This is a genomic window from Hymenobacter aranciens, assembly GCF_030580865.1.
In the GTDB taxonomy this organism is placed as follows: domain Bacteria; phylum Bacteroidota; class Bacteroidia; order Cytophagales; family Hymenobacteraceae; genus Hymenobacter; species Hymenobacter aranciens.
On sequence record NZ_JAUQSY010000001.1, the window covers coordinates 115,343 to 171,072 of the forward strand.

Sequence of the window (55,730 nt, forward strand, 5' to 3'; positions counted from 1 at the left end):
CCGCTTCCTCCATTTTCCAACTCAGCGAAGAACAGCTGGCCGTGCGCGATGCCGCCCGCGACTTTGCCCAATCCGAGCTCTGGGCCGGCGTCATCGAGCGCGACGAGCACCAGAAATTCCCCGCCGAGCAGGTGAAGAAAATGGCCGAGCTGGGTTTCATGGGCATGATGGTAAGCCCCGAGTACGGTGGCTCGGGCCTCGACACCGTGAGCTACGTGCTGGCGATGGAGGAGATTTCCAAGGTCGATGCCTCCTGCTCCGTCATCATGAGCGTGAATAACTCGCTGGTGTGCTGGGGCCTCGAAAAATACGGTACCGAAGAGCAGAAGCAGAAGTACCTGCCGCGCCTGTGCTCCGGCGAAATCATCGGCGCCTTCGCCCTGAGCGAGCCCGAAGCCGGCTCCGACGCCACCAGCCAGCGCACCACCGCCGAAGACAAAGGCGACCACTACCTGCTCAACGGCACCAAAAACTGGATTACCAACGGCACCACCGCCTCGGTGTACCTCGTGGTGGCCCAAACCAACCCTGAGCTTAAGCACCGCGGTATCAACGTGCTCATTGTCGACAAGGGCATGGAAGGCTTCCAGCACGGCCCCAAAGAGAATAAGCTCGGTATCCGCGGCTCCGACACCTGCTCGCTGATGTTTACCGACGTGAAGGTGCCCAAGGAAAACCGCATCGGCGAAGACGGCTTCGGCTTCAAGTTCGCCATGCAGGTGCTGGCCGGCGGCCGCATCGGCATTGCCTCGCAGGCCCTCGGTATCGCCTCCGGCGCGCTGGAGCTCAGCCTGAAGTACGCCAAGGAGCGCAAAGCTTTCGGCGTGCCGATTTCGCAGCACCAAGCCATCCAGTTCAAGCTGGCCGACATGGCCACCAACATTGACGCCGCCCGCCTGCTCTGCTTGCAGGCCGCCGCCGACAAGGACGCCCACCAGGACTACGCCAAATCGGGCGCCATGGCCAAGCTCTTCGCCTCGAAGGTGGCCATGGACACGGCCGTCGAAGCCGTGCAGATTCACGGCGGCTACGGCTTCGTAAAAGAGTACCATGTCGAGCGCATGATGCGCGACGCCAAAATCACCCAGATTTACGAGGGAACCTCCGAAATCCAGAAAATTGTGATTTCCCGCGAAATTCTCAAGTAAGCCGAATTGCCTAAAATTCAGAACAATTGCACAAAACCCAGCCAAAAAAAGGCTGGGTTTTTGGTTTTTGTGAATTTTATTATGTTGTATTGCATTGGGATTGGTAATAAGCCAACTTTTCGGAAGAACTAATTAGGCCGTTTTCGGTCATTGAGCAATGGAAGATTACAACAAGGTCATCGAGTCGCTAGGCGTGCGCTACATCAAGGCGAAGAACCTGACGCTGCACCAGCCCTTCACCGTGCGCAACTCGTACGACGTAGGCAACAACCTGATTCTGTTACACAAAGGCCGGATTACCTTCGGCGACGACGATATGCTGGTCGAGGAAGGCGAGATGCTCTTCATCCCCGGCGGCCGCTCCACCCGCGTCACCTACGGCGACAACGTGAAGAACCGCGTCATTAGCAACGACGACTTTATTACCAACAAGGATAAGTTCTTCGCTTCCAACGAGAACATCGACCTCATCGGCGACTCCGACGAAAGCCACAGCTTCGTGAGCTTCGACGCCAAGGTCTTCGACTCGGTGAACTTCTTCGCCTCGCTCGACGTGCCCGCCTTCCTCATCAGCGGCCAGTCGAAACTCGCCAACCTGGTGATTCGCACCGTCGAGGAAAGCCTGCAGGATTTGCCCGGCCGCGAGCGGCTCATCAACATCTACACCGAGAACATCGTGGTGGAAGTGGTGCGCTACGTGTTGCGCAACAACATGTTCGTGGAGCAGCTGGCCACCAACAGCACCTACTTCAAGGACCCGCGCCTGATTGACCTGTTCAACTACATCAAGGAAAACCTGGGCGGCGACCTGTCGAACAAAATCCTCAGCGGCGTGGCCAACGTGAGCGAGGACTACGTGGGCCAGTATTTCAAGATGCTGACCAACATCAACCCGCAGGACTACATCGAGTACCAGCGCATGGAGCGCGCCGTATTCCTGCTGCGCACCACCAAGAAAAGCATCCGTGACATCGGCAAGGAAGTGGGCTACAAGGACACCGCCTACTTCTGCCGCCGCTTCAAGATGATGTTTGGCATCCCGGCCGGCAAGATGCGCCGCCGCGAGTCGGCGATGAATATCTAAGAGGGTTAAAGCAGAACGTCATCCTGAGCGCAGCGAAAGGATGACGTTCTGTTAAGTGCTAGTCAGCCAGAATCCGCGCAATCTGCCGCTCGCTGTGGCGGACCATATTCACCGCCTCCGCCAGAAACTCCGGTCGCTCCTCAATGTGGTTGCCTACCACCACCACATCGGCCCCCGCCGCCAGCGCCGCGTATATTTTCTCGCCCGTATTCAGCCCGCCACCCACAATGATGGGCGCACTCACCATTTCCCGCACCGCCCGAATCATGGCTGCTGAAACGGGGTTTTGCGCGCCACTGCCGCCGTCGAGATACATCAGCTTCAGCCCGAGCTGCTCGCCGGCCAGGGCCGTGGCCGCCGCGATACTGGGCTTGTTGTGGGGTAGGGGAGTAGTGCCGCTCATGTAGGAGGCCGTGGTGGGCCGGCCCGAATCGACCAGCATGTAGCCGGTGGGCAGCAGCTCGTAGCCGCTGGCCCGCAGGCGCGGCGCGGCCACCACGTGCTGCCCAATCAGGAAATCGGGATTACGGCCCGAGATAAGTGACAGCAGCAGAATGCCATCGGCTGGCCCTTCGAGGTGCATGCTGTGGCTCGGGAACAGCAGCACCGGCACCGAAGAGTGCTCTTTAATCAACGCAATGAGGGCAGCCTGGTGCGAACTCAGCACCAGACTGCCCCCCACGAAAAAGTAATCGACCGGGTGCTGCGCGCTCAGGCGCAGCAGGTGCAGCAGGCTGCTCTCGGTCAGGTTGTCAGGGTCGAGCAGCACGGCCAGCGACTTGCGGCCGCCCTGCTGGCGCTGACGCAAATCGTCATACAGGAAGCTGGTTACTGGGAATGGCATCCGGGGTGGGCGGGGCTGGCGTTGCGCCGGCCGCGGGCTCGCCAAGGGCGGGCGCGTAGCCGGGAGAAGTTGCAAGGTCGGCATTTTTGTCGGCCGGGAAAAACTCATTGAGTTTTTTCGTCACCAGGGCCATCGCCAGGGCCGCCGCCTGGGCAATAATCATCTTACCCGTATTAGACTGCAAAAAGTCTGATAACAAGGAGACAGCCACGCTCGGCTTGCGCTCGGTCAGCAGCTCGTAGTGGTCGGTCGGCTCGTCTTCGAAATGATGCGTCGAGGGCAGCCGGCGGCTGTCATCGTAAGGCAAATCCTGGAACGGGTCCTCCACCTCGCCGGCCTCCGCCTCGTAGGGCGGCGTGGCGCTGTGGCCGAAGCCAAAGTCATCGGTATCGGCGGCCATGAAGGCCTCGGCCGAGTCCTTAGCCGTGCGCTGGTACTTCTTGCTGGGGTAGCGCTTGCCGTTGCCGGCAGTGTAGTATTCCGGCTCGGCGTCGCGGTCGAAGTCGGTCGGGTCGGCGCTTTCGGGGCCCTCGAAGCGGCGCTTTTTGGGCTTCTTGCCGCCGAAGGCTTTCGTGAGCAGCCAGATGCCGCCCGCGATGCCCACGCCCACCAGCGCCACCTTGCCCACCAGCACCGACTGGTCCTTGATTTGCTCTACGTCGCCGCGCAGGGCGCGCTCGTACTCGAGCTTCTTGCGCTCCAGAAACTCTTTTTCTTCCTCGAACAGGGGATTGGTCAATTCTGACATAACTGGCTAGGCTTGACGTTTGTCTGATTTGTAGATGGTATCCTTGAAAAGCTTGTCGGCCAGCCCCTGGAAGGCCGACTTATCGAGCCCGATGAGCACCAGCACCAGCAGCAGCACGTACACGCCCGCCACGATGCCGAAGCCCCAGAACGAGCTATTGAGCACATGATTGAGCGCCAGCCCGGCAAAGATGCTCACAAATACCAGGGCCAGCAGGCCCAGCACGGCCAGCGTGGCGCCGTGCACCGTGCCGATGAAAATATCCTTCACCTTCTGCTGCACCTCCAGCCGCACGATGTCGATGCGGGTATCGAGGTAGCCGGTCAGGTTGCCGATAAAGCTGTCGTTGTGGGGCGTTTTAGAGGGGTCGTCGTTGCTAGCCATACGGCGCGGGAATTGAGAGTCGAAAAGTAACGTTGGGCAAAAAAGGCGGCCGCCCCACCGGGTGCGGGCCGCCAATCGTCGAAGTCTGTACGGAAAATCCCGGCCTGGGTCTGACTTTTGTACCGTCGTCTTGTGTTTGTAGCCACCGCGTGAGCCAAAATCATTACCAAATTCTGGGAGTTGCCGCCACCGCGCCCGCCGCCGAAATCAAGCGGGCCTACCGGCAGCTGGTGGTGCGCTACCACCCCGACAAACACGGCGGCGACACCCGCTACGAAGACCAGTTCAAGGCCGTCTCCGTGGCCTACGGCATCCTCAGCGACCCCGGCCGCCGCGCTAGCTACGACTTCCAGCTCGCCCAGGCCGCCCGCCGCGCCGAGGAGCAGCGACGCCAGCAGCAGCACCAGCAGCAGCAGCGCCCCGTCAACCAGCACGTCTACGGCGTGCCCATGCCGCCGCCCACCGCTCCCCTGCGCACCCGCCCGCCCGCCGGCCGCCGCGAGCGCCACTACGTGCCCCGCCAGCCCGTGCGCTTCAACCGCCGCGACTGGCTGCTCACCCTGCTCGTGCTGGCGGGCCTGCTGGGCTTCGGCTTCGGCACCAAGGCGGCGCTCGACCGGTACTCCGCCTACAAGGCCTACCGCCAGGGCCTGGCCGCCTACGCCCGACGCGAGGTGGGCATCGCCGCCAGCCTCATGGAGGAAACCCTCTATTTCCGCCCCGGCTACGGCCCGGCCATCCGGCGCCGCGCCGAGCTGGCGGTGCTGGCGGGCCGCGAGCCCACCGCCGCCAAGGCTGATTTTGAAGCCCTGCTGCGGGAAAATCCGTCCCGCCGCGATGCGGCTGATATGCATTACCGCCTGGGCCGCTGCGAACTTGCCCTCGGCCGGCCTGCCGCTGCCGCGCAGCAGTTCAGCCGGGCCATCGTGCTCGATTCCACCCTTAGCCTGGCCTACCTGGCCCGGGGCCGCGTTCGGCTGTATGATTTAAAGCAAAAGCCCCAGGCCCTGCACGACCTGGAGCAGGGCCTGCGCCAATACCAGCAGCGTGGCCGGCGCCCGCCCCTGCGCTACGTGCAGGCGCGGGGTTCTGCCCGGGCCGCACTGAGTTATTACGCCGCCGCCCGCGCCGACTACCTCGAAGTAATGGCCGCCGACCCGCTCAACGACCAAGTGCGCTACCTGATGGGCTGCCTGGCCCGCCAAACCGGCGACCGCGCCATGGCCTGCGAATTCCTTACCCAGGCCGCCCTGCTCGGCAACACTTACGCCGAAGCCGAGCAGGCCACCGTCTGCCCCTGATGCCACCCTTAACGACAACGCGCCGCCGGCCCTGGAGCCGACGGCGCGTTGTCGTTTGTTTTCGTGGAAAAAGGAGCGGTGAGAATTATTTCGGCAGCATCACCTTGTCGATGACGTGAATGACGCCGTTGCTCTGCAGCACGTCGTAGGTCGAAATCGACGCCGTATTGCCCGACTCGTCGGTCAGTACCACGTTTTTCGGGCCGTTCATCATGGCTGTTAGTGTGCCGCCGCTCACCGTTTTCAGGGTCGCCTTGCCGTTGCCGGCCTTAATGGCGGCCATAATCTTATCGGCCGTCATGTTGCCCGCCACCACGTGGTAGGTCAGCACCTTGGTCAGCGTGGCCTTGTTTTCCGGCTTCAGCAGCGTCTCCACGGTGCCAGTGGGCAGGTTCTCAAAGGCATCGTTCACCGGCGCAAACACCGTGAAAGGCCCTTTGCCCTGCAGCGTTTCCACCAGGCCGGCGGCTTTCACGGCTGCCACCAGCGTCGTATGGTCTTTCGAGTTCACGGCATTCGCCACGATATTCTTGTTGGCAAACATGGCCTCGCCGCCCACCATCACGGTGCCGGGCGTCATCGCGGCCTGAGCCGAGGCGGTAGTGGCCGAAGCGCCCAGCAGGGCAAACAGAGCGAGGGAAAGCAGAGTCTTTTTCATGGGAATAAAAAAATGAAAGGATGTATTTGGTGATGGCCCACCTACGCCCATAGCTTGACGATTGGATTTTGAGAGTTGAAAAAAACTTAAAAGCAGTTTCGAGCCGGCCCTGGCAATCGAACAAAAAAAGGCCGCTCCCAAACGGGAGCGGCCTTGGCACACAGTAGCAACTCGGAACAGCTTATTCCAGCACTACTTTACGGGTCAGCACCTGCGGCCCGGCTTCGACGCGCAGCGTGTAAACGCCCGCCGCCAGGCCTTGCGTGAGCAAGCTGCCGCTGGCCGTGTTATTCAGCGCCAGGCGCCGCACCACCTGCCCCAGGCCGTTCACCAGCGTAGCCTGCCCCGCGCCCACCACGTCGCTCAGGCGCAGCGTCAGCGCGCTGCCGTGGCTGGGATTGGGGTACAGTACGAGGGCTTCGGTATTGGCTTGGGGGTGGCTGGCCAGCACGCTGGTGGCGGTGAGGCTGAACGTCCCGCCCGGGTCGGCACTCCCGAAGCCGCTCACCGAAATGTAGTACGTCGTGCCCGGCGTCAGCCCCGTAAACGTTACTGGCCCCGCGAAGCCCACGTTGCTGGCCGCCGCCGCCCGGCATCCCACCAGCGCAAAGCTGCCCGTGGCACAATCGGGCGCCGTGTACAGGCGCACCATGCCCGCTGCCGCGCCCGTCAGGTTCAATGACAGTATATTAGTACTAGGCGCCACGCTAAACCACACATCCTTCGGTGCCGCCGACGGCGTGCAGATGGGGAACGTAATGCCGTTCTGCGTGCTCGTAGTGGCATTCGCCGTCGTGCCGCTCGCCGCCGTCGCGTTAGTAAGGGCCACCGCTCCGCAAGGCTCATCGTTGAGCAGCGGCGCCGGCGGCTCCGTCACACTAATAGCCATCACGTTAAGCGTCCCCGTCGTCGAGGTCTTATTGAAATCCACGCTCCGCACCAGCTTGGTGTAGCTGGCCGCCGGCAACGCCAGGCGCAGCTGATATAGGCGCGGGTCGGTCGTATTGTTCTGAATAGCACTGTTGTCGCGGTTCACCCGCCCAATGCCCTGAATGGCAAAGCCGCTGCCCGCAAACCAGTCGGCCACCGTCTGGGCCGCAAACACCTCACTGGTGTTATCAGTAAAGTTCACCGTCATGGTCACCGTGCTGGCCTGGTTGCCCGACACGGCCAGCACGTACACATCCTGCGCCCGGCGCGGACTACCAAGCGCCAAACTCCCCGTGCCCACCCCCTGAATACGCAGCGAATTATCGCCCGTGTATGGCGCCAGCTGAAACGCGAGGCCCGGCGTGCTGCTATTCACACTAGTCACCAGCCCCGTTGCCGGCAGGTAAACCGTCGGCGAAGCCCCCGCCGGATTCACAAAATCGGGTGCCATAAAGCAAAACCGGTTATTGACCGCGCCCCCGTCCACGTCATTGGTAGTGGAGGAAATAGCCGTGCCGCTGCCATTGGCCACCACGTCGGCATTAAAGCCCGTGACTGCTACCGGGGCGTAAGTAGTTTGGGCCTGGGCCACCGGGCCCGCTAGCAGGCCACTCGCGGCCAGCAGAAGCATAGGAGTAAGTTTTTTCTTCATAAGTAAAAGAACAGCAGAGGTGAAGCGTGGCCAAATATAAGAAGCTGTTTCGGAAGTCCGCCCCACTGGTCCGCCGCCCTCGCCGTCCGACCGGTTGGCCGGTAGCAGGCCGCCAACAAGTTGTTTGCCCGGTGGCTGGCCCCACAATCCGCGAATCAAATCCTCCCGTACCTTGCGGCACAATTTCGCCGCCCTCCGCTATATGCCCGGCCCCGATGGCCGGGGTTAGTAACCAAGCTGCTTCAGCCAGCGCCACCCCGGCGCCCACCTGCGTTTGAGCCCGACTACTGCCTCCGTTGCCATCCTGCTTTTTACCCGCTCGGCGGGCGAAGAGGCTGCGCACAAGCAGTTTGTGAGCCACGGCGCCCGAGCCGCCAATGCGGCCGTTGCCGCCCGGCTCATTGCCCACGCCACGGCCACCGCCCAAGCCGCCGGCGTCGACTTTCTGTGCGTCGATTCGCGGCAGCAGCGCGGCGCCACCTTCGGCCAGCGCCTGAGCGCAGCCCTGCAGCAAGCCTTCGCCCAGGGCTACGAGCACCTGCTGGTGATGGGCAACGACTGCCCGCAACTAACTGATGGGCTGCTGCGCCGGGCCGTTGCGGCCCTGCGCCGCCACGGCGCCGTGCTCGGCCCCGCCACCGACGGCGGCGTGTACTTGCTGGGCGTGTCGCGGGCCTTATTCGAAGCTGGCGCCTGGGCCGCCCTGCCCTGGCAAACGGCCCAGCTGGGCGCCGCCCTGCAAGGCTGGCTGCGGCAGCAGGGCGCCGTCGTCGCGCTGCTCCCCACCCTGGCCGACATCGACAACGAGCAGGACCTGGCCCAAGCCCTGCGCCAGCCCCTGGCGCGCCTCCTGGCCCGGCAGCTGCACCGTCTGCGCACGGCCCGCCGGCCCGCCGCCCGGCCCCGGCGGTGCCGCCTCGCCCGGCAGCTGGCCGTAGCCACCTGCCCGCACCGCGGCCCCCCCGCCTCCTGAAAAACCACGGGACTTGCCGACCCGGCAACCAAGCTGCCCGCCTGCGGGCGCAGCCTGGTTGGCCGGGCGGTTGTGCATGTTTTTCAGTTTGACTTTCTTTTATTTATGCAGAAGCTATTCTCTTCCGCGGTTCTTTTTTTCCTGCTCTTGCTGAGCGGACTCCCGGCCTGGGCACAGGTCGATTTGGTGGTGTCGGTGTTCGACAACGTCCGCCGGCCCGTGGTGGGCGTGCCCGTGCAGCTCGATAACGCGGCCATCGGTTTCAGCGCCTCGCAGGCCACCAATGCCCAGGGCCAGGCCCGCTTCCGGGGCCTGAGCACGGCCGGCAGCTACGCCGTGAGCACGGCCGTGAGCGAGCAGTACCAAGCCGTGCGCGAAACCGGCCTGACGCTGCGCGCCAACTCCAGCCCGAGCGTGACGCTGGTACTGCCCCTGCTTAGCCGCCAGGCCTTGAATGAGGTGACCGTAAGCGCCTCCGGCGCCACCACCATTAACACCCGCAACGCCGAGGTGGCGGCCGAGCTCTCGGCCCGCGAGCTGCGCGAGATTCCCATTGAGGCCCGCGACGTGACCCGCGCCCTCTACCGCCTGCCCAACGTGACCCAGGCCACCGGCTTCTTCTCCGAAGCGCCCAACGTGAGCATCAACGGCGCCAACGGCCTTTACACCAACTACCTCATCGACGGCCTCGACAACAACGAGAACTTCCTGGGCGGGCAGCGCTTCGCCATCCCCACCGGCTTTGCCCAGAACGTGAACGTGCTGACCAACAACTTTTCGACCGAGTTCGGTAACTCGGCCAACGGCATCGTAAACGTGACCACCAAGTCGGGCTCCAATAACCTGACGGCGGAAGTGTTTTACCTCACCCGGCCCGGCCCGGGCATCGACGGCAAGACGGACTTTGCCCAGCGCGACCTATCGGGCAACCAGGTGAAGAGCGGCTTCCAGCGCCAGCAGTTCGGCTTCGGTGTGGGCGGCGCGCTGGTCAAAAACAAAACCTTCTACTACCTCAATGCCGAGCAAACGTTTGACTTTAAGGACAACGTGCTGACCTCGCCCGCGCTGGGCATCGACGCCACCGTGCGCGGCCGCAACAACTTCACCTACCTCTCGGGCAAGCTCGACCAGCGCTGGACCGAGCGGTTTACGTCCTCGCTGCGGGCCAACGTGGGCATCGTGAACATCGAGCGCCAGGGCGGCGGGCTCGATGGTGGTCTGGCCTTCCCATCGACCGGCAATAAGCAGGACCGTAATTCGGTGAACATTGCCATGCAGAACGTGTACGTGGGCGACCGTTTCACCTCTGAAACCGACCTGCAATACGCCCGCTTTCGCTGGAACTACGCCCGTGCCGACAACCCCGGCAGCCCCGACGTGAGCGTGAGCGGCCCTGACGGCCAGACTATTGCCGTACTGGGTCACCCGGGTTATTTGTTCGATTCGCACCAGAATACATGGCAGTTCCAGCAAAAATTCACCCTGAGCCGGGGGCGCAACACCTTCAAGGGCGGCTTCGGGCTCATCAGCACGCAGCACCGGCTGTTTGGCGGCGGCAACCCCAATGGCAGCTACGGGGTGCAGTTGACGGCGGCCCAGCTGCAAGCCTTGCGCGACCGCAACCTGGGCCCGGGCCTGAGCATCAACGATATTCCCGGTGATGTGCAGGTGAACTACTTCGGCGTGGAGCTGCGCCCGGCGTCCTTTGGCACCACCCAGAACCTGTACAACATCTACCTCGAAGACCAAGTGGCGGTGACCGAGCGCCTGAACCTGACCCTGGGCCTGCGCTACGACTACGACAACCTTTCGGAAGGCGGCGCCGAGCACGGCGACCGCAACAACGTGGCCCCCCGCGCCAGCTTCAACCTGCAGCTGACCGACCGTAGCAGCCTGCGCGGCGGCTACGGCTTGTTCTACGACAAGATTCTGTACACCGTGTACAGTGATGCCTTACAACAGAATACGAATTCGGCTGACTATAAGGCGCAGCTGCGCGAGCTGGTACGCCTGGGCCAGCTGCCCGCCGATACCAACATCGACCGCATCACCTTCGACGGCAACCAGGGCGCCAGCGCCAGCGGCGTGAGCTACCTGCAGGGGCCCTCGGCGGCCAGCCTGCAGGCCCAGCGCGAGGGCGTGCCCGGCTACGAGCGCCGCATCCTGAACCCTAACGGCTACCAGAACCCTTACTCGCACCAGGCTACGCTGGGCTACCAGTACCAGCTGGGCAGTAAAACCCGTTTCTACGTTGACGTGATGTATAACCGCTCCTACGACCTGTTCCGGCTGCGCAACGTGAATGCCGTGTCGGAGTACCCGCAGACCGACCCCAACAGCGTAGTGGTGCGCACCCCGGCCGAAGCTGACGCGACGCGCCCGGTGCCCATCGCGGCCGACGGCAGCGCCACCATCGATGGCCAGAAGCTGATGGGCGTGGCCCGCAACATCATCATGACTGAGTCGGCGGGCCGCTCGCGCTACGTGGCGGCCAGCTTCAACGTGCAGAAGGATGCGGCCGAGGACAAGCTGGGCTACCGCGTGTCGTACACGCTCTCGAACCTCAAGAATGACACCGAGGACGTGAACTTCCGCGCCGCCGACGGCAACAACTACGCGCCGGAATTTGCCAATTCCATCAACGACCGGACGCACGTTATCAACGCCATCGGCAGCTACTACCCGATTAAAAACCTGCGCTTCACGCTGGCGGCGCTACTGCAAAGCGGCCAGCCGGTGAACCGCGTGACGGGCGGCTACCCCATCCCCGGCACCAACCCGGCGGTGCTCACCAACGACCTCAACGGCGACGGTAGCTCGTTCAGCACGGCCTACCTGGGCAACGCCGACCGCTACCCCGGCGAGGCCCGCAACAGCGACCGCCTGCCCTGGTCGAAGACCTTCGACGTGGGGGGGCAGTACACCTTCCGCTTCGGCCAGAAAACCAGCCGCCTGGAGCTGACGGCCGACGTATTTAACGTGCTCAATACCCAAAACCTGAGCGGCTACGCCAACAACGCCACCCAGAGCAACCAGATTCAGGTGGGGCCGGCGGGCTCGGGCATCGTGCGGCGCAATGCGAGTGCGCCGCGGCAGTTTCAGTTTGGGCTGCGGTATGCGCTGTAGCCAACCTCACCCCCCGGCCCCCTCTCCTGCGGAGAGGGGGAGCCTGACGATTTCCAACAGCAGCATGACCGGTGCCCCCTCTCCGCAGGAGAGGGGGTCAGGGGGTGAGGTTCCTCGATTGCGTCAACTCTCTTCACTTATGAAAAAGACCTTCCTCCAACTCCTCACCCTAACCCTGCTGGCCGGCTGCAGTGCCGACCAGCCCCGCACCCCGCAGCAGGTGCTGGCCCAGCCCTGGGCGCAGGTAGAAAACGCCGGCCGCCAACAGCCCGTGAGCATGGTGATGTGGCAGGGCGACCCGCTCATCAACCGCTACATGACTGGCTACGTGAAGCCCGAAATGAAGCGCCGCTACGGCATCGACCTGCAGCTGGCGGCGGGCCAGGGCGCGGGCTTGGTGCAGACGCTGGCCGCCGAGCAAGCCGCCGGCCAGCATAGCGAGGCCGACGTGGTGTGGATAAACGGCGAGACGTTTTACCAGCTCCGGCAGGTGGATGCGCTGCTCGGGCCCTTCGTGGACAAGCTGCCTAACGCCCGCTACCTCGACTTGCAGAACTCGTTCATCAACACCGATTTTCAGCAGCCGGTGGCGGGCATGGAGTGCCCCTGGGGCAATGTGCAGTTTACCGTCATCTACGACTCGGCGCGGGTGAGCCGGCCGCCGCGCTCGTTTGCCGAGCTGCCGGCCTACGTGCGGGCGCACCCCGGGCAGTTCACCATTCCGAACGAGTTTACGGGCATGACCTTGCTGAAATCGTGGATGATAAGTTTGTCGGACAACCCGGCGCTGTTTCAGGGCAAGTTTGACGAGGCGGTGTACAGGAAGTGGTCGGGCGAGCTGTGGCGGGTGCTCAACGCCAGCAAGCCCTACTTCTGGAAACAGGGGCGCACCTTCCCCGAGCAGCTGGCGCCCCTGCACCAGCTCTTTGCCAATGGCGAAGTAGCGTTTACCTTCTCCTGCAACGATGCCGAGGTGGATAACAAGCGCAACCAGGGGGTATTCCCGGCCACGGCGCGGGCCTACGTGCCGGCGCCGGGCACCATTCAGAACTCGCACTACTTGGGCATCGTGCGCGGCGCCCGCCACCCCGAGGCGGCGCTGCTGCTGGTCAACTTTCTGATTTCGCCGGAGGCGCAATTGAAGAAGATGGACCCCAACGTGTGGGGCGACCACACGGTGCTGAACCTGGCAGCGCTGCCGGCGGCGCAGCGGCGGCAGTTCGAGCAGCTGCCCACGCGGCGCTACGCGCCCCGGCGCGAGACCATCCAAAACCTGGCCCTGCCCGAGCCCGACCCGGAATACATGACGCGGCTGTTCAAGGATTTTCGGACCGAGGTGCTGGAAAAGTAAGCCGCCCGAATAATACTTTTCCGAGGAAGCCGGTAGGAGGAAGGTTCGGGGAAGGTTCGTTGTGGGTTCGCTCAAGCCGCCCTCAGTTGGGCCTTTGAAGGTAAGGTGGAAATTGTACTTTCGTAAGGAATATGGCTTTAGACATTCGTCGGTTTTTCTCGACCACCTTACTCGGTGGCTACGGCTTGCTGGTGCTGGGCCTGCCGCTGGCGGGGCTGGGCTATGCGCTGCTGGGCAGCCTGGGGCTGGCCGGGCCGCTGGCGGCGGGCTTCACCCCACGCTACTGGCTGGCGCTGGGGGCGAATGCGGGGCTGCTGTACTCGGCGCTGTTCAGCACCTGGGTGGCGCTGGTGTCGGTGGGCGTGTCGGTGGCCCTGGCCCTGAGCCTGGTGCTACGGGCGCAGCCCACGCTGCGGCGCTGGCCGCTGCCGGGGCTGCTGTACGTGCCGCTGCTACTTCCGGCCCTGGTGCTGGCGTTCTGCTTGTTTCAGCTGTTGAGCGGCGCCGGCTGGCTGGCCCGGCTGAGCTACGGCCTGGAGTGGATTGGCAGTCCGGCCGACTTCCCCGAGCTGGTGCAGGACAGCGCCGGGCTGGGCATCATCCTGGCCCAGGTGCTGCTCACGTTTCCATTTCTGACCTTGCTGCTGCAGGCCATCTACCAGGAAAGCCGGCTCGACGAGCTGCGGCAGCTCAGCAGCACGCTGGGGGCCAGCGCCGGCCAGTTTCGGGGGCGGGTGGCGGTGCCGCTGCTGTTGCGCCGGGCGGCGCCTACGCTGCTGCTCAACTTCATTGCCACGCTGGGCGCCTACGATGTGCCGCTGCTGCTGGGCCGCCCGCATCCGCAGATGCTGTCCGTATTCGTAGCCACGCGGCAGCAGTTCGATTTGCGCGAGCTGCCGATGGGCTACCTGGCGGGCTTCCTGGTGGCGCTGGGGCTGCTGGCGCTTATTGGGATATTGATTAAGCTGACCCGTCGCCATGCACTCTAGGCTGCTTATCGGGTTGTTAATGTTGTTGTTTGGGCTGCCGTTTGGGCTGCTGGGGCTGCTGGCGCTGGCGCAGGGCTGGCACTTCCCACAGGCGCTGCCGCCCGCCTACTCGCTGGCGGCGCTACGCACGCTGGGCGCGGCCGATAGCGAGCTGCTGGCGGGCCTGGGCCGCAGCCTGCTGCTGGCGGGCACGGTGGCGCTGCTGGCCACGGCGGGCGGCTTCGGGGTGGCGCGGGCGGTGGCGCGCTCGCGCTGGAGCCGGCAGTGGGAGGCGGCCAGCTACCTGCCATATGCGCTGCCGCCGGTGCTGCTGGCCACGCTGGTGCAGCCGTTTATTATTCGGCTGCAGTTGTCGGGCTCGGGAGGCGGGGTAGTGCTGGGCTTGCTGCTGGTGGCGCTGCCGTTTGCCACGCTGCTGCTGCGCAGCTTCTGGTCGGTGCAGGCCCGGGAGTATGAGCAGCTGGCGCGCACGCTGGGCTGCTCGGCGAGGCAGGCGTTTGGGCGGGTGCTGCTGCCGTTGGCCTGGCCGCTGCTGCGCACCACGCTGTTCCAGACGTTTCTGCTGGCCTGGTTTGACTTTGGGCTCACCAACGTGCTTAGCGTGGGCAAGGTGCGCACGCTCACGGTGCAGGTATTCAGCTACGTGGGCGAAGCCAATACGGCCCTGGCCGCCGTGGCCTCGCTGCTGCTGGTGCTGCCCCCAGCGCTGCTGCTGGGGCTCAATCGAACGGCGCTGTGGCGGCGGCCGGGGTAGTACGAGGCCGGAACTGTGGGATACCCCGGCCATCAATCTCTTTGTGCCTGAGCTATAGATATTTTCCTGAACCAATACCATGCTCGAAGTTTCCGCTCTCGCCAAATCCTTCGGCTCCCAGTCGGTACTACGCGACGTCAGCCTCACGCTGCCCGCCGGCGAGGTGCTGGCCGTGCTGGGCCGCTCGGGCGGCGGCAAAACCACCCTCCTCAAAATCATCGCCGGCCTGGAAGCGCCCGATGCTGGGACCCTGCACCTCGCCGGCCACGACCTGCGCCCCCTGCCGCCCAACCAGCGCCAGTTGGTGTACCTCTACCAGGAGCCGCTGCTCTTCCCGCACCTGACGGTGTTCGAAAATATTGCCTTCGGTCTGCGCATTCGAAAAGTTGCCAACGGCAAAATAACGCAGCAAGTCAATCAATTGCTCGATGAGCTCGACCTCCGCGAACACGCCCAGAAAGCCCCGCATCAGCTCTCGGGCGGCCAGCGGCAGCGGGTGTCGTTCGGCCGCGCCCTCATCATCCGCCCGCGCCTGCTGCTGCTCGACGAGCCCTTCGGCAACCTCGATGCCCAAACCCGCGCCGACATGCAGCAGCTCTTCCTGCGCGTGCGCCAGCAGCACCAGATGACCGCCATCTTCGTGACTCACGACAGCCGCGAGGCCCTCACGGTGGGCAGCAGGTTTGCGTATTTGGAACAAGGGCAATTGACGACCTTCGCGTCGAAAGCTGATTTTGTGCGGGATGCGCGGACGAATATTCAGCAAGAAGTGAGGTTTTGGGAATCAATTAGTAGGACTGAGAATTGAACGTTGGTGTTTGGTATCAGGTGTTGGGTTTTCGGGTTTGCATTTTTCTGACACCCAACACCCAACGCGTCGAAGTCTAACCGTCCGTGAGTTTATGAAAACCGACTTCAACCACTGCGAGTCCGTCTACTGGGTGTTCACCCAGCTTTGCAACGACCAGTGCGCCCACTGCTACAACGACTCGGGCCCCCAGGGCGCCCGCATCAGCGCCCAGGATTGCCTGCGCATCGTCCGCAACCTGCCCGCGCAGGTCGACCGCCTCATCCTCTCCGGCGGCGAGCCGCTCGCCGACCGCGCCAAGCTCTACCTCATCCTCGACGCGGTGCAGGAAAAATACCAGGGCCGCACCCAGGTAATGCTCCAAACCAACGGCGACCTGCTTACGCCCGCCATCCTCGACCTGCTCATTGCCAAAGGGGTAAGCCGCTTCGACATTGCCAGCATCGACCGCTTTCACAAGCTGGCGGGCTCGCGCCTCATGGTACTGGCTGACTTATTTGAAAGCCGGGGCGTGAACGGCGACGACCACGACCCGCTCATCGACAAGGACACCTACCTGCTCGACACCCCGCGCCTGAGCTGGGGCTACTGGGGCGCCACCGACGATATGTGGCTGGGCGGCAACTGGGCCCGCGGCCGCGCCTTTGCCAACGACCTCTGGCTGCGCGACCCCACGCATAATTTCTGCGCCATCCTCTCCGGCGCCCGGGGCTTCCTCGGCGGCACCGAGCTGCCCCAGGAAATCAGCATCCAGCTCTGGAAAATCAACCCCTGCTGCCCCGGCACCAAATTCCCCCTTGGCGACGCCCGCCAGGAAAAAGTGGCCGACGTACTGCTCCGCGCCTCCCAATCCGAAATCATGCAGCGTCTCAACCAGGGCGAGCCCTGGCGCATGGGCGAATCGCTGGGCATCAGTGAGGAACACGCCCGCGCCCGCACCGCCGAGCTGCAGAATGTGTGCCGTTGGTGCGACGAGTTTTTTGAGCAGCAGGCGGCCGCTGTGCTATTGCCTAGTGGCCATCAATAGCCTGTTTGTTAACTTGCCGGCTATGATTTCACCTTCTGCCCTGCCCCCCGCCCCTGTTTCGCACACCGATACCGCCTGGCTGCCGCCCATTCTGGCGTTTTTAACCGAAATCGGCATCGTCGTCGAAGACACCACCCTGCGCGACGACACTTTCCTCCCCGGTATTCTCATCCACGAAGGCCGCCTGCTCCTCGACCGCCAGCGCCTGCTCTATCCTGGCGATGTGGTCCACGAAGCCGGTCACATTGCCGTCACCCGCGCTGCCGAGCGGCCGGCCCTCGGTGGTAACGTCACCGAAGACAATCCGGAAAAAGAAGGTGACGAATTAGCCGTCCATCTCTGGGCGTACGCCGCCTGCCTGGCCATGCGCCTGCCCGCAGAAGTTGTTTTTCACCCCGACGGCTATCGAAACCAGAGCAAATGGTTGATAAATAACTTCCGCACCGGCCAGAACATGGGCCTGCCGCTGCTCGTGTGGATGGACCTGAGCACTACCGAAGAATACCCCCGCATGACACGCTGGCTGCGGGAGTAAATCCCTGAAAAAGAAACAATAAAAAAGGCCTTCCCGCTAACAGGAAGGCCTTTTTTTGTGGCAACAGTTGGAATCGAACCAACGACACCAGCATTTTCAGTGCTGTGCTCTACCAACTGAGCTATGTTGCCGTACACCCAAGCCGTAGCGGTTTGGGACTGCAAAGGTAAGCACGCAAACCGCCAACGCAAGGATTTGCCTGAAAAAAGTTGCCAACTTTGTTACCGGAAACCGCAAAGTATTCGGCATGCCTACTAAATTGCACCCTTAAACCCCTCCCACCCGTTCTTCCTACCTTTACGCGCATGTTGCAATCCATCCTCTTTCTGTTGCTGCTGATAGCGGCGTTCGGCCTGTTTGCCTGGCAGGTCCGAAAAATCCGGGCCAACGTTCTCGTCGGCCGCGACCGTGACATGAGCGGCCACCCCGCCGAGCGCCTGCGCAAAGTGATTTTAGTCGCTTTCGGGCAGCAAAAAATGTTCAAGCGCCTCACGCCCGCGCTGCTGCACCTGGTGGTGTACGTAGGCTTCCTGGTGATTAACATTGAGGTAGTTGAAATAATTATCGACGGGCTGTTCCACACGCACCGCGTGCTGAGCTTCCTCGGGCCGGTGTACGACGCGCTGATGGCCGTCAATGAAATCCTGGGCGCCCTGGTCATCATCGCCGTGGCTGCCTTCTGGTGGCGCCGCAACCGCAAGCCGCCGGTGCAGCGCTTCACCGGCGTGGAACTGCGCATGTGGCCCAAGCTCGACGCCAACGTTATTCTTTACATTGAAGTGGCGCTGATGGTAGCCCTGTTCTTCATGAACACTTCGGACCTGAAGCTGCACCAGATGGAGGGCGTGGAGTTGCCCGGTGCCTTTCCCATCAGCAGCCTGCTGGTGGGCTTACTGCCCGACAACGTAACAGTGCTGCACACCTTGGAGCGCCTGGGGTGGTGGCTGCACATCATCGGCATCCTGCTGTTTCTGAATTACCTGCCTAGCTCCAAGCACTTCCACATCATCATCTCGTTCCCTAACGTGTGGTTTTCGCGCCTCACGCCGCTGGGCCAGTTTTCGAACGTTGACAGCATCACCCACGAGGTGAAGGCGATGATGGACCCCAGCTACGAGGTGCCTGCCCCCGTCACCAACCCCGACGGGACGGCTGTGGCCCCCACGTCGTTCGGCGCCAAAGACGTAGAAGACCTTCCCTGGACCTCGCTACTCAACGCCTACTCCTGCACCGAGTGCGGCCGCTGCACCTCGGTGTGCCCGGCCAACCTCACCGGCAAGCTGCTTTCGCCGCGCAAAATCATCATGGACACGCGCGACCGGATGGAGGAGAAATACAATTCGCCGCTCATTTTCCACCCCAACGTGTACGGCGAGGAGGCCAAGCATGAGCCCATCACCGACCTCGCCAATGCCACCCTGCTGCGCGGTAAAGTGACGCCCGAAGAGCTCTGGGCCTGCACCACCTGCAACGCCTGCGTCGAAAGCTGCCCCGTCAACATCAACCCCCTGGAAAGCATCGTGGAGATGCGCCGCTTCCTGGTGCTGGAAGAGTCGGCCGCGCCCAACTCGTTGAACGTGATGTTCTCCAATATCGAAAACAACGGCGCGCCCTGGGCTTTCTCACCCTCGGACCGGTTTAACTGGGCCGATGAGCTGTTTGTGGCGGAGAAAGCCAGCGTCGCCTAAATCGTCTGTCATGCTGACGAAGGAAGCATCTACTCACGGCCGCTTTCGTCAGGTTTACTAACTCATTGCAGCGTAGGCGTGATAAGGTCCTTCGCAAAGCTCAGGATGACAACCGAACCTATTATGACTCCCGAAACTCCCACCAAGCGCCAGATTACCGTCCCCATGATGGCCGACCTCGCGGCCCGCGACGAAGCTCCCGAAATCCTGTTCTGGGTGGGCTGTGCCGGGGCGTTTGACGACCGCTACAAGCGCGTGACCCGTGCCTTTGTGCGCATCCTCGACCACGTGGGCGTGAAATACGCCGTGCTGGGCCTCGAAGAATCCTGCACCGGCGACCCCGCCAAGCGCGCCGGCAATGAGTTCCTGTTTCAGATGCAGGCCATGCAGAATATCACGACCTTGAATGGCTACAACATCAAGAAAATCGTGACGGCCTGCCCGCACTGCTTCAACACCATTAAGAACGAGTACCCGGCGCTGGGCGGCAACTACGAGGTAATTCACCACAGCACTTACCTCCAGCAGCTTATCAACGATGGTAAGGTGGCCGTCGAAGGCGGCGAAAGCTTCAAAGGCCGCCGCATCACTTTCCACGACAGCTGCTACCTGGGCCGCGCCAACGGCATCTACGAAGCCCCCCGCGAGGTGCTGGCCGCCCTCGACGCCGACCTAGTGGAAATGAAGCGCAGTCGCGCCAATGGCCTCTGCTGCGGCGCCGGTGGCGCCCAGATGTGGAAAGAGCCCGAGCCCGGCAAAAAGGACATCAACGTGGAGCGGGCCGAGGAAGCCCTGGCCACCCTCAGCGGCCGGGCCGAAGCCCTCGACAACCTGCGCGGCGTGGAAACCGAGCGCGCCGCCCCCGGCCCGCACGGCCTGCAGGGAAGCATCATTGCCGTGGCCTGCCCCTTCTGCATGACCATGATGGCCGATGGCGTGAAAAACAAGGAGAAGGAAAACGAGGTTCAGGTGTTCGATTTGGCCGAGCTCATTGCCTCGGCCGAAGGTATCAACGCCTAAAGCCTGCAACTTATGTACGTTTCCTTCGACCAGCTGCCACCCACGGCGCGGGTATGGATTTACCAGGCCAGCCGGCCGCTGGCGCCGGACGAGATAATTCCGGTGTTGCCCACCCTGGCCAGTTTTGCCGAAGAGTGGACCAGTCATGGCCGCACTCTGCTGGCTTCGGCCGAGTTTCTGCACCGGCAGTTTCTGGTGCTGGGGCTCGATGAAAGCGTGGCCGGGGCAAGTGGTTGCTCCATCGACGCCTCAGTGCGCTTCGTGCGCGAGCTCGAAGCTCAACTAGGGGTGGAGCTGCTCGAAAAGTCGCGGCTGGCCTTCCTCAACGACGGCGAAGTGTGGCTTTTAGAAAATCGTAATTTGCGCACTGCCGTAGCCGAAGGACGGCTTACGGCCGACACTTTTTACTTCGATAACACCTTGCTAACCAAAGGTGAGCTTGAGGCGAAATGGCCGGCCCCGGCCGGACAGACCTGGCTGGCGCGCTACTTTTCCCGCTAAGAAAATAACGGCTTTTTAGGGAAGTACCGCGCCGAGGTAGTATTATTGCTAACCCAAAACCGCCTAAAGCGGGATTTTTCCCGTTCCCCTCCACCCCAATTCACCTATGAGGAAACTATTATTCGTCTGCGCTGCGGCTGGCTCTGCCGCGCTGATTAGCGGCTGTGCCTCCTCGGGCAGCATGAGTAAAGGCGACAAGAAATTCGCTCGTGGCGAGTACGAACCCGCCATCGAATTGTACAAAGCCGACGTAGCCAAAGGTAAAAACGCGGCCATTTCCAACTACCGCATTGGCGAGGCTTACCGTCTCTCCAACCGCCTGGAGCTGGCCGAGCCTTTCTATAAGGCCGCCATCGACGGTAATGTGAAGAACGCCGACGCGGGCTACCACTACGCCGAAGCGCTGAAGGCCACTGGGCAGTTTGATGCAGCTGCCCAGCAGTTTGCCACCTATGCCCAGAGCGGCGGCAACCGCACCCTGGCCGCCAAGGCCGAGGCGGAAGCCAAAAACGCCGCCGCCAGCAAAACGGTGACTGGCAACAAAGCCGGCTACGACGTAGTAGCGCTGGACGCCCTGAACACGGCCAGCTCCGATTTCGGCGCCGCCATGATGCCGGGCACCGGCGAACTGGTGTTTGCCTCGGGCCGCGAAGGAAAGAAATACGAAGGCAACGGCGAGAACTTCCTCGACCTCTATGCCATCAAGTTTGATGACGCGGCCAGCATGAGCGGCGGCACTGCCCGCAAGCTGGAAGGCCCTTTCAACACCGCTACCAAGCACGAAGCCAGCGCCACCTACACGCCCGACGGCAAGACGGTGGTATTTGCCCGCTCGAACGACGGCAGCAAGGTCAGCAAAAACGGCCTGTTGAGCGTCGACCTCTGGATTTCGTACAACAAAGGGGGCACGTGGAGCGAGCCTGTGCTGGCCAACATCAACGACCGTAGCGCCGATGACTTTGCCCCGGTGTTCGCCCCGGACGGCACCACGCTCTACTTCGCCTCGGGCCGCAAAACCGGCTCGCTTGGTGGCAACGACATCTACAAAGCTACCCTGGGCCCGAACGGCCGTTTCTCGCCCGCCGAAAACCTCGGCGAAGGCGTGAACTCGGTGGGTAACGACAACTTCCCCGGCGTGGCCCCCGATGGCACGCTGTACTTCTCGTCGGACGGACGCCCCGGCTACGGCAAGCTCGACATCTTCATGGTGAAAGGCGGCAAAGCCGTGAACCTGGGTGCCGACGTGAACAGCCCTGCCGACGACTTCGCTCCCATGCCGACCAGCGCCGAAGTTGGCGTGTTCAGCTCGAACCGCGCCGGTGGCAAAGGGTCGGACGACCTGTACAAATACACCAAGAAGCCCAAGAAAATGGTCACCTTCTACGCCGATGGTACGGTGCTGGAGCGTGACCCCCAAACCGGTGCCACCCAGCCCCTGCCGGGCGTGGCGGTGAACATTGTGGGTAGCAACGGCCAGCGCAGCAGCGCTACCAGCGGCCCCGATGGCAAGTTCACGGCCAAGCTCGACACGGTGACCAACTACACCTTCACCGCCGAGCGCCCCGGCCAGGATTTGATGGCTCGTACCACCACGAGCACCATCGGCAAAATCCCGACCCAGGACCAGCTGCCCGAGCTGAACAACGACATCAAGCTGCCGGTGAGCCTCACCTTGACGAAAATCAAGAAGAACACCATCATCGAAATCAAAGACATCTTCTACGATTACGATAAGGCTGATATCCGTCCGGACGCCGCCGTGCGCCTCGATACGCTGGTACAGACGCTGGTGGATAACCCCAACATCTCCATCGAGCTGCGCTCGCACACCGACCAACGCGGTAAGGACGCCTACAACCTGAAGCTGTCGCAGCGTCGCGCCGAGTCGGCCGTGGCTTACCTCATCAGCAAAGGCATTGCCCGCACCCGCCTCGTGGCCAAAGGCTACGGCGAGACTGTTCCGATTGTAAAGGCTCCCAAGAACGAAGCTGAATACCAGCGCAACCGTCGCACGGAGTTCAAGATTACCAAAATCGACAAGTAAGCTCGCGTAGCTGAACCCTCGTCCGGAAAGCCCCCGTCGCCTTGTGCGGCGGGGGCTTTTTTGTGCCCCAAACTGCAGTAGCCAAACGTGGCACAGCTTTTGGAAAACGCGAATCCGGCGCCTGTTTCGGCGCTCTGTTCTCCTTACTTTCGTGCCATGAACAAGGTCTTCGTTTTTCTGCTTCTTAGCTGGCTGGCCGCTGGGTCGGCGCTGGCGGCGCCGCTGGCTACGGCGTATTTTTCTTCCGATAAAGGCGTGCTTTTTGGGCTGACGCTCGATGGGCAGGCCCTGACCCGCGGCCCCGTGCGCGAACTGCGCGTGGAGCAGCTGACGCCCGGCGAGCACTGGGCCGAGTTCGCCTTGCCCGGCCCCCGGCGCAGCACGGTGCGCCTGCGCAGCAAAGTGTGGCTGGAGCCCGCCGCCGAAAACCGCTTCGTGCTGGTAACGCGCAACGGCCGGCCGCCCGAACTGCGGGCCGCCGGCACCACGCCGCTCTACGCGCCCGGCTATGGGCAGCCGCTGCCGCCTCCCGCTCCCGGCTACCCCAATTCCAACGGCGGATATGGCAACAACGGCTATCCGAACGGTAATTACCCCGCCGACCCCAATGGCCGCTACGTGGCCCCCAACGGCTACCATGTGATGAGCCCGCAGGACGTGGACGCGTTAGCCGCTTCGCTGAAACAGCGCTCCTTCGAATCGACGCGGCTGGAGGTGGCCAAAGATGCCCTGAGCCAAACCAGCCTCTACGCGCTGGATTTGCAGCGGCTGCTGCGCAGTTTCGACTTCGATGCCTCGCGGGTGGAGCTAGCCAAGTTCGCCTACGCCCGGGTGGCCGACCCGCAGAATTTTTACCGCGTGTATGAGGCCTTTCAGTTTGATGGCAGCGTGCAGGAGGTACGGAAGGCAGTGGGGCGCTAAGAACGTAGTGAGAGGTTGATTGAACGCAAAAAGGGCTACCCATTGGGGTAGCCCTTTCTGTTGGGGATGTAACGTGAAACTCTGTTTCCGCGACGAGCGCAGCGAGTTTCACACGTTAGCAAACGTCAGAACTCGCTACACTCGTCGCGGAAACAGAGTTTCACGTTACTCACGTTAGCGCAGCCGGTCGTAGCTGTTGCGCACGAGGCGCTCGTCGCTGCGGATGAAGCGGCTGGCCAGCAGGTTGAGCAGCAGTGTAAGCGGCACGAGGTAGGTGCCGGAGAGGTATTCGCCGGCCAGCTTTACGTTGAGGAGCTGCTCGCCCTTGCTGCTGAAGTAGAAGATGGCGCCGATGGTGGCTACGATGAGCAACAGGTTGAGCGAGCCGAGCATGAGCTGGCGGGCACGGTTTTTAAACTGGAAAATCTCGAACACGGCCACGGCGGCTGAGGCCACGGCCAGCACGGCAATCAGCCACACGGGGCCGGTGCCGGCGGGCAGCTCCCAGCCCTTGGCCTGGAAACCGGTGGCGGTGAGGGTGAGGTCCTGGTGGGTGAGGCCGTCGGCTTTGTGCCAGAGGGGGAGGGCCAGTACGCTCAGCATGGCCAACGCCAGCAGCAACAAAAACACGCTTTGGATTCTTTGTATCATCTTTGTAGTTGTGGAAAACTCCGCCCAAGAGGCGGCGGAGGCAAATTTAGTTCTGAACCGGCGCTTGCGCCGTCACCCTGCTTTTTAACCAGACCGAATGGGAACTGCTTACATCGTGGATGCCGTGCGCACCCCGATTGGAAAATTTGGCGGCGCGCTGAGCAGCGTCCGCCCCGATGACCTGGCCGCGCACGTGTTACGCGAGCTGATGCGCCGCAATCCCAGCGTAGACAAGGATGCCGTAGAGGACGTCATTATGGGCGCCGCCAACCAGGCCGGCGAAGACAACCGCAACGTGGCCCGCATGGCCGCGCTGCTGGCCGGCCTGCCCCTCACGGCCGCCGGCAACACCGTGAACCGCCTTTGCGGCTCGGGCTTGCAGAGCATTATGGATGCGGCCCGCGCCATCAAATGCGGCGAGGGCGACGTGTATCTGGCCGGGGGCTCGGAGAGCATGACCCGGGCGCCGTTCGTGATGGCGAAGTCGGAAACGGCCTTCGCCCGCGACTTCACGGCCCACGATACCACGCTGGGCTGGCGCTTCATCAACCCGAAGCTCACCAAGATGCATTACCCCTACGCCATGGGGCAGACGGCCGAAAACGTGGCCAAGCGCCACAGCGTGAGCCGCGAGGAGCAGGATGCTTTCGCCTTCGAAAGCCAGCGCAAGTACGCCCGGGCGTTCGAGAAAGGTCGCTTCCGCAAGGAGATTGTGCCGGTGTTTATTCCGAACCCGAAGGGGGACACGGCTCTCTTTGATACCGACGAGCAGCCGCGCTTCTCGACGCTGGAGAAGCTGGCCAGCCTGAAACCCGCCTTCCAGCCCGGCGACGGCACCGTGACAGCCGGCAACTCGGCCGGCATCAACGATGGCGCGGCGGCCGTGCTAATGGCGAGCGAAGACGCCGTGAGCCGCTACAACCTGACGCCGATGGCGCGGGTGGTAACCTCGGCCGTGGCCGGCGTAGACCCTGCCTTCATGGGCCTGGGGCCGATTCCGGCCATTCAGAAAGTGCTGCAGCGCGCTGGGCTGACGCTGGACGACATCGACCTGATTGAGCTCAACGAGGCGTTTGCGGCGCAGTCCATCGTGTGCGTGCGCGAGCTGGGGCTGAACATGGACAAGGTGAACGTGAACGGGGGCTCTATTGCGCTAGGCCATCCGCTGGGCAGCTCCGGAGCCCGCATTACGGCCACGCTGCTGCACGAGATGCGCCGCCGTGAGGGCGTGCGCTACGGCCTAGCGGCGATGTGCATTGGGGTAGGGCAGGGCATTGCAACGATTTACGAGAAGGTATAAACTGAATGAGGAATGAAGAATGAGGAGTGAAGAATTGACCAGTTGGTAATTCTTCCTTCTTCCTTCTTCCTTCTTCCTTCCTCCAAAAATGCGTTACTTCCTTCACCTCGCCTACGACGGCACGCGCTACCACGGCTGGCAGATTCAGCCGAACACGCTGACGGTGCAGGCCGAACTGGACCGCTGCCTGAGCCAAGTGCTGCGCCAGCCGGTGTACGTGCTGGGCAGCGGACGCACCGATACCGGCGTGCACGCCAGCCACCAGGTGGCGCATTTCGACGCGGAGCTGCCAGCGGGTATGGACCTGGAACTGCTGCTGTACCGCCTGCGGCGGGCCTTGCCCACGGATATTGCCCCCTTGCGGCTGCACCCGGTGGCAGATACGGCCCACGCCCGTTTCTCGGCTGAAGAGCGCACCTACGACTACTTCGTGCTGACCCGGCCCGACCCCTTCCGGCGCGACCACGCGCTGTACGTGGACCGGCCGCTGGACGTGGCGGCTATGAATGAGGCGGCGGCGTGGCTGATTGGGCAGTTTGATTTCACCACTTTTTCGAAGGTGAAAGGGGGCGAAAACCACTACGTGTGCTACTGCAGCGAAGCGGGCTGGCACCCGGCGCCGGGTGGTTGGGTGTTTCGCATCCGGGCCAACCGCTTTGTGCGGGGCATGGTGCGGCTGGTGGTGGGCACGCTGCTTACGGTGGGCCGCGGCAAGCTCACGCCGCGCCAGTTTCAGGAGCTGCTGTGGTCGCAGCGGCGGGTGGAGGCCAGCGGGGCGGCGCCGGCGCAAGGACTTTTCCTGAGCCGGGTGGAATATGAGGAGGGGATGGTGCCGCCGGAAGAGCTGTAGCGCAGGATTTTATTTTGCGCGGAGAGGCGGGGGCTGAATGGGTTCGGCCTGCTGACCGCCCCGGCTTCTGGCCGCCGAGCGAAAATTATGCGGGAAGTGATTACCGACCGGTTAGGAGTTGTTCAACATCGGTCCGGACCGGTCTGGAATCGGTCGGAACCGACGCCAGACCGGTTTAATATGACCCAGCTTGCGCAGTAGGAGGGAGACTGGGGCTGCGGGTAAAGCAGCCGCAAAAAAAAAGCGCACGAATAATGAAAACAGGTAAAACTACCTGCTTTTGCGTCGCTCGGCTTCCCGAGCTTTGCCCCATCATTATTCACCGCTTTTCTCACCTACCTGCATGACAGTTATTACCCCTTCTCCCGCTCCCGTGGTGCCCGGCTGGGTCGGTGGCTTCGCCACTTCGAACACCGCCTTCGCCTATCCCACGCCCGATTTGTCGTCGCTGCCGATGCTCGACAATCTGGCCAACATCCCGCTGCTGCAGCGGCAGCTGGGCATTGCCTGGCCCGAGTTCAGCTGGCTCACCCAGCCGGGCCTCGAGAGCAGCCGCTGCTTCCAGATGTTCTCGCCCTACATCTCGCGGGTGGGCTACACCGACGAGGGGCGCATCTACTCCATCATCTGCCCGCAGCAGGGCATCTGGATTCCCAACATCGGCTGCCTCAACGTGGAGGTGACCGTGACCGGCCAGCGCGGCTGGGTCAACGAGGCTACCCCGCTGCAGGCCCTGGCCGCCGACATGACCGTGGAGGCCAAAATCTGGTTTAGCCCCAGCGCCACCCAGTCGCTGTTCGTGAAGCTGCTCTGGGCCATGTTTGCCAACTGCGGCCTGCCCTTCCCGGCCAGTAAGGCCAATGCCATCCGCGTGGCCACTTACGACCCCGGTAGCCCCGCGCAGCCCATCTTTCCGGTGCGCGCCGGGCAGAACCCGGCCTTTGCCAACCCCAGCTTCGCCCTGCACCCCGAGGCCTGGGGTGTGGGCAACATCGGCGTGGCCATCGGCGACCCTATCCCAACCACTTCGCCCGTCGTCAACGACTTCAACAAGCTGGTGATGGACCTCTTCAACATCGCCTCCGGCAATATGCTGCGCAGCGGCAGCACCCTCACCTGGAACGTGTGGTTCGTCGCCCCCGCTCTCGTGGACCAACAGGAGTGGGCCACGCACGCCGAGCGCTGGCGCACCTCCATCGACGAAGACCACGGCAGCCCCACCGGCCCCGGCACCGTGGCCCGCTTCTTCAACGGTACCGAGTTTCACCCGCTCCAGGCCGACATCGACGCCAAGACCAACGAGATTATTGCCTCAATGACGAGCAATATGAACAGCTTCTGCAAAGTGTAAGTGGCCCGGTCTGAACCGGCGGCGGAGCTATTCCGCCGCCGGTTTCAACTGCGCAATGGCCGCCTTTATCTGCGTGATGAGGGCGTGCGTTATCATCCACAATTCATCGTCGATGGATTGTTGGTAGCTGTGGGCCTCGGGCGTCTGTGGCGAGACTTCCCACTTCCCCAACTCACGCAGGGTATCAATGCGGGCCAGCGAGGTTTCGATGTGGGCATACACGGCGCGCCACATGGCGCGGGCGGCCTCGGGCTGCTGCTGCAAGGTGGCGCGGAGTTCGAATAGCTGCATCACCACGTCGGCCAGCGCCGCCAGCCGCTGGCGCTCCACTGCCGACATCGCGCGGGCCTGGTGGCCTATCACGCACAGCGCCCCGATGTTGTAGCCCTCAGCCGTATGCAGCGGGTGTCCGGCGTAGAAGCCCAGGTTAAGCTGCCGGGCCGCCGCCTGGTTGGTGAGCAGGCACGGGTCGGCGTGCAGGTTTTCGAACACCGTGGTATGCTCGTGCAGCACGGCCACCGAGCAGATGCTGTCCTGCCGCGCCACTTGGGTAATGCCGTCCAGCCCGTAGTTGCCCCGGAAGGCCACGTGGTCTTCCTCCACCAGCGAAATCAGAGCAATGGGCACCCCAAACAGCACCGCCGTCAGCCGTACTAGCTCGTCAAACACGGGGTCGTTGGGCCCACTCAGCAGGTTGTAGGCGCGCAGGGCCGCCAGGCGTTGCGGGTCGTTAGTTGGAATAAGGGCCGCGTAGGAGTCAGGAATCATACAAAAACAGGAATAGGGCGTCTCGGAGCCCGCGGCAGTAGACAAAGGTAGGTGCATCCGGATTAGGGAGATGGTAGAAGCAAGGAGCACCTGCGCGGACCGATGTTCGGCCACTTTTCTCCGCCTACTCCCGCGTTCCTGCCGACCTTTGCCCCCATGCAACCCCAAGCTGATTCTTCCAAAGCCGGTCAGGTGTTCGACTGGGCCGTGCTGCGCCGCCTGCTGGCCTACGTGCGGCCCTACCGGCGCGTGTTTATCGGGCTGATTTTGCTCACCGTGGCCGCCGCCGTGCTGGGCACGCTACGGCCCTTCCTCATCCAGCGCATGGTCGATGTCAACATCGAGCAGGGCGACTGGCGCGGGCTCAACGTGCAGTTTGGCCTGCTGCTGGTGCTGCTGGTGGTGAACACCGGCGTGAGCTACCTCCAGACCTACTACGGCGGCTGGCTGGGCCAGTACATCGTGCGCGATATCCGCACCGACCTCTACCGCCACCTGCTGGGCCTCAAGCTGCAGTTCTTCGACCGCACGCCCATCGGCGTGCTCGTCACCCGCAACATATCCGACGTCGAAACCCTGTCCGACGTTTTCAGCGAAGGCCTGGCCGCCATGGCCGGCGACGTGCTGCAGATTCTGTTCATCATGGCTTTCATGTTCTGGATTGACTGGCGCCTGACGCTTATCAGCCTCTCTGTGATTCCGCCGCTCTTGTTCAGCACCTACGTGTTCAAGGAGAAGGTCAAAGGCTCGTTCCAGGACGTGCGCAACGCCGTGGCCAAGCTCAATAGCTTCGTGCAGGAGCACCTTACGGGCATGAACGTGGTGCAGATTTTCAACAATGAGGAGCGCGAATTCCAGAAGTTTAAAAAGATAAACCAGGAGCACACCGACGCTAACATCCGCTCGGTGCTCTACTACAGCATCTACTTCCCGGTGGCCGAAGTGCTGGCCGCCATCGGCGTGGGCCTACTGGTGTGGTACGCCGCGCAAGGCCAGATTGAAGGCACCATCTCGAAGGGCGCGCTCATTGCCTTCATCATGTATAATGCGCTGTTCTTCCGTCCCATTCGGCAGATTGCCGACCGGTTCAATACCCTGCAGCTGGGCTTGGTGAGCACCGAGCGGTTGCTGAAACTGCTCGATGACAAAAGCCTGGTGGCCACCTCCGGCGACGCCGACCCCGGCCAATTGACGGGCGAAGTAGAATTCAAGCACGTCTGGTTTGCCTACAACCGTGAGGTCAGCGAAGCTAACGAGCCCGAGTGGGTGCTCAAGGACATCAACTTCCGCGTCGAGCCCGGCCAGACCATTGCTTTCGTGGGCGCCACCGGCGCCGGCAAAACCAGCATTATCAACCTGCTCAGTCGCTTCTACGACATCCAGCAGGGCAGCATCTGCCTCGACAACCGTGACCTGCGCGACTACGACCTCAGCCGCCTGCGCCGCCAGATTGGCGTGGTGCTGCAGGACGTGTTTCTCTTCGCCGGCTCCATCCGCGACAACATCACCCTCGGCAACCGCGAAATCACCGACGCGCAAATCTGGGAAGCCGCCGACCTCGTGGGCGCCCGGCGCTTTATCGAGCGCCTGCCCGCGGCCCTCGACTACCCCGTGATGGAGCGCGGCGCCACGCTCTCCGTGGGCCAGCGCCAGCTCATCAGCTTCGTGCGGGCGCTGGTGTATCAGCCCAGCATTATCGTGCTGGATGAAGCCACTTCGTCGGTCGATTCCGAGACGGAGGAGCTCATCCAACAGGCCATCGAAAAGCTGATGCAGGGCCGTACTTCGCTGGTCATTGCCCACCGCCTCAGCACCATTCAGAAGGCCGACAAAATCGTGGTGCTCGACAAGGGCGAAATCAAGGAAGTGGGCACCCACGACGAGCTGCTGCGCCGCCCCGATGGCTACTACGCCCAGCTGTACCAGATGCAGTACCTGGCGCACAGTTAAAATACCGGTTCTATCATGCGTTTTTTCCTTCCCGTCGTTCTGCTGCTCACCCTGGCCGGCCTCGGCTTCTACGCCTGGCTGGGCGGCTTCCGCAGCGCCACCACCAGCCTCCAAACCAATACGCCGCCGGTGCTGCTGGCCGGCCAGTACTTCCGCGGCCCGGCCCAGGCCGCCGAGTTTGGCCCGCTGTTCCGCCGCGCCAAGGAAGTGCAGGACGCCCGCCAGCTCCGCGGCGACCTCGCCAACCTTTACTTCGACAACCCCGAAAAAGCCCACGACACCATCCGCGCCTTCGTGGGCCTGGCCGTGGCCGACAGCTCCCAGACCCTGCCTACCGGCTGGCGCTACCGGGTGCTGCCCAGCCAGCGGCGCGTGGTGGTGGCCCGCGTGGCCGGCGTGGGCTACCTGCTAGCGCCCGACAAGCTGTACCCCGCCATCCAGGAGTTTATCGCGGCCGAAAAGCTGACGCAGCGCGGCTTCTACTTCGAACGCTTCGCGCCCAACGATGCCGCCGAAGTGTGGGCCGAAGTAAAATAAAAAAGGGCCCGGCTGACTGCCGGGCCCTTTCAGCTTGCTGCGAAGAAAAACCTAGCGGCCGAAATAAAACGTGCCGCCAAACGTGAGCTGGTCGAGCCCGAACGAGGCGCCGAAATTGCTGACCGTCTGGCTGGCGCTGGGCTGCACGTTCACATGGTCATAGCCCAGGTACCCTACCGAGGCGCTGATACCAAATTTGGGCACCGGGAAGAAGACGACCCCCGGCGTGAGGCTGGCATAATAGCCGCTACGGGTCACGTTGAGGCTGGTAACAGGGTCGGTATAAGTAGGAGTGAAGCTGCGCTGGTAGCCCGCGCCGAGCGTTCCGAGAAAGCCAAACTGCTCACTCAGCATCTTGTAGTACTGCACGTAAGGCCCCACCCGCAAGGAGGTGGCCGCGTCCAGATTGTTCTCGGGGTAGTTGCTGATGGTTGTGCGGCCCGCGCTGTAGTTCAGGTTGATACCCACGGCCAGGTTGTCGGCCACGAAGAAGCCCGCGCTCGGCGCCACCCGAAACTGGCTGGTAACCACGTCCTGGCCCTGGCTTTCGGTGTGGCGGCTGTAGCCGATGCTGCCGCCCAGCGAGGTAGTGCCCGCCGGAATAGCCGTTTGCGCCTGCGCCAGGGAGGTAGTGCCCGCCAGCAGCGTCAGTAGTAGAAGAGCGTTTTTTAGGTTCATGAAAAAAAGGAAGAAGTGGTGAGAATCAGCACCGCCGCCCCAGTGCGGCGGCTCAAAGAAGATACCCGTAGTGCCTAGGTAGTTGCACCGCCTATGCCACCCGGCTAGCGGCCAAAATAATACGTGCCCCCAAACAGCAGCTGGTCGAAGCCAAACGCGGCCCCCAGGTCGCTTTCGGTGCGGTCAGCCGATTTGAGCTTCATGCGCTCGTAGCCCAGGTAGCCCACCGAGGCGCTGATACCCAGCTTCGGCGTAGGAAAAAAGATTAGCCCGGGCGTCAGCTGCGCGTAAAAGCCGTTGCTCTTGACATTGACGTTCGGGTCGTTGGGGTCGATGGCCCGGTAGCCGTCGGAAGCCCGGTGCTGGTAGCCCGCGCCCAGGGTGCCCACGAGGCCAAACTGCGCCGTCAGCATCTTGTAATACTGCACGTAAGCCCCGGCCCGCAGCTGCTCGTTCGGCGTCGTGGTGCTCGAAGCGCCGGCGCCGTCGAAGCGCCGCTTCGTTATCAGATAGCCCAAATCCAGCCCCACGGCTAGGTTGTCGGCCACAAAATACCCGATGCTGGGCGTGAATTGAAACTGATTCTCACTATAGCTGTGAGAAAGAGTTCCACTAGTAGCTGACGGCGGTTCGTCGTTGGTGAAGTGCGCGTAGCCCACCATCCCGCCCAGCGCCACCGTGCCGGCCGGGATGGCCGTCTGCGCCTGCGCTCCGCCACTGCCTGCGCTCAGCAATACCGCCCAAAGAAGAAGTTTTTTCATGTGGTAGAAGTGAGAAAGCTTCAAAGGTACCACGCGCAATACGCACGCTGTCGTGCCCTGTAACGTCGTCGCCCCGTCGGTAGTATCCGGGCGCCGAAAAAACAAAAAAGCCCTTTCCTACGCAGGAAAGGGCTTTTTTCAGTACTCGGGTCGGGGTGGCAGGATTCGAACCTACGGCCTCGTCGTCCCGAACGACGCGCGCTACCGGGCTGCGCTACACCCCGAAATCGGGCCGATGGGGCGACCCGTTTCAGTATCCAATTCAGCGGCCGAAAAAAGCCCCCGAACCGAAGTTCGAGGGCTTCCAGAGCGGCTGCTCTTCCGTCGGAGTGGCAGGATTCGAACCTACGACCTCCAGCACCCCATGCTGGCGCGATACCAGGCTACGCTACACCCCGATTGGAAATTGGAGCGACAAAGGTACGCCTTTTTTTGAAGGATGTGCAAGCCGAATGGGAATATTTTTTTCAGCCCGGGCCTCCGGGCTGGCACGGATAAGGGCGTCCGGGCTGGGCGGTATTTTCAGGTAGATGGTGCAAAATACTGGCTTTCTGGCTTGCGAAGGGGAGAGGGGAGGCGGTACTTTTAAGCTCCTGTCCACCTCGGCGACGGGCCTTTTTCTGCTTTCTATGGCTGGTCCTGCCCCATTGCCTGCTGCTTCGCGCCGCCCCCGCGCCGCCCACCTCATCGACTTCGATTACCTCGACCACGTGGCCGGCGGCGATGCCAACTACGTGGTACTCATGGCCCGCTTGTTCTGCGCGCACTTTCCCGAAGAGATGTTTCTGCTGGAAGTGGCCTGCACCCGCGCCGATGCCGCTGCCCTGCGCCAGGGCCTGCTACGCCTCGGCACCACCTGCCAGCTGATGGGCCTGCCCCGCCTGGTGCAGATGGCCCACCAACTCGCTGAGCAATTGCACCCCCACAAGCTGCTGCCCGCGCACACGCCCGCCGTGCTGCGCCGTCTGCGCCACGGCGGCACCGCCGCCATGAGCACCCTGGCCCTGCGCCTCGATAAGCGCTACCCCGACGAGCTCGAAAGTCTGCTGCACCACGCCGAAGCGGCATAGTATGTGCATGAGGGCAACGTGAAGGCATACTATCCGAAACCCCGTAACTTTACGGCAACGAATTACTATTCCGCCTCATCCATCGTAGCCCCCATTATGCAACGTACCCTACTGGCTTTGGCCCTGCTATTTGTACTACCCGTGGCCGCCGCACACGCCCAGGCTAGCATCCTGCCCGGTGGCGCAGCTCCGGCTCAGCCCACCAAACCGGCTGCCACCACTACCACGGAAGCCAGCCCCGCCGCCATCGCTCCCGCCCCCATGACCCCGGCGGCCGACCCTACGGCCCTCAAAGTCAAAGCGGAAATCAACCCGGCTACCGGCAAGCTGACCGTGCGTACTGACAACCCCGGCCCCACGCGCATCGAAGTAAACGACGTGAGCGGCCGCCCTTTGCTTACCTACACCATGATGGTGGGAACCACGCCGGCTGCCCTTGATATCAAGCAGTTGTCGCCTGGCTCCTACGTGGTGCGCTGCACCGCGGGCGACCGCACCGGCATGCGCCGCGTGACGGTAGAATAAGGTTTCGGAAGATAAAAGAACGTCATCCTGAGCGTAGCGAAAGGACCTCGCCCGCTTCTCTGTGGTAGTAACTTTTGATTACTACCGCACGAGGCGCGGGCGAGGTCCTTTCGCCTTCGGCTCAGGATGACGTTCTGGTTTAAATCTAAGCCTCCTCCGTCTGCAGCTGCCGCTCATACAGCGCCCGATACAGCCCCGCTACGTCGGCCATCAGCACCTCGTGGGTGCCGTGCTGCACAATCTGCCCATCATCGAGCACAAGAATCTCATCGGCCAGCTTCACTGATGACACGCGGTGCGAGATAATGACGCTGCTGCGGTTGGCCATAATGCGCTGCAGGCTGCTTAGGATAGTGTTCTCGGTTTTGGTATCGACGGCCGAGAGCGAGTCGTCCAGAATCAGGATTTTGGGCTCTTTCACCAGGGCGCGGGCCATGCTCACGCGCTGCTTCTGCCCGCCCGAGAGTGTGATGCCGCGCTCGCCTACCTTCGTATCGAAGCCTTCGGGGAAGGCCACGATGTTGTCGTACACGGCGGCGTCGCGGGCGGCTTGCAGCATCCGCTCCTCATCGGGCTGGTCGAGGCCGAAGTTGATGTTGTTGCGAATGCTGTCGGAGAATAGAAACACGTCCTGCGGCACGTAGCCAATCTGCTCACGCAATGTTGGTAAAGCATAGTCGCGCACGTCGATGCCATCAATGCTGATGCTGCCCTGGCTGACGTCGTAGAGGCGGCAGATGAGGGCGGCCACGGTACTCTTGCCCGAGCCAGTGTTGCCGATGACGGCCAGCGTCTGACCCGGCCGGATGCGGAAACTCACGTCTTTCAGCGCCTCAATGCCGGTGTCGGGGTAGGTAAAGGAAACGTGGTCGAACACGATGTCGCCCTGCATGCTATGCTCCACATTGCGGCGCGAAACGATATCCGTTTTCTGGTGCAGAAACTCGTTGATGCGGGCCTGCGAGGCCTCGGCGCGCTGCACGAGGCTGCTGGTCCAGCCCAGCGCCGCCACGGGCCAGGTCAGCAGGTTCACGTAAATCAGGAATTCGGCGATGGTGCCGGTGGTGATAGTGCCGCGGATGACTTCCTGCCCGCCGACCCACACCGTAATCAGCGTGCTGATGCCGATGAGGAACATGATGAGCGGGAAAAACAGCGCGTTCACAAAGTTCAGGCTCAGGGATTTGTTCTTGTACTCGTTGCTCGATTTGGTGAATTGCTCGTGCGAATCCTGCTGCCGCACGAACGATTTCAGCACCCGAATACCCGAAAAGGATTCCTGCACAAAGGTGGTCATGCTGGCCAGCGCCTTCTGGATTTCGTCCGATTTCTTCTCAATTACATTGTTGATGTAGAAGATGCTGACCGACAGCACCGGCAGCGGCAGCAGCGTGTAGAGCGTCAGCTTCACGTTCACCATCAGCATCAGGGGCACGATGAGGATGAACATTAGCACCAGCTGCAGGAAGTACATAATGGCCGGCCCCAGGTACATCCGCACGCGGCTCACGTCCTCCGAGATGCGCGACATGAGGTCGCCCACCCGGTTGCGGCGATAGAAGCTCAGCGGCAGCGACTGGTAGTGCAGGTAAATCTGGTTTTTCTGGTCGTTTTCGATGAGCCGCGACATCACAATCAGGGTCTGGCGCATGAAAAACAGGAAAATGCCCCGTAGCAAGGCCAGCAGGATGATTACCATCCCGTAGAACAGCACGTTGCGCCCGAAGAGCTCGTAAACGCCGCTCTGCGCCCGGGTACCGGCGTAGAGGTGGTAGAGGTCGATGCCCTCGTTCACCAAATCGAAGGCGTAGCGCACCAGCTGTGCCGGAAAAATAGCCAACAGCGTGCTCAGCGCCACGAACAGCACGCCCGCCAGGAAGTGCCATTTGTAGCGATAGATGAAGGGATTGACGGAGGCGAGAGCGCGCACGGCGGAGGCGGGAAATGGAAGGGCGTATCGGAAAAATTGGGGTACTTTTGCACCCGTAACGCGGATTTCAGGCCGCGAATAGCACTCTTAAAGCAACGTTTGGCACCTAAATGTTACGTTCCGCTGTTGGCGGGCTGTTCGCGAAATAAAATCCTACGTTACAAGCCAAAGGTACTCCACACTTCTTCCATCCATTTTCCCACCCACCCTTTATTATGGTAGAGACTTCAGTCCTCGCCCCCGCCGATATTTTCGGCCAGATTGCTGAGCACCAGCACGAGCAGGTCGTGTATTGCCACGACCACGAGACGGGCCTGCGGGCCATTATCGGCATTCACAACACCGTGCTGGGCCCGGCCCTGGGCGGCACCCGCATGTGGCACTATGCCAGCGACCAGGAGGCCCTGCACGACGTGCTGCGCCTCTCGCGCGGCATGACCTACAAGGCTGCCATCTCGGGCCTCAACCTGGGCGGCGGCAAGGCCGTCATCATCGGCGACGCGAAGACTCTCAAGACCGAAGCCCTGCTGCGTAAGTTCGGCCGCTTCGTGAAAAACCTGAATGGCAAGTACATCACCGCCGAGGACGTGAACATGACCACAAAGGACATGGAGTACATTCGGATGGAAACCAAGCACGTAGCCGGCCTGCCCGAAAGCATGGGCGGCTCGGGCGACCCCTCGCCCGTGACGGCCTACGGCGTGTACATGGGCATGAAAGCCGCCGCCAAAAAAGCCTACGGCTCCGACTCGCTGGCTGGCAAGCGCATCGGTGTGCAGGGCGTGGGCCACGTGGGCACCTACCTGCTGGAGTACCTGCAGAAGGAAGGCGCCAAGCTCATCGTAACCGACTACTACGAAGACCGTGCCCTGGATGCCGCCAACCGATTCGGCGCCAAGATGGTAGGTCTGGACGAAATATACGACCAGGACATGGACATCTACTCGCCCTGCGCCCTCGGCGCCACGCTGAACGATGACACCATTGCCCGCCTGAAGTGCCAGGTGGTAGCCGGCTCGGCCAACAACCAGTTGAAAAACGAAGACGAAAACGGCCCCGAGCTGGTGCGCCACGGCATTATCTACGCCCCCGATTTCCTTATCAATGCCGGCGGCCTCATCAACGTCTACTCCGAAATCACCGGGGCCAGCCGCCAGGGCGCCCTCACCCAGACCGAAAAAATTTACGACTACACCCTGCAGGTGCTCGACAAAGCCGAGCAGGAACACACTCACCCCCAAGCCGCCGCCACCCGCCAGGCCCAGGAGCGCATCGCCGCCGTGGGCCGGGTGAAAGCAACGTATTAAGTTATGAATTATGAGTTATGAATTATGAGTTAGTGGCCGTAATTCTTCGACACCGCTTCAACTCATAATTCATAACTCATAATTCATAATTCCAACCCCATGCTCAACCGCCGTCTTCTTCGTATCAAAGTTATGCAGGCCCTCTACGCTTATCAGCAAGCGGTAGGGGCCGATTCATTGCTGGCTCAGGACCGCATCGCGGCCGCCTTCGAGCCCGACCTCAACGCCGAGCAGGCGCCCGACCGGCGCAAGCTGGAAGGTCAGCGCAAGCTGGGCGAGGCCCAGTTTCGCGACTGGCACCGCACCGGCACCGTGGCCGACAACAGCGACGACAAGGACGTGCAACGGGCGCTGACCGACGCCATCAATTTCTACAAGAAGCAGGTAGACAAAGAGGCCACCTTCTACGGCGGGCAGCTGCTGCAGGGCGCCGAAAGCATTCACGACCAGTACCTGCACCTGCTCAATCTGCCGGCTGCCCTGCTCGACGTACTTGACGAGGAAGCTTCTAAGGAAGCCCGCCGCCGCCTCGGGCCCAGCGAAGATGCGCTGGATACCGCGCGTCTGGGTGCTAACGCTGCCATTGTCAAGCTCAAGGAAAACGAGCAGCTGCAGGACCTCACCATCCGCCGCAAGCTGGCCTGGGACGACGCCGACGAGGTGGACGCCCTGCGCACCGCTTGGCGCGATGAGATGAAGAAGGACGAAACTATCCTCGCTTATCTCGCCGGCTCGCCCACCGGCCTGCTGGAAACCGACTACGACGCCGACCTGGAAATCCTGAAGCACATTTATAAGGACTACATTTTCAAGGGTGAAGCCCTGCCGCGCCAGCTCGAAGCCGACGACCTCAACTGGGAGGAAAACCGGCCCATCGTGCGCAATCTGGTGCTGAAAACGCTGAAAATGATTCCCTTTGCCGCCGACGAGAAGCAGGAGCTGATGAACCTCTCGGCCAACTGGGCCGACGACCGCGAGTTTGCCGAAACGCTCTACAAGCAGACGCTGGCCGACGACGCCAAGATGGAAAAGCTCATCGCCGACTCGGTGCAGAACTGGGACGTGGAGCGCGTGGCCCTGCTCGACAAGATTATTCTGAAAATGGCCCTCACCGAAATGCAGCTTTTCCGCAGCATTCCGGTGAAAGTGACCATCAACGAGTACATCGAAATCAGTAAGTTATACAGCACGCCCAAGAGCAAGCAGTTCGTGAACGGCGTGCTCGACAAGCTGGCGCAGGACCTGGCGGCGAGCGGCGATATTCGGAAATCTGGTCGCGGGTTGCTCGACAATCAGTAACATTGTAGCCAATTAGCGGGCCGCGCCGGGCCAAACATCCGGCAGCGACTTTGCGTTGAGATTTCAGAGTCCAAAATCCCACCATTTTCCTTTTAGAATCATGGCCAGCAAAACCACTACCGGCATCCTGTGCTTCGCGGGCGGCGCCCTCACCGGCGCGGCCATTGGCTTGCTCTACGCGCCCGAAACCGGCCGCGAAACCCGTTCCTGGCTGAGCTACCAGCTGGAGAAATACCGCTCGGTGCTCGCCGACCTCACCGACAGCCTCGTGACCAGCCGCGAAGCCGCCGGCCAGTCAAGCGCCAAAACCGAGGGCCAGCGCGTCATTTCCGATGCCAAAACCAAAGCCGAGCAGCTGCTCGGCGACGTCGACCAGCTTATCAACCAAATCAACTCGCGTCGCAGCGGGTAACGGCAATGGGTGAATGGCTGAATGAGTGAATGGGTAAATGACTCGTCAATTTCGCCCAGCACCCATTCAGCCATTCAGCCATTCACTCATTCATCCATTTACAAAAAATGCACTTAATCACCCTTATTCCCGGCGACGGCATCGGGCCCGAAATCACGAAAGCAGTTACCGACATTCTCGCCGCCGCCAAGGCGCCCATCCAATGGGAAGAGCAGAACGCCGGGCAAACCACCTTCGACCAATCGGGCGAGCTGATTCCGCAGGCGCTGCTGACTTCGCTGGAAAAAACCAAGGTGGCCCTGAAAGGCCCCATCACCACGCCGGTCGGGAAAGGGTTCCGGAGCATCAACGTGACGCTGCGGCAGAAGTACGACCTCTACCAGAACGTGCGCCCCGCCAAAACCACGGCGGGCCTGACGAGCCGGTACGAGGGCATTAACCTGGTGCTGTTCCGTGAAAACACCGAGGGCCTGTACGCTGGCCTGGAGCTGTTTGACGAGCACCTCGGCATTGCCGACTCCATCGCCCGCAACACGGTGGCTGGCGCCCGCAAAATCTGCCGCGCCGCCTTCGCCTACGCCGATAAGCACGGCCGTAAAAAGGTGACCCTGGCCCACAAAGCCAACATCCTGAAAATCGCGGGCAAGCTGATGCTCGATGCCTGCGCCGCCGCCGCCGCCGAGTTTCCACACATCGTGTACGAGGATAAAATCATCGACAACATGTGCATGCAGCTGGTTACCAAGCCGGAGCAGTTCGATGTGATTGTAACCACCAACCTGTTCGGCGACATCCTCTCCGACCTCTGCGCCGGCCTCGTGGGCGGCCTGGGCGTGGTGGCCGGCGCCAACATCGGCGACGACATGGCGGTGTTCGAAGCTGTGCACGGCTCCGCTCCCGACATTGCCGGGCAGGGCAAAGCCAACCCCACCGCCCTGTTACGCTCGGCGCTGATGATGCTGGAGCACCTGGGCGAGCACGCCATTGCCGAGCGCATCGAGAAGGCCCTGAATGCCACGCTGGCTAACAAAGCCGAATGCACCGGCGACCTGGGCGGCTCGGCCAGCACCAGTGAGTTTGCGCAGCACATCATTGCCAAGCTGTAAGTTAAAATTGAAGTAACTTTGACCGTTGTTTACCAGCCCTCCGGAGTTTGGTAAACAACGGTCTTGTTTTGTTATCCTTATGAAAATTCAGACTCTCCTGGCCGCCACCCTGCTCTTGGTGGCTGCCTGCAACCGCGACAAGCAGGAAGTAGGCACCGAAGGCATGAACGCCGCCGCCAACCAAGCCGACGCCGCCGCCAACCCCACCATCGACAACCCCAACGTGGTGAGCGAAGACGAGGCGCCCAACCCCGACGCCCCGGTGATGACCTTCGCCGAAACCGAGTTCGACTTCGGCGACATTCAGCCCGATTCGAAAGTGCGTCACACCTTCACCTTCACCAACACCGGCAAAACGCCCTTGCTGATTGAGGACGCCACCGCTTCCTGCGGCTGCACCACCCCTAGCTGGACCAAGGAGCCCGTGGCGCCCGGCGCCAAAGGCACCATCGAAGTGCAATTCGACAGCCACGGCAAGCAGGGCCTGCAAAGCAAGCAGGTAAATGTGCGGGCTAATACCCAGCCCAGCATCACCACGGTTACCATCAAGGGTAGCATCCTGAGCAACGAAGGGCCGCAGCGGCCGTCGTAAATCCTTTGACTTCCTGAGATTATGTTTTTGACTCTCTTGTTGCAAGCTACGGGCGAAGGCCTTACCAGCCTGCTGTTTCCGGTAGCCATTGGCCTGGTGGTGTATTTCTTCATGATTCGGCCGCAGCAAAAGCGCTCGAACGATGCCAAGAAATTCCGCGAAACCCTCACCAAAGGCTCGCGCATCGTTACCATCGGTGGCTTGCACGGGCTGGTTGTCGACCTCACCGAAGACACCGTGGTGGTGGAAGTGGACCGCGGCACCAAGCTGCGCTTCGACCGTTCGGCCATTGCCCGCGAAGTGGGCAACAAACCCGCCGAAAGCGCGGCCAGCTAAGTCATGGAAGGGCCGTTAAGCCGGGCGAGCCGCTTGCTGCGGTGGTTTGTGCGGCCCTTCGCGGGGCAGGAGCCCAGCTTTTACCGCGCCGTGACGGCCTGTTTGCTGGCCTCGGGCTTGTTCTGGCAGATGAATGCCCTGAACAAAACCTACACCACGCGGCTCAACTTCCCGTTGCGCTGGCACTACGACACCGCGCAATACGTGCCGCTCCGCCCGCTGCCCAGCCAGCTGCCGGTCACCGTCACCGGGCGGGGCTGGCGGCTGCTACGTGCCAATCTGGGCTGGGGCGTGCAGCCCGCCGAGCTACGCCCCAAAACAATGCCCGGCACCCGCTACCTGCCCGCTAAAGTGTGGCGCCGCGCCCTGCAAACCGGCCTGGAAGGCTTGGAGGTCAACGAATCGGCCAGCGACACGCTGCGCCTGACCTTTGACCGCTACGCCACGCGCCGCTTACCGTTGACTTTGAGTCAGGCTACTGCGGATTCGGCCCAAACCTATACAGCGCGCTTTACCCCCAGCGTGCTCACTTTTCGCGGCCCGTCGAGCGTCATCTCGCAGCTGCCCAATCCGTACCCGATAGTGCTGGTAGGCGCCCCGGCCGACCCCGACGAAAACCTGGAGCTGGCCGTGAGCCTGCCCGCGCTGGTGCGGGCTTCGGCACGGTTCGTATTGGCCAAAGTGCAGCCGCGCCAGCCGGATTCCCGGCGTGGGCGGCGTAACCGCCGCGGCATTTCCAATTAACCAAATCAGCTTCGGCTTATGCTACGAATCGGTATCACGGGCGGCATCGGCTCGGGCAAAAGCATCGTCAGTCGCTTGTTTCAGGTGCTGGGCGTGCCCATTTACGATGCCGACACGCGGGCGCGCTGGGTGATGGAAAACGACGCCCTGCTGCGGCAGCAGCTCCGCGAAGCCTTCGGCCACGACATCTACGACGCCGAAAACCGCCTGAATCGGCCGTTATTGGCCCGCCTCGTGTTTCCGCAGCCCGAGTTGCTGGCACGGCTCAATGCGCTGGTGCATCCGCGCGTAGGAGCCGATTTTGAGGACTGGGCCCAGGTGCAGCAAGCCACCGGCCACGCCTACGTGCTCAAGGAAGCGGCCCTGATGTTCGAATCGAACTCGTACCGGCAGCTTGACCAAGTAATTACCGTGACGGCGCCGCTGGCCATCCGGCAGGCCCGGGTGCTGCGCCGCGACCCGCACCGTACGGCCGATGACGTGCTGGCCATCATGGCTAAGCAGCTGAGCGAGGAGGAGAAAGTAGCCCGCGCCCAGCACATCATCGTCAATGACGACGCGCACCTGCTTATTCCGCAGGTGCTGGCCTTGCACCAGCAGTTTGGGCAAAGCAAGCAATAAAAAAGGCCACTCCAAGGAGTGGCCTTTTTGCTTGATAGCAAACGGCAATTATTGCAGTTTGCCCGAGTAGTCTTCCAGCGTGTCGATTACTTTCAACAGCTGCGGAACAGCCAGCGAGTAGTAAATCTTGGTGCCAACTTTCGTCGACTTCAGTACGCCGCGGTCTTTGAGGGTGATGAGGTGCTGCGAAGCAATAGCCTGGGGCAGCTCGAGCGCCTGGTAGATATCGGTAACCGAAAGTTGTTGGTCTTTGCCTTTTACTTTGCCGAGTAAGTCAACGATAGCCAGACGCTTAGGGTGCGAGAGAACTTTGAGCATGGCCGCAGCGCGGTCCAGCTGCTGCGCTTCGACGCGCGTGTGCAGTGGTTTCATGAAATCAGTAAAGGATGAAAAAAAATTGGGGATTTGAATAAGGGCAATACGATATTACTGCCCGGTAAAGTTCCAGACGGGGGTGCAAAATAGGGGAAAACATTTCAATTTCGGGCAAAATATTTGCGAGTTCAGCCGAAAAACGTCCTGTTGAAGTACAATTCTGCACCAGCCAATACGCTAGAAAAGGCATGCGTACCTTTGTGGTAGCTTAAATTCCTGCCATTTTCCCTTGTTCGCATGCAAAACCTGCTCGCCAAATTTGAGACCAAACGTCCCGAAATAGTATTTGAATGGAAAGATTCTGAAACGGAAGCTGAAGGCTGGGTGGTCATTAACTCGCTACGGGGCGGGGCCGCCGGCGGCGGCACCCGCATGCGCAAGGGCTTGGATAAGCGGGAAGTGGAAAGCCTGGCCAAAACGATGGAGGTCAAGTTTACAGTATCCGGCCCGGCCATCGGGGGGGCCAAGTCGGGCATCAATTTCGACCCGCAGGACCCCCGCAAGCGCGGCGTACTGGAGCGGTGGTACCGGGCCGTAATCCCGCTGCTAAAGAATTATTACGGCACCGGTGGTGACCTTAACGTGGATGAAATCCACGAGGTTATTCCTATTACTGAAGAATACGGCCTCTGGCACCCCCAGGAGGGCGTCGTGACGGGCCACTACCGCGCCACCGAACCCCAGAAAATCCAAAAGCTCGGCCAGCTCCGCCAGGGCGTTGTCAAAGTGGTGGAAGACGCCACCTTCTCGCCCAACCTGGCCCGCAAATACACCATCGCCGACCTCATCACTGGCTACGGCGTGGCCGAGGCCGTGGGCCACTACTACCGCTTGTGGCTGGACGGCAACCTGCAAGGCCAACGTGCTATTATCCAGGGTTGGGGCAACGTGGGCGCGGCGGCGGCCTACTACCTGGCCGGGAAGGGCGTGCGCGTGGTCGGCATCATCGACCGGGCCGGCGGGCTGATTAAGGAGGAAGGCTTCACGCTGGAGGAAATCCGGGCGCTGCTGCTGGCCCGCGATGGTAACGCGCTGTTTGCCGATAACCTGCTGCCCTTTGCGGAGGTGAACGAGAAAATCTGGTCCATCGGGGCCGATATTTTCATCCCCGCCGCGGCTTCGCGGCTCGTGACGCGGGAGCAGGTGGAGCAATTGCTGGCCGGCGGCCTCCAGGTCATCAGCTGCGGCGCCAATGTGCCGTTTGCCGACCCGGAAATTTTCTTCGGTGCTACCGGCGAATTTGCGGACCAGCACACCGGCGTAGTGCCCGATTTCATCGCCAACTGCGGCATGGCGCGGGTGTTTGCCTACCTCATGGAAACCGGCGCCGAGATTACCGACCAAGCCATTTTTGCGGATACCTCGCGCATTATCGGGGCGGCGCTGGAGCGGACGCATGCCGAGCATAAGGAGCGCACGGGCGTGGCGCAGCATGCCTTTGAGGTGGCGTTGCAGCAACTGGTGTGATTGTAGAACGATAAACTCCCCTCCTTGGAAAGGAGGGGATGTTTTCGCGCCAGCGAAAACGGGGGTGGTTGAACCGTCCGCGCCGGTTGGGCTTTTAAAGTAGCTTAAATAAAAGTCACTGCGTCGTTCTAACGGCGCGACCGGGCGAACCACCCCCGTTCGCGCCTCTTCGGCGCTCACATCCCCTCCTTTCCAAGGAGGGGGGCTTATCGTTCTATTTACCCTTACATTTCACCGTTTCGGCATAATTCCCTAACTTGCATGCCCTACTTTTGGTCGCTCCGCCCGATGGAGCGACTTTTCTTTTTTTAAAATTCCCATGTCGAAACTTAAAAAGACCAGCAAAACCAAGCTCGCCGACGAAATTCTGAATGCGGGCAGCGGTCAGACCATCCAGCAACCCAACGTCAACGACGACAAGCTTACCACCATTTCCGACATGCGCGAGCAGGCCACCGGCGAGCGCACCATCGCGCTTGAGGATGAGCAGCGCGTGCGCCAGTCGTTCGTGGACAAGGACTGGAACGAAATCCGTATTGCCGACAGCTGGCAGATTTTCAAGATAATGGCCGAGTTTGTGGAAGGCTTCGAGAAGCTCTCTAAAATCGGCCCCTGCGTGAGCATCTTTGGTTCGGCCCGCACTAAGCCTGAGAATCCGTATTACCAGATGGCCGAGGAAATTGCGGCCAAACTGGTGCGCCACGGCTACGGCGTGATTACGGGCGGCGGCCCCGGCATTATGGAAGCTGGCAACAAGGGTGCTCGTGCCGAAGGCGGTAAGTCGGTGGGTTTGAACATCGAGCTGCCTTTCGAGCAGACGCACAACATCTACATCGACCAGGACAAGTGCATCGACTTCGACTACTTCTTCGTGCGCAAGGTGATGTTTGTGAAGTACGCGCAGGCCTTTGTGGGCATGCCCGGCGGCTTCGGTACGCTCGACGAGCTATTTGAGGCCCTGACGCTGATTCAGACCAAGAAAATCGGGCGCTTCCCCATCGTGCTGGTCGGCTCGGCCTACTGGAACGGGATGCTCGACTGGATTAAGAATGTGATGCTGAAGGAGGAGCACAACATCTCGGCTGAGGATTTGAACTTGGTGCAAATCGTGGACGACGCCAGCGAGGCGGTGAAAATCATCGACGACTTCTACCACAAGTATTCGTTGTCGCCGAACTTCTAAAATCGCTGGTTTTCGCGGATTAACCGTAATTTCATTGATTTTATTTCGGCTGAAAATCAAAAGGAGCCGTTCCGTAAGGAGCGGCTTCTTTATTTTGTGGCAATGAGCGTGAGCGAACAACCAGCGGAAGAATACGATTACCTGATTATCGGTGGCGGCGCGGCGGGGCTGAGTCTGGCGTATCACATGGCGCAGGAACCGCGGCTGGCGGACAAGCGGGTGCTGCTGCTGGAGCCGGAAGCCAAGACGCAGAACGACCGCACCTGGTCATTCTGGGCGGATGAGCCGTCGCCGTTTGACGGCATTGTAGTGGGGGAGTGGCGGCAAATTGCTTTCCGCAGCCCCGGTTTCGAGCGCGTTTTCGACCTGGGGCGCTACCGGTACAAGACTATCCGGGGAGTTGATTACTACCGGTTTGTACAAGCCGCGCTGGCGGCCCGGCCGCAGCAGTTTAGGGTGCTACGTGGGGTAGTGTCGGAGTTGGTGAAGGAAGGCGACAGGGTGACTGCTCGCAGCACCGCCGGGGATTTTCGGGCCCGCTACGCCTTCGATAGCCGCCCGCCCCGCATCCAGCCGCGACCGGATAAATACCACTACCAGGTGCAGCACTTTGTGGGTTGGGAAGTAGAAACCGATATTGATGTTTTCAACCCCGAGGTAGCGGAGTTTATGGACTTTCGGGGTGAGCAGCAACAGGAAGCGCGGTTTATCTACGTGCTGCCTTTCTCGCGGCGCAAGGCGCTGGTTGAATACACCTTGTTCTCGGGTGCGCCGTTGGAAAAGAGTGAGTATGAAGCCGCTTTGCGGGAGTATTTGAGCACTACGCTCGGCTTGCAGGATTACCGGATTACGGACGAAGAAGTCGGGGCCATTCCCATGACTGACCATCCGCTGCCGGCGCAAACCGGGCCGAATATCGTCAACATCGGCACGCGGGGCGGGCGGGCCAAGGCCAGCACCGGCTACGCGTTTAAGCGCATTCAGCAGCAGTCGGCGCGGCTGGCGGCGGCGCTGGCAGCTACCGGCCAACTGCCCGAGGATGTGACAGGGGATAAATGGCAATTCCGGCTATTCGACACATTGCTGCTGGATATCATGCAGCGGCGGGGCGAAACTACACGGGACATTTTCGCCCAGCTTTTTGCCAATAACCCGGTGGAGCGCATCTTCCGGTTCCTGGATGAGCGCACGTCGTGGGTTGATAACCTACGAATTATGAACTCAGTGCCGGCCGGGCCGTTCATGCGCTCCATCTGGCAGGTGCTACGCGGGCGGCCGGGGCGCCGCCTCTAGCACGGCGCGGGCTTCGCGCACGCTGGCGGCGGAAATGGGGCGAAGCGTAGGCGTATCCTCGGCCAGATTGAAGAGGAAGCCAGTTGTTTCCGTCAAGCTGTCAATGTCATGCGTGCTACAGAGCACGGTTTTGCCCTCGCGCTGCACCCAGCCGTGGATGAGGTCGAACACGCGGCGGCGGTAGTACACGTCGAGCTGCTGGGTGGGCTCGTCGAGCAGGTATAGGGCCGCATCGTGCAGGCTGAGCTGGGCCAGCCACACCAGCTGCTGCTCGCCGCCGGAGAGCTGCGTGAAGTCGCGGGCGGCTAGGTGCGGGGCGCCTACGGCCACCAAGGCGGCGTCGGCACGTGCATAATCATCAGGCGCATAAGCGCTGAGCATGCTGTGATGGCGGTAGCGGCCCATCAGCACCAACTCGCGCACGGTGATGGAAAAGTCGATGGCGCCGCGCTGCGGCAGGTAGCCCAAGTGGCCGCTGCTGGCGGGGCGGCGTAGCGTGCGCAGCTCCTGCCCGGCCAGCTGAATACTACCCTGGTAGGGCAGTTGGCCGGTGAGGACGCGGAATAGGGTCGTCTTACCCTGGCCATTGTGGCCTAGGACGGCGACGAAAGCCGGCCCGGGCAGGCACAAAAAAAGGTTGCGGAGCAATACCCGATTTGGGTAGCCCGCAACCAGATTTTCAATGTTTAGTGCTTGGTGCTTGGTGCTTAGTGCCTGGTGCATTACTTATTTAAGCTAACGCCTGCTAACTAAGCACCATGCGCTGACGGACAAGCGCCAAAAAACCTTAATACTCGTCCTCGTTGAACATGAAGTCCTCTTTGGTCGGATAGTCGGGCCAAACCTCCTCGATGTTTTCGTAGGGCTGGCCGTCGTCTTCCAGGGCTTGCAGGTTTTCCACCACTTCCATGGGGGCCCCCGAGCGGATGGAGAAGTCAATCAGTTCGTCTTTGGTGGCGGGCCAGGGGGCATCTTCCAGGTAGGAAGCGAGTTCGAGAGTCCAGTACATAGTAAACGGGTAAAAAAAGGTTGGCGAAGATAAGCGTTTCTGGCGCACAATCCCCGGGTGGGAAAAGCTTGGAAGCGACAACGTAAACCGCCGTCGAAAGTTAGCTGCCGGCCTGGGCCTGCTGGCTAAAGATAACAATGAGGTCGTTTTTGGTGCGGATTTTCCGCTCGAAGGAGCGGACTTTGGTTTGCAGCATCTGCCGGAACGAGTCGTTGGCCGGGCTGGAGCTGAGCTTGTCGAGATTGTCCTGCACCACGGCCAGCTCCTGGTGGTCGGTTTTGAGCAGCTCGCGCAGGGTTTCGGCCCGGAAGCGGGCGCGCTCGGCCGGCGTGCCGGCGGGCTCGCCGCCGGGCAGCTTGCGCAAGTAGTATTCCAGGGCACTGAGCTCGAATACTTTGTCGCAGGCCACCATGAAGCGGTGCCAGATACGGTCGGATTCCTCGCCGCGCACGGTGCCAACCTGTTTCCACTCGGCCTGCAGGTTTTTGGCCTGCTGGATGGCCTCGTTGGGCGGCACTTCCATCAGGGCCTCGGCGCGCTCGGCCAAGCGGCGCTTGCGGGCCAGCAGCTCCTCGGGGCCGGCGGCGCCGCTGGCGGTAGCGCCGGTGGCCTGCTGCGTCTGGATGTGGACCTTGAGGCGCTCGAAGAAGTAGTTGTTGGCGGCACGGAAGCGCGTCCAGAGTTCGGCGGCCTGCTTTTTGGGCAAGGTGCCATTCACTTCGCGCCAAGCCTGTTGCAATAGCTTGAGCTGCTTGGAGGCCGTCTCGAACTGCGTGGATTCCTTGAGCTTTTCGGCCTGGTTGATAAGGTCGCGGTACCGCATGATGGTGCGGCCGGCCATAGCTTTTTTATCAGCCTGGAAGGCTTTGCGGCGGTCGAAAAACACCTGGATAGCCGCCTGGAAGCGGGTTTCCAGCTGCTCGTTGAGCTCCTTGCTCACGGGGCCGGTTTTGAGCCAGCCCTGGCGCAGGTCTTTCACTACTTCGCTGGCCGACACCCATTCCACGCTGTCGCGCAGGGCCTCGGCCTGGGCAATGAAGTCTTGCTTGGCGGCGAGGTTTTTCTCGCGGTTTTGCTGGATGGTGACGCTCAAGCCTTCTTCGGCCTGGGAGATGCGCTGGTGCAGGCCGGCGAAATCGCCGAGGCCTTCGAAAGTCAGCAGCTGCTCCTTGAGGTGGATGGCCTTCATCAGGAAGGAGCCGCCGTTTTCGGCAGTGGCCATATTCGCCAGCGTCTCTTCGACTTTGGCGCGCATAAGAGTATCAAAACGTTGGGCGAAATAGAGGAGGGCGGCATCGGCCGTCTTCTTCACCACACCAATCTGGCGGGCCGCCTGGCCTAATACCGGGCGCAGCCAAACGCCATCGTTTTCCACGTAGCCGTAGCGTCGAGCTTCAGCCAGCAAGTGGTCGGTTGGTTCCATAAATCAAACTCGGGAATAGAAGGGCAGAAAGTGTGTTGGGGGTAGCGCGTGGTGCGGGAAGGAATTACAAGTTTACGCGAAAAAATCAGGGAATCCGCTTTTTGCAGACTGATTGATTAATCCGGCGAATGGGCAAGGTAGGGCCGCGCGCCGAATGTGCGCAAGTGTTGCGTGCCGTATTTCGGTGAAATGTCTGATTGGCAAAGCAGAATGAGCGAGCGGCGCGGCGAAGGCAATCGACGCTGAGTAAGCTCTACGTGGCAAAATGTTGAGGCGTTTTAGAAAATCGTTTGCACTTTTCCTGTCATTCCGGGCGCCGTGAAGAGCCTGCTTAGGGCTGAACGGCCAGCGGCTAGCCGGCTTGTCTGCGCGGGAGCAGGTCCTTCGCTACATTCAGCGTAGTAGTTTTTACCCTGCTTCATTCGGCCAGCCGCCTAAATCAAGGTAGCTTTGTTACTCTAACACTGCCACCCTTTCACCCGTTTTTTCCATGTCGGACCAGCCTACGATTATCTTCAGCATGGCCGGGGTAAGCAAGATTTACCCGCCGCAGAAGCAAGTTCTCAAAAACATTTACCTCTCGTTTTTCTACGGCGCCAAAATCGGCGTGCTCGGCCTCAACGGCTCGGGCAAGTCGAGTTTGCTGAAAATCATTGCCGGGGTTGACAAGCAGTTTCAGGGCGAAGTGGTGTGGTCGCCGGGCTACTCGGTGGGCTACCTGGAGCAGGAGCCGCAGCTCGACCCCACCAAAACCGTGCGCGAAGTGGTGGAGGAAGGCGTGGCCGAAACCGTGCGGCTGCTCAAGGAGTTCGATGAAATCAACGAAGCCTTTGGGGCCGAGGATGCCGACTTCGACAAGCTGCTGGAGCGCCAGGGCACTGTGCAGGAGCGCCTCGACCAGCTCGACGCCTGGAACCTCGACAACAAGCTGGAGCGCGCCATGGACGCCCTGCGCACCCCGCCGGAGGATGCCATCATCGGCAACCTCTCGGGCGGCGAGAAGCGCCGGGTGGCGCTGTGCCGCCTGCTTCTACAGGAGCCCGATGTGCTGCTGCTCGACGAACCGACCAACCACTTGGACGCCGAAAGCGTGCTCTGGCTGGAGCAGTACCTGCAGCAGTACAAAGGCACCGTGATTGCCGTAACCCACGACCGTTACTTCCTGGACAACGTGGCGGGCTGGATTCTGGAGCTGGACCGCGGCTCGGGCATTCCGTGGAAGGGCAACTACAGCAGCTGGCTCGACCAGAAAACCACCCGCCTGGCGCAGGAGGAAAACACCGAAAGCAAGCGCATGAAGACGCTGCAGCGCGAGCTGGAGTGGGTACGGATGTCGCCCAAAGCCCGCCAGAGCAAGGGCAAGGCCCGCCTGGCCAACTACGACAAGCTGGCCAGCGAGGAAGCCAAGGACAAGGAGCAGAAGCTGGAGCTGTTCATTCCCGACGGCCCGCGCCTGGGCGCGCAGGTGATTGAGGCCGAGGGCTTGCGTAAGGCATTTGGTGACAAGCTGCTGTTTGAAAACCTGAGCTTCTCGCTGCCGCAGGGTGGCATTGTGGGTATCATCGGGCCGAACGGGGCGGGCAAGACGACGCTCTTCCGCATGATAACCGACCAGATGCAGCCCGACGCGGGCACCTTCGAAGTGGGGCCGACGGTGCAGACGGCCTACATCGACCAGCAGCACGACTCGCTGGACCCTAATAAGTCGGTGTTTGAAACCATCACGGGCGGCACCGAAACCATGCTGCTGGCCGGCCGCCCGGTAAACTCGCGGGCCTACGTGAGCAAGTTCAACTTCGGCGGCGGCGACCAGGAGAAGAAGGTGGCGATGCTGAGCGGTGGGGAGAAAAACCGCGTCCACCTGGCCATGACGCTCAAGCAGGGCGCCAACCTGCTGCTGCTCGATGAGCCCACCAACGACCTGGACGTAAATGCCATCCGGGCGCTGGAGGACGCGCTGGAGAACTTCGCCGGCTGCGCCGTTATCATCAGCCACGACCGCTGGTTCCTGGACCGGCTGGCGACGCACATCCTGGCCTTCGAGGGCGACTCGGAGGTGGTGTGGTTCGAGGGCAATTTCACCGATTACGAGGAGGCCAAGAAGAAGCGCCTCGGCGACGTGGAGCCGAAGCGCGTGCGGTATAAAAAGCTGGGGTAGTACCCCAACTGCGCAGTTGTTTCAATCAAAACAAGCCGCCGGAGCGTACCTCCGGCGGCTTGTGGCTTTCACTGATTATGTCCGTTCCTGCCCTCATTCGTCCGCTCATCCGGCCCTTCGCCGAGTTTTTCCGGCGCGAGGCGGCGGGCGGCATCGTGCTGCTGGCGAGTGCAGCGCTGGCCCTGCTGCTGGCCAACACCAGCTGGGGGCCGGCGCGCTACTTCCCGGCGGTGTGGAATGAGCACCTGCGCATTGCGCTGGGCAGCGTGGTGCTGGACGAAAGCCTGCTGCATTGGATAAACGACGGGCTGATGACCGTGTTTTTCCTCATCGTGGGTCTGGAAATCAAGCGGGAGGTGCTGGAAGGCGAGCTGTCGAGCCTGCGGCAGGCGGCGCTGCCGGTGGCGGGGGCGCTGGGCGGCATGGTGCTGCCAGCGCTGCTCTATGCGCTGTTTAACCACGGCACGGCCACAGCCGACGGCTGGGGCATCCCGATGGCCACCGACATTGCCTTTGCGCTGGCGGTGCTGCAGCTGCTGGGGCCGCGGGTACCGCTGGGGCTCAAGGTATTTCTGACGGCGCTGGCCATTGTCGATGATTTGGGGGCGGTGCTGGTTATTGCCGGGTTTTACACCCAGGAGCTGCATCTGGACTACCTCTACCTGGCGCTAGGTACCTGGGCCGTGCTGTTGGCATTGAACTGGCTGGGAGCGCGCAGCCTGGTGCTGTACCTGCCGCTGGGACTAGTGCTGTGGTATTTCATGCTCGAATCGGGGATTCATGCCACGCTGGCCGGGGTGCTGCTGGCGGTGGCTATTCCATCGCGCACGCCGCACAGCCGGCCGGCGCTGCTGGATTTGATTGATACACGCTTACGGCTGCTGACGCACGAGGTGCACGGCGCCGATGCCGACCCGCGCACCATCAGCGAAGAGCTGGAGGAATTGTCGGCGGCCATCAGCTCGCCGGCGCAGAAGCTGGAGGAGCGGCTGCACTCGCTGGTGGCGTTTGGCATTGTGCCGCTGTTCGCCTTTGCTAATACCAGCCTGCAGCTCGATGGCGGCGTATTTCGGGAGTTGAACTCCCCGCTGGCGCTGGGCATAGCGGCGGGCCTGCTGCTGGGCAAGCCACTGGGCATCGTGGGTTTGAGCTGGGTGGTGGTGCGGCTGGGCTGGGCCACGCTGCCGCCGGGCGTGAGCTGGCGGCAGCTGTGGGGTGCGGGCGTGCTGGGCGGCATCGGGTTCACCATGTCGCTGTTTGTGACATTGCTGGCGCTGGGCGAGCACTCGGCGGGCGAGGCGGTGGCCAAACTGGCTATTCTGCTGACTTCGCTGCTGGCGGGCACGCTGGGGTACTGGCTGTTGCGGAGTAGCCCGGGTGATAACCAATAGCTATTGGCGGGTAATAGCTTATTCGACCACCACCCGGCGCACGACCGGGGCCTGCCCGGCTACCTGCACCGTCAGCAGGTAGGTGCCCGCGGCCAGAGCCTGCGTATCCAGCTCACCGTGGCGACCCGCGAAGCTCTGCCGGGCCAGGCGTTGGCCCAGCATATTATGCAGCGTGAGGGTGGCGGCGGCCGCCGGGGCGGCCAGCGTGACGCGCAAGGCGGTGCCGGCACCTACCGGGTTGGGAGCGACGGTGAACGCAGGGCTTGCCGCCGGCGCCGTAGCCAGCGGCGCGCAGGTAGCCAGCAGTGCAAAGCTGCCCGTTTCGCTGCCATAGCCCGACACGAATACCAGATACGTTGCTCCTGCTACGGCATTGAAATTAACCGAGGCCGGCTGGCTGCAGCCGTTGGCCCGGGTATCGTCGTTGCCCACCACGCAGGTGTAAGGCCCGCCGCACGGCCCCTGGTACACAAACAGCTTGGAGTCGTAGGTGGTGACTGCATCACACATCGTGATGTTGACCGCGCCGCCCGCCGTGCGCAGGGCGTAGAATACACCGCCGCCGTCCACGCTCACATCGCAGAAGGCGGTTGGGTCGCCGGTGGCGGTGGAATTTTCGGTGTTGCCCGTCACGCGGACGCCGCAGGTCAGGGGCAGGGCATTCGCGCACAAGTCATTGGCCGGAGTGGGGTAGAGCGTGCGGAAGGCGACAGCAGTGGGGGCTGAAACCGCGCCGGCAGCGCAGGTGCTCGTCACGTACACCGTGTAGCTGGTGCCGGGCAGCAGGCCCGTGAGCAGGGCCGGGGAGGCCGTTAGGGTTTGGGTGGTGGTGGCGGGCACCGTGCGGACGGTGTAGCTTGTGGCTCCGGCTACGCCCACAAAGTTGACGGTCGCCGAAGTCGTCGTGCGGTCAGAAACGGTAACTTCGGAAGGAGTCAGGCACAGGGGCGGTGCCGTCGTCGTAAAGCTGGTTGTGGCGGCCACTGAGCTGCCGCTGCCGCAGCTGCTTTGCACCTGCACCGTGTAGGCCGTGCCGGGCGTCAGCCCGGTCAGGGTCACGGGTGCGGCGCTCACGGTCTGGCTGGTGCTGGCGGGCGTAGTAGTCACCACGTACTGGGTGGCTCCCGGGCTGGGCGTAAACTGTACGCGGGCGCTGGTGTTGGTAATGGTGTTCACCGTCAGGCCAGCCACCGGCGCACACGGAGCCGGGCTGCTGATAGTAAAGTCGTTGTCCGAAATGTCGAAAAAGTAGTTGTCGGCGGCTTCCACCATGATGCGAGCCTGGCTGGTGTTCACGGTGGGTATTGTTACAGCGGCTGTGCCGTTGTTGGGCACACTCAATGCCAGAATAGTAGGGTAGGTATAGCCGCCGTCGGTGCTGAGGCGGATGTTCACGCGGGCGCAGTTCACGCCGTTGGCAGTGGTGCCGGCCACCGCCCAGGTAACGGTGCGGGAGCTACCGCCGGTCCAGGTCAGGCTGGTGTTGGGGGCCGTGACGCGGAAGGGGCCGGCGGCGCTGGTCACGCGCAGCTTCAGCGAGTCGCTACTCGTGATGCCGCCAACGACCCCGGCCGGGCCCGCGTGCAGGTCGCGGGCCGTGCATTTAAAGGTCAGCTGGCGCGTCACCAGCGGCAGCTGCTCGGCTAAATCAAAAGTACCGGTTACGATGCGGCCGAGGGCGGGGAAGTAGCGCGTGGACGAAGTGCCGGGGGGCAGCGAGCGAAACAGCGGCCGGTTTACGTTGGCTACCTGGGGGTCAGTGAGGGCGGCGGGCGTGCCCAAGTCCTGCTCTTCCCAGCTGTAGGTCAGGGCGTCGTTCTCCAGGTCCAGGCCGCTGGCCGTTAGCTTGAAAGGCGTATTGATGGGCAGCGTCAGGCCGCCGGCCGGAATGCTGACCACGGGCGGCGTGTTACCGGTGGCTGCTACGGTTGCGCAACTGGTGCCGCCAATGAAATTACGCATCTGCTCGTAGTTGCCCACGTTGAAAAAGGCATCTGAAAAACTTTGTAAGTTGTCGCTGCCGCACAGGCCACTGTACGACATAAGACTGGTGCCGGACCCCGGCTCCCAGGCAGTCAGGGGGCTGTGGTTGCCGCCGCAGCTAGGCAGGTTGTTGCTGTTGAAAATGTGGCCCGCGCCAAACTGGTGCCCCATCTCGTGGCACACGTACTTCACGCTGAAAAAGTCGCCGATGGGGTCTGTCAGGCAGGTGGCACCATTTGCCTTGGCACCGGCCTGACACACCGAGCGCAAGTAGCCGAGCCCGCCCCCATTCCGGCCGCCAAATACGTGCCCTGAGTCGTAGTTGGCCGAGCCAATGAGGTTGTCAGTAGTCGTCTGGTTTTCTGCCACCATGAGCACCGTGTTGCCGTCCGTGTAGGGGTCGGTGGCGGGATTGGTAAAAACCAGCCGGTCATTATTGGCCACTAGCATAAAGCGCACGGCCAGCTCCGTTTCAAATACGCCGCTGATGCGGTTGACGCTCGTCACGATGGCGGCCAGTCCCAGCGGCACCGTTCCGCCGTGAAACTGCGTGTATTCGCCGGTGGCCGCCACTGCCAGTCGGTATGTGCGCACCACGCCCCCGCTGCCGAGGGCGGCCGGGCCACCACCCCCAGCCGGCGCCGCAGCGGCTGGCGCCGAAGGCCCGGCTCCGGCCTTGACCCCGGTCAGGGGTTCGTGGCAAGCCACGCTGGGCCAGGCCTCGGGCCGTGCATCGCGGGCAAAAAAGCTGAGGTAGTGGCGGGTGTCGCCGCGTTGGGCGGGGTCGATATACACGGTGCCCGTAGCGGCCGACAGCACCTGGGCGTGCAGCCCGTGGGGCGTCAGGTCGAGGCGCAGGGTGGCCGTGGCGTCGTCGAGGCCCCGGCCAGCGTAGGTTTTGATGTCGGGGTAGCGGGCGGCCAGGGCCGGGGCCATCACGGCGGTTTCGCGCAGGGCGAAGCGGGCGCTACGGCCGTCGGGCAGGGGCAGGCTGAGCACCAGCGGGGCGGTGCCCGGCTGGCTCTCCGGCGGGGCGGTGGCCAGCACCGCGCGGGCGTCGGCCAGGTCCAGGCTCAAGGGCCGGGCGTGGGTCAGGGCGGCTTGTAAGGGCGAGGCCGGAATCCGGGCATCCCGGAGCAGGGCTGCTGGGTGGTGCTGAGCCAGCGCCGGCGTC

The 55,730-nt window shown here is 62.1% G+C and carries 51 protein-coding genes and 3 tRNA genes (2 of these 54 running past the window's edge); 36 read left to right on the plus strand and 18 right to left on the minus strand.

Annotated features, from left to right (window positions below):
- Positions 1 to 1,148, plus strand: the 3' portion of a protein-coding gene (locus tag Q5H93_RS00390; RefSeq protein ID WP_305004489.1) for an acyl-CoA dehydrogenase. Its footprint begins 13 nt before the window's first position; only the last 1,148 of its 1,161 coding nucleotides appear in the window; its start codon lies off the left edge, out of view; its stop codon occupies positions 1,146 to 1,148.
- Between the two features lie 157 nt (positions 1,149 to 1,305).
- A complete protein-coding gene (locus tag Q5H93_RS00395; RefSeq protein ID WP_305004490.1) occupies positions 1,306 to 2,232 on the plus strand; it encodes an AraC family transcriptional regulator in 927 nt (308 codons plus the stop codon).
- 58 nt (positions 2,233 to 2,290) lie between these two features.
- On the opposite strand, the gene Q5H93_RS00400 is transcribed toward Q5H93_RS00395, so the two are convergent.
- From Q5H93_RS00400 to Q5H93_RS00410, 3 genes are read right to left on the minus strand one after another with little or no spacing between them, the layout of a single operon-like run.
- A complete protein-coding gene (locus tag Q5H93_RS00400; protein ID WP_305004491.1) occupies positions 2,291 to 3,076 on the minus strand; it encodes a geranylgeranylglyceryl/heptaprenylglyceryl phosphate synthase in 786 nt (261 codons plus the stop codon).
- Positions 3,045 to 3,824 carry a hypothetical protein gene (locus tag Q5H93_RS00405; protein WP_305004492.1) on the minus strand — a complete coding sequence of 260 codons (780 nt, stop codon included), beginning with the start codon at positions 3,822 to 3,824 and terminating at the stop codon, positions 3,045 to 3,047. Before Q5H93_RS00405 ends, Q5H93_RS00400 begins: the two co-directional genes overlap by 32 nt.
- A gap of 6 nt (positions 3,825 to 3,830) precedes the next feature.
- Positions 3,831 to 4,208: a phage holin family protein gene (locus tag Q5H93_RS00410; RefSeq protein ID WP_305004493.1), complete on the minus strand. Its 378-nt coding sequence runs from the start codon at positions 4,206 to 4,208 to the stop codon at positions 3,831 to 3,833.
- 149 nt (positions 4,209 to 4,357) lie between these two features.
- Between Q5H93_RS00410 and Q5H93_RS00415 the strand changes: the two genes are divergently transcribed.
- On the plus strand, positions 4,358 to 5,509 hold the full coding sequence (locus tag Q5H93_RS00415) for a J domain-containing protein (RefSeq protein WP_305004494.1): 1,152 nt from the start codon (positions 4,358 to 4,360) through the stop codon (positions 5,507 to 5,509).
- Positions 5,510 to 5,594: 85 nt separating this feature from the next.
- Here Q5H93_RS00415 and Q5H93_RS00420 read toward each other — a convergent pair whose 3' ends face one another.
- Positions 5,595 to 6,167, minus strand: a complete 573-nt coding sequence (locus Q5H93_RS00420) for a fasciclin domain-containing protein (RefSeq protein ID WP_305004495.1) — start codon at positions 6,165 to 6,167, stop codon at positions 5,595 to 5,597.
- Between the two features lie 181 nt (positions 6,168 to 6,348).
- Positions 6,349 to 7,749 carry a T9SS type A sorting domain-containing protein gene (locus Q5H93_RS00425; protein ID WP_305004496.1) on the minus strand — a complete coding sequence of 467 codons (1,401 nt, stop codon included), beginning with the start codon at positions 7,747 to 7,749 and terminating at the stop codon, positions 6,349 to 6,351.
- A gap of 274 nt (positions 7,750 to 8,023) precedes the next feature.
- Between Q5H93_RS00425 and Q5H93_RS00430 the strand changes: the two genes are divergently transcribed.
- The 8 genes from Q5H93_RS00430 (at position 8,024) to Q5H93_RS00465 (ending at position 17,312) form a co-directional block, all read left to right on the plus strand.
- Positions 8,024 to 8,722 (plus strand): TIGR04282 family arsenosugar biosynthesis glycosyltransferase, encoded by a 699-nt coding sequence (locus tag Q5H93_RS00430; RefSeq protein WP_305004497.1) that lies wholly within the window; start codon positions 8,024 to 8,026, stop codon positions 8,720 to 8,722.
- A 147-nt stretch (positions 8,723 to 8,869) separates the two neighbouring features.
- Complete coding sequence (locus tag Q5H93_RS00435; protein WP_305004498.1) at positions 8,870 to 11,848, plus strand: TonB-dependent receptor; 2,979 nt, start codon at positions 8,870 to 8,872, stop codon at positions 11,846 to 11,848.
- A 139-nt stretch (positions 11,849 to 11,987) separates the two neighbouring features.
- Positions 11,988 to 13,199, plus strand: a complete 1,212-nt coding sequence (locus Q5H93_RS00440) for an ABC transporter substrate-binding protein (RefSeq protein ID WP_305004499.1) — start codon at positions 11,988 to 11,990, stop codon at positions 13,197 to 13,199.
- 131 nt (positions 13,200 to 13,330) lie between these two features.
- Entirely contained in the window at positions 13,331 to 14,188 is an 858-nt protein-coding gene (locus Q5H93_RS00445) for an ABC transporter permease subunit (protein WP_305004500.1), read from the plus strand.
- A 19-nt stretch (positions 14,189 to 14,207) separates the two neighbouring features.
- Complete coding sequence (locus tag Q5H93_RS00450) at positions 14,208 to 14,942, plus strand: ABC transporter permease (protein ID WP_305004501.1); 735 nt, start codon at positions 14,208 to 14,210, stop codon at positions 14,940 to 14,942.
- Positions 14,943 to 15,021: 79 nt separating this feature from the next.
- On the plus strand, positions 15,022 to 15,750 hold the full coding sequence (locus Q5H93_RS00455; protein WP_305004502.1) for an ABC transporter ATP-binding protein: 729 nt from the start codon (positions 15,022 to 15,024) through the stop codon (positions 15,748 to 15,750).
- 94 nt (positions 15,751 to 15,844) lie between these two features.
- Positions 15,845 to 16,777, plus strand: a complete 933-nt coding sequence (locus Q5H93_RS00460; RefSeq protein ID WP_305004503.1) for a radical SAM protein — start codon at positions 15,845 to 15,847, stop codon at positions 16,775 to 16,777.
- Between the two features lie 22 nt (positions 16,778 to 16,799).
- Entirely contained in the window at positions 16,800 to 17,312 is a 513-nt protein-coding gene (locus Q5H93_RS00465) for a hypothetical protein (protein WP_305004504.1), read from the plus strand.
- Between the two features lie 58 nt (positions 17,313 to 17,370).
- On the opposite strand, the gene Q5H93_RS00470 is transcribed toward Q5H93_RS00465, so the two are convergent.
- Positions 17,371 to 17,443, minus strand: a tRNA-Phe gene (locus tag Q5H93_RS00470).
- A gap of 174 nt (positions 17,444 to 17,617) precedes the next feature.
- Between Q5H93_RS00470 and Q5H93_RS00475 the strand changes: the two genes are divergently transcribed.
- From Q5H93_RS00475 to Q5H93_RS00495, 5 genes are all read left to right on the plus strand, one after another.
- Positions 17,618 to 19,000 carry a 4Fe-4S dicluster domain-containing protein gene (locus Q5H93_RS00475; protein WP_305004505.1) on the plus strand — a complete coding sequence of 461 codons (1,383 nt, stop codon included), beginning with the start codon at positions 17,618 to 17,620 and terminating at the stop codon, positions 18,998 to 19,000.
- A 168-nt stretch (positions 19,001 to 19,168) separates the two neighbouring features.
- Positions 19,169 to 20,020: a (Fe-S)-binding protein gene (locus tag Q5H93_RS00480; protein WP_305004833.1), complete on the plus strand. Its 852-nt coding sequence runs from the start codon at positions 19,169 to 19,171 to the stop codon at positions 20,018 to 20,020.
- Positions 20,021 to 20,032: 12 nt separating this feature from the next.
- Positions 20,033 to 20,521, plus strand: coding sequence for a hypothetical protein (locus Q5H93_RS00485; RefSeq protein WP_305004506.1), 489 nt, complete (start codon positions 20,033 to 20,035; stop codon positions 20,519 to 20,521).
- Positions 20,522 to 20,627: 106 nt separating this feature from the next.
- Complete coding sequence (locus tag Q5H93_RS00490; protein ID WP_305004507.1) at positions 20,628 to 22,565, plus strand: CHU_0125 family OmpA-like outer membrane integrity protein; 1,938 nt, start codon at positions 20,628 to 20,630, stop codon at positions 22,563 to 22,565.
- Positions 22,566 to 22,721: 156 nt separating this feature from the next.
- Positions 22,722 to 23,486: a proline and serine-rich protein 1 family protein gene (locus Q5H93_RS00495; RefSeq protein ID WP_305004508.1), complete on the plus strand. Its 765-nt coding sequence runs from the start codon at positions 22,722 to 22,724 to the stop codon at positions 23,484 to 23,486.
- Positions 23,487 to 23,660: 174 nt separating this feature from the next.
- Here Q5H93_RS00495 and Q5H93_RS00500 read toward each other — a convergent pair whose 3' ends face one another.
- Entirely contained in the window at positions 23,661 to 24,137 is a 477-nt protein-coding gene (locus Q5H93_RS00500) for a DUF4293 family protein (RefSeq protein WP_305004509.1), read from the minus strand.
- Between the two features lie 97 nt (positions 24,138 to 24,234).
- On the opposite strand from Q5H93_RS00500, the gene Q5H93_RS00505 reads away from it, so the two are divergent.
- The 3 genes from Q5H93_RS00505 to Q5H93_RS00515 all read left to right on the plus strand — a co-directional run bounded on the left by Q5H93_RS00505 (position 24,235) and on the right by Q5H93_RS00515 (position 27,638).
- Complete coding sequence (locus Q5H93_RS00505) at positions 24,235 to 25,437, plus strand: thiolase family protein (RefSeq protein WP_305004510.1); 1,203 nt, start codon at positions 24,235 to 24,237, stop codon at positions 25,435 to 25,437.
- An 88-nt stretch (positions 25,438 to 25,525) separates the two neighbouring features.
- Positions 25,526 to 26,287, plus strand: coding sequence for a tRNA pseudouridine(38-40) synthase TruA (gene truA / locus Q5H93_RS00510; protein WP_305004511.1), 762 nt, complete (start codon positions 25,526 to 25,528; stop codon positions 26,285 to 26,287).
- Between the two features lie 343 nt (positions 26,288 to 26,630).
- On the plus strand, positions 26,631 to 27,638 hold the full coding sequence (locus Q5H93_RS00515) for a hypothetical protein (RefSeq protein ID WP_305004512.1): 1,008 nt from the start codon (positions 26,631 to 26,633) through the stop codon (positions 27,636 to 27,638).
- Between the two features lie 27 nt (positions 27,639 to 27,665).
- On the opposite strand, the gene Q5H93_RS00520 is transcribed toward Q5H93_RS00515, so the two are convergent.
- A complete protein-coding gene (locus Q5H93_RS00520) occupies positions 27,666 to 28,406 on the minus strand; it encodes a GAF domain-containing protein (RefSeq protein ID WP_305004513.1) in 741 nt (246 codons plus the stop codon).
- A 156-nt stretch (positions 28,407 to 28,562) separates the two neighbouring features.
- On the opposite strand from Q5H93_RS00520, the gene Q5H93_RS00525 reads away from it, so the two are divergent.
- Positions 28,563 to 30,356: an ABC transporter ATP-binding protein gene (locus Q5H93_RS00525; protein WP_305004514.1), complete on the plus strand. Its 1,794-nt coding sequence runs from the start codon at positions 28,563 to 28,565 to the stop codon at positions 30,354 to 30,356.
- Positions 30,357 to 30,371: 15 nt separating this feature from the next.
- Positions 30,372 to 30,893 (plus strand): hypothetical protein, encoded by a 522-nt coding sequence (locus tag Q5H93_RS00530; protein ID WP_305004515.1) that lies wholly within the window; start codon positions 30,372 to 30,374, stop codon positions 30,891 to 30,893.
- Positions 30,894 to 30,944: 51 nt separating this feature from the next.
- On the opposite strand, the gene Q5H93_RS00535 is transcribed toward Q5H93_RS00530, so the two are convergent.
- From Q5H93_RS00535 to Q5H93_RS00550, 4 genes are all read right to left on the minus strand, one after another.
- A complete protein-coding gene (locus tag Q5H93_RS00535) occupies positions 30,945 to 31,571 on the minus strand; it encodes a BamA/TamA family outer membrane protein (RefSeq protein ID WP_305004516.1) in 627 nt (208 codons plus the stop codon).
- A 104-nt stretch (positions 31,572 to 31,675) separates the two neighbouring features.
- The gene (locus Q5H93_RS00540; protein ID WP_305004517.1) at positions 31,676 to 32,332 is read right to left on the minus strand and encodes an outer membrane beta-barrel protein; all 657 of its coding nucleotides are present in this window, start codon (positions 32,330 to 32,332) and stop codon (positions 31,676 to 31,678) included.
- Positions 32,333 to 32,482: 150 nt separating this feature from the next.
- A tRNA-Pro gene (locus Q5H93_RS00545) sits at positions 32,483 to 32,556 on the minus strand.
- Between the two features lie 100 nt (positions 32,557 to 32,656).
- Positions 32,657 to 32,730: transfer RNA gene (locus Q5H93_RS00550), tRNA-Pro, on the minus strand.
- A 231-nt stretch (positions 32,731 to 32,961) separates the two neighbouring features.
- On the opposite strand from Q5H93_RS00550, the gene Q5H93_RS00555 reads away from it, so the two are divergent.
- Positions 32,962 to 33,402: a hypothetical protein gene (locus Q5H93_RS00555; protein WP_305004518.1), complete on the plus strand. Its 441-nt coding sequence runs from the start codon at positions 32,962 to 32,964 to the stop codon at positions 33,400 to 33,402.
- Between the two features lie 96 nt (positions 33,403 to 33,498).
- Entirely contained in the window at positions 33,499 to 33,927 is a 429-nt protein-coding gene (locus Q5H93_RS00560) for a T9SS type A sorting domain-containing protein (protein WP_305004519.1), read from the plus strand.
- A gap of 145 nt (positions 33,928 to 34,072) precedes the next feature.
- On the opposite strand, the gene Q5H93_RS00565 is transcribed toward Q5H93_RS00560, so the two are convergent.
- The gene (locus Q5H93_RS00565; protein ID WP_305004520.1) at positions 34,073 to 35,857 is read right to left on the minus strand and encodes an ABC transporter ATP-binding protein; all 1,785 of its coding nucleotides are present in this window, start codon (positions 35,855 to 35,857) and stop codon (positions 34,073 to 34,075) included.
- 215 nt (positions 35,858 to 36,072) lie between these two features.
- Here Q5H93_RS00565 and Q5H93_RS00570 point away from each other — a divergent pair, with 215 nt between their 5' ends.
- From Q5H93_RS00570 to coaE, 8 genes are all read left to right on the plus strand, one after another.
- Positions 36,073 to 37,164: a Glu/Leu/Phe/Val dehydrogenase dimerization domain-containing protein gene (locus Q5H93_RS00570; RefSeq protein WP_305004521.1), complete on the plus strand. Its 1,092-nt coding sequence runs from the start codon at positions 36,073 to 36,075 to the stop codon at positions 37,162 to 37,164.
- Positions 37,165 to 37,263: 99 nt separating this feature from the next.
- A complete protein-coding gene (gene nusB / locus Q5H93_RS00575; protein WP_305004522.1) occupies positions 37,264 to 38,463 on the plus strand; it encodes a transcription antitermination factor NusB in 1,200 nt (399 codons plus the stop codon).
- A 100-nt stretch (positions 38,464 to 38,563) separates the two neighbouring features.
- Positions 38,564 to 38,875 carry a YtxH domain-containing protein gene (locus Q5H93_RS00580; RefSeq protein ID WP_305004523.1) on the plus strand — a complete coding sequence of 104 codons (312 nt, stop codon included), beginning with the start codon at positions 38,564 to 38,566 and terminating at the stop codon, positions 38,873 to 38,875.
- Between the two features lie 107 nt (positions 38,876 to 38,982).
- Entirely contained in the window at positions 38,983 to 39,981 is a 999-nt protein-coding gene (locus Q5H93_RS00585; protein WP_305004524.1) for an isocitrate/isopropylmalate dehydrogenase family protein, read from the plus strand.
- Between the two features lie 79 nt (positions 39,982 to 40,060).
- The gene (locus Q5H93_RS00590; protein WP_305004525.1) at positions 40,061 to 40,573 is read left to right on the plus strand and encodes a DUF1573 domain-containing protein; all 513 of its coding nucleotides are present in this window, start codon (positions 40,061 to 40,063) and stop codon (positions 40,571 to 40,573) included.
- Positions 40,574 to 40,594: 21 nt separating this feature from the next.
- Positions 40,595 to 40,909: a preprotein translocase subunit YajC gene (gene yajC / locus Q5H93_RS00595; protein WP_305004526.1), complete on the plus strand. Its 315-nt coding sequence runs from the start codon at positions 40,595 to 40,597 to the stop codon at positions 40,907 to 40,909.
- 3 nt (positions 40,910 to 40,912) lie between these two features.
- Entirely contained in the window at positions 40,913 to 41,653 is a 741-nt protein-coding gene (locus tag Q5H93_RS00600; protein WP_305004527.1) for a YbbR-like domain-containing protein, read from the plus strand.
- Positions 41,654 to 41,671: 18 nt separating this feature from the next.
- Positions 41,672 to 42,274, plus strand: a complete 603-nt coding sequence (coaE, locus tag Q5H93_RS00605; RefSeq protein WP_305004528.1) for a dephospho-CoA kinase — start codon at positions 41,672 to 41,674, stop codon at positions 42,272 to 42,274.
- Positions 42,275 to 42,322: 48 nt separating this feature from the next.
- Here the strand turns inward: coaE and Q5H93_RS00610 are convergent, their stop codons facing one another.
- On the minus strand, positions 42,323 to 42,646 hold the full coding sequence (locus Q5H93_RS00610) for an ArsR/SmtB family transcription factor (RefSeq protein ID WP_305004529.1): 324 nt from the start codon (positions 42,644 to 42,646) through the stop codon (positions 42,323 to 42,325).
- Between the two features lie 240 nt (positions 42,647 to 42,886).
- Here Q5H93_RS00610 and Q5H93_RS00615 point away from each other — a divergent pair, with 240 nt between their 5' ends.
- The 3 genes from Q5H93_RS00615 (at position 42,887) to Q5H93_RS00625 (ending at position 46,592) form a co-directional block, all read left to right on the plus strand.
- On the plus strand, positions 42,887 to 44,116 hold the full coding sequence (locus tag Q5H93_RS00615; protein WP_305004530.1) for a Glu/Leu/Phe/Val dehydrogenase dimerization domain-containing protein: 1,230 nt from the start codon (positions 42,887 to 42,889) through the stop codon (positions 44,114 to 44,116).
- Positions 44,117 to 44,555: 439 nt separating this feature from the next.
- The gene (locus Q5H93_RS00620; RefSeq protein WP_305004834.1) at positions 44,556 to 45,299 is read left to right on the plus strand and encodes an LOG family protein; all 744 of its coding nucleotides are present in this window, start codon (positions 44,556 to 44,558) and stop codon (positions 45,297 to 45,299) included.
- A gap of 102 nt (positions 45,300 to 45,401) precedes the next feature.
- Complete coding sequence (locus Q5H93_RS00625; RefSeq protein ID WP_305004531.1) at positions 45,402 to 46,592, plus strand: lycopene cyclase family protein; 1,191 nt, start codon at positions 45,402 to 45,404, stop codon at positions 46,590 to 46,592.
- Here Q5H93_RS00625 and Q5H93_RS00630 read toward each other — a convergent pair.
- The 3 genes from Q5H93_RS00630 to Q5H93_RS00640 all read right to left on the minus strand — a co-directional run bounded on the left by Q5H93_RS00630 (position 46,563) and on the right by Q5H93_RS00640 (position 49,024).
- A complete protein-coding gene (locus tag Q5H93_RS00630) occupies positions 46,563 to 47,240 on the minus strand; it encodes an ABC transporter ATP-binding protein (protein ID WP_305004532.1) in 678 nt (225 codons plus the stop codon). The two genes, Q5H93_RS00625 and Q5H93_RS00630, sit on opposite strands and share 30 nt — an antisense overlap.
- 139 nt (positions 47,241 to 47,379) lie before the next feature.
- A complete protein-coding gene (locus Q5H93_RS00635) occupies positions 47,380 to 47,601 on the minus strand; it encodes a DUF2795 domain-containing protein (protein WP_035561220.1) in 222 nt (73 codons plus the stop codon).
- Between the two features lie 100 nt (positions 47,602 to 47,701).
- Positions 47,702 to 49,024, minus strand: a complete 1,323-nt coding sequence (locus Q5H93_RS00640; RefSeq protein WP_305004533.1) for a DUF349 domain-containing protein — start codon at positions 49,022 to 49,024, stop codon at positions 47,702 to 47,704.
- Positions 49,025 to 49,514: 490 nt separating this feature from the next.
- Here Q5H93_RS00640 and ettA point away from each other — a divergent pair, with 490 nt between their 5' ends.
- Both ettA and nhaA read left to right on the plus strand, forming a co-directional pair.
- On the plus strand, positions 49,515 to 51,182 hold the full coding sequence (ettA, locus tag Q5H93_RS00645; protein WP_305004534.1) for an energy-dependent translational throttle protein EttA: 1,668 nt from the start codon (positions 49,515 to 49,517) through the stop codon (positions 51,180 to 51,182).
- Between the two features lie 77 nt (positions 51,183 to 51,259).
- Positions 51,260 to 52,573, plus strand: a complete 1,314-nt coding sequence (gene nhaA / locus Q5H93_RS00650; protein WP_305004535.1) for a Na+/H+ antiporter NhaA — start codon at positions 51,260 to 51,262, stop codon at positions 52,571 to 52,573.
- 18 nt (positions 52,574 to 52,591) lie between these two features.
- On the opposite strand, the gene Q5H93_RS00655 is transcribed toward nhaA, so the two are convergent.
- Positions 52,592 to 55,730, minus strand: the 3' portion of a protein-coding gene (locus Q5H93_RS00655) for a reprolysin-like metallopeptidase (protein WP_305004536.1). Its footprint extends 65 nt past the window's final position; the window shows 3,139 of its 3,204 coding nt (coding positions 66-3,204); its start codon lies beyond the right edge, outside the window — the gene reads right to left on this strand; its stop codon occupies positions 52,592 to 52,594.

Bases quoted from the DNA above. Each gene is read 5' to 3' on its own strand.
- Q5H93_RS00445 (WP_305004500.1), top strand. From the start codon at position 13,331: ATGGCTTTAGACATTCGTCGGTTTTTCTCGACCACCTTACTCGGTGGC.
- Q5H93_RS00405 (WP_305004492.1), bottom strand. From the start codon at position 3,824: ATGTCAGAATTGACCAATCCCCTGTTCGAGGAAGAAAAAGAGTTTCTG.
- Q5H93_RS00520 (WP_305004513.1), bottom strand. From the start codon at position 28,406: ATGATTCCTGACTCCTACGCGGCCCTTATTCCAACTAACGACCCGCAA.
- Q5H93_RS00530 (WP_305004515.1), top strand. From the start codon at position 30,372: ATGCGTTTTTTCCTTCCCGTCGTTCTGCTGCTCACCCTGGCCGGCCTC.
- Q5H93_RS00425 (WP_305004496.1), bottom strand. From the start codon at position 7,749: ATGAAGAAAAAACTTACTCCTATGCTTCTGCTGGCCGCGAGTGGCCTG.
- Q5H93_RS00615 (WP_305004530.1), top strand. From the start codon at position 42,887: ATGCAAAACCTGCTCGCCAAATTTGAGACCAAACGTCCCGAAATAGTA.
- Q5H93_RS00490 (WP_305004507.1), top strand. From the start codon at position 20,628: ATGAGGAAACTATTATTCGTCTGCGCTGCGGCTGGCTCTGCCGCGCTG.
- Q5H93_RS00570 (WP_305004521.1), top strand. From the start codon at position 36,073: ATGGTAGAGACTTCAGTCCTCGCCCCCGCCGATATTTTCGGCCAGATT.
- Q5H93_RS00620 (WP_305004834.1), top strand. From the start codon at position 44,556: ATGCGCGAGCAGGCCACCGGCGAGCGCACCATCGCGCTTGAGGATGAG.
- ettA (WP_305004534.1), top strand. From the start codon at position 49,515: ATGTCGGACCAGCCTACGATTATCTTCAGCATGGCCGGGGTAAGCAAG.
- truA (WP_305004511.1), top strand. From the start codon at position 25,526: ATGCGTTACTTCCTTCACCTCGCCTACGACGGCACGCGCTACCACGGC.
- coaE (WP_305004528.1), top strand. From the start codon at position 41,672: ATGCTACGAATCGGTATCACGGGCGGCATCGGCTCGGGCAAAAGCATC.
- Q5H93_RS00610 (WP_305004529.1), bottom strand. From the start codon at position 42,646: ATGAAACCACTGCACACGCGCGTCGAAGCGCAGCAGCTGGACCGCGCT.
- Q5H93_RS00640 (WP_305004533.1), bottom strand. From the start codon at position 49,024: ATGGAACCAACCGACCACTTGCTGGCTGAAGCTCGACGCTACGGCTAC.
- Q5H93_RS00505 (WP_305004510.1), top strand. From the start codon at position 24,235: ATGGGAACTGCTTACATCGTGGATGCCGTGCGCACCCCGATTGGAAAA.
- Q5H93_RS00500 (WP_305004509.1), bottom strand. From the start codon at position 24,137: ATGATACAAAGAATCCAAAGCGTGTTTTTGTTGCTGCTGGCGTTGGCC.
- Q5H93_RS00600 (WP_305004527.1), top strand. From the start codon at position 40,913: ATGGAAGGGCCGTTAAGCCGGGCGAGCCGCTTGCTGCGGTGGTTTGTG.
- Q5H93_RS00480 (WP_305004833.1), top strand. From the start codon at position 19,169: ATGGCCGACCTCGCGGCCCGCGACGAAGCTCCCGAAATCCTGTTCTGG.
- yajC (WP_305004526.1), top strand. From the start codon at position 40,595: ATGTTTTTGACTCTCTTGTTGCAAGCTACGGGCGAAGGCCTTACCAGC.
- Q5H93_RS00560 (WP_305004519.1), top strand. From the start codon at position 33,499: ATGCAACGTACCCTACTGGCTTTGGCCCTGCTATTTGTACTACCCGTG.
- Q5H93_RS00485 (WP_305004506.1), top strand. From the start codon at position 20,033: ATGTACGTTTCCTTCGACCAGCTGCCACCCACGGCGCGGGTATGGATT.
- Q5H93_RS00440 (WP_305004499.1), top strand. From the start codon at position 11,988: ATGAAAAAGACCTTCCTCCAACTCCTCACCCTAACCCTGCTGGCCGGC.
- Q5H93_RS00495 (WP_305004508.1), top strand. From the start codon at position 22,722: ATGAACAAGGTCTTCGTTTTTCTGCTTCTTAGCTGGCTGGCCGCTGGG.
- Q5H93_RS00395 (WP_305004490.1), top strand. From the start codon at position 1,306: ATGGAAGATTACAACAAGGTCATCGAGTCGCTAGGCGTGCGCTACATC.
- Q5H93_RS00585 (WP_305004524.1), top strand. From the start codon at position 38,983: ATGCACTTAATCACCCTTATTCCCGGCGACGGCATCGGGCCCGAAATC.
- Q5H93_RS00635 (WP_035561220.1), bottom strand. From the start codon at position 47,601: ATGTACTGGACTCTCGAACTCGCTTCCTACCTGGAAGATGCCCCCTGG.
- Q5H93_RS00540 (WP_305004517.1), bottom strand. From the start codon at position 32,332: ATGAAAAAACTTCTTCTTTGGGCGGTATTGCTGAGCGCAGGCAGTGGC.
- Q5H93_RS00475 (WP_305004505.1), top strand. From the start codon at position 17,618: ATGTTGCAATCCATCCTCTTTCTGTTGCTGCTGATAGCGGCGTTCGGC.
- Q5H93_RS00420 (WP_305004495.1), bottom strand. From the start codon at position 6,167: ATGAAAAAGACTCTGCTTTCCCTCGCTCTGTTTGCCCTGCTGGGCGCT.
- Q5H93_RS00625 (WP_305004531.1), top strand. From the start codon at position 45,402: ATGAGCGTGAGCGAACAACCAGCGGAAGAATACGATTACCTGATTATC.
- Q5H93_RS00455 (WP_305004502.1), top strand. From the start codon at position 15,022: ATGCTCGAAGTTTCCGCTCTCGCCAAATCCTTCGGCTCCCAGTCGGTA.
- Q5H93_RS00555 (WP_305004518.1), top strand. From the start codon at position 32,962: ATGGCTGGTCCTGCCCCATTGCCTGCTGCTTCGCGCCGCCCCCGCGCC.
- Q5H93_RS00465 (WP_305004504.1), top strand. From the start codon at position 16,800: ATGATTTCACCTTCTGCCCTGCCCCCCGCCCCTGTTTCGCACACCGAT.
- Q5H93_RS00590 (WP_305004525.1), top strand. From the start codon at position 40,061: ATGAAAATTCAGACTCTCCTGGCCGCCACCCTGCTCTTGGTGGCTGCC.
- Q5H93_RS00460 (WP_305004503.1), top strand. From the start codon at position 15,845: ATGAAAACCGACTTCAACCACTGCGAGTCCGTCTACTGGGTGTTCACC.
- Q5H93_RS00410 (WP_305004493.1), bottom strand. From the start codon at position 4,208: ATGGCTAGCAACGACGACCCCTCTAAAACGCCCCACAACGACAGCTTT.
- nusB (WP_305004522.1), top strand. From the start codon at position 37,264: ATGCTCAACCGCCGTCTTCTTCGTATCAAAGTTATGCAGGCCCTCTAC.
- Q5H93_RS00515 (WP_305004512.1), top strand. From the start codon at position 26,631: ATGACAGTTATTACCCCTTCTCCCGCTCCCGTGGTGCCCGGCTGGGTC.
- Q5H93_RS00450 (WP_305004501.1), top strand. From the start codon at position 14,208: ATGTTGTTGTTTGGGCTGCCGTTTGGGCTGCTGGGGCTGCTGGCGCTG.
- Q5H93_RS00525 (WP_305004514.1), top strand. From the start codon at position 28,563: ATGCAACCCCAAGCTGATTCTTCCAAAGCCGGTCAGGTGTTCGACTGG.
- Q5H93_RS00535 (WP_305004516.1), bottom strand. From the start codon at position 31,571: ATGAACCTAAAAAACGCTCTTCTACTACTGACGCTGCTGGCGGGCACT.
- Q5H93_RS00400 (WP_305004491.1), bottom strand. From the start codon at position 3,076: ATGCCATTCCCAGTAACCAGCTTCCTGTATGACGATTTGCGTCAGCGC.
- nhaA (WP_305004535.1), top strand. From the start codon at position 51,260: ATGTCCGTTCCTGCCCTCATTCGTCCGCTCATCCGGCCCTTCGCCGAG.
- Q5H93_RS00580 (WP_305004523.1), top strand. From the start codon at position 38,564: ATGGCCAGCAAAACCACTACCGGCATCCTGTGCTTCGCGGGCGGCGCC.